At 66.5% G+C, this 55,758-nt stretch carries 56 protein-coding genes and 1 pseudogene (2 of these 57 cut by a window edge); 30 read left to right on the top strand and 27 right to left on the bottom strand.

Going from position 1 to position 55,758, the window contains the following annotated elements:
• Positions 1 to 384, top strand: partial view of a hypothetical protein gene (locus QM707_RS03340; RefSeq protein ID WP_415000456.1) — the 3' portion only. Its footprint begins 39 nt before the window's first position; the window shows 384 of its 423 coding nt (coding positions 40–423); its start codon lies off the left edge, out of view; its stop codon occupies positions 382 to 384.
• Between the two features lie 18 nt (positions 385 to 402).
• On the opposite strand, the gene QM707_RS03335 is transcribed toward QM707_RS03340, so the two are convergent.
• The 3 genes from QM707_RS03335 to QM707_RS03325 form a co-directional block, all read right to left on the bottom strand.
• A complete protein-coding gene (locus QM707_RS03335) occupies positions 403 to 1,791 on the bottom strand; it encodes an NAD(P)(+) transhydrogenase (Re/Si-specific) subunit beta (protein ID WP_415000455.1) in 1,389 nt (462 codons plus the stop codon).
• A complete protein-coding gene (locus QM707_RS03330; protein WP_415000454.1) occupies positions 1,788 to 2,084 on the bottom strand; it encodes an NAD(P) transhydrogenase subunit alpha in 297 nt (98 codons plus the stop codon). Before QM707_RS03330 ends, QM707_RS03335 begins: the two co-directional genes overlap by 4 nt.
• Positions 2,085 to 2,222: 138 nt before the next feature.
• Complete coding sequence (locus QM707_RS03325) at positions 2,223 to 2,465, bottom strand: hypothetical protein (protein ID WP_415000453.1); 243 nt, start codon at positions 2,463 to 2,465, stop codon at positions 2,223 to 2,225.
• Between QM707_RS03325 and QM707_RS03320 the strand changes: the two genes are divergently transcribed.
• From QM707_RS03320 to QM707_RS03310, 3 genes are read left to right on the top strand one after another with little or no spacing between them, the layout of a single operon-like run.
• A complete protein-coding gene (locus QM707_RS03320) occupies positions 2,452 to 3,057 on the top strand; it encodes an RNA polymerase sigma factor (RefSeq protein ID WP_415000452.1) in 606 nt (201 codons plus the stop codon). The genes QM707_RS03325 and QM707_RS03320 overlap by 14 nt on opposite strands.
• A complete protein-coding gene (locus QM707_RS03315) occupies positions 3,054 to 3,401 on the top strand; it encodes a hypothetical protein (protein ID WP_415000451.1) in 348 nt (115 codons plus the stop codon). The genes QM707_RS03320 and QM707_RS03315 overlap by 4 nt, the downstream gene beginning before the upstream one ends.
• Entirely contained in the window at positions 3,401 to 3,841 is a 441-nt protein-coding gene (locus QM707_RS03310; RefSeq protein ID WP_415000450.1) for a DUF3106 domain-containing protein, read from the top strand. Before QM707_RS03315 ends, QM707_RS03310 begins: the two co-directional genes overlap by 1 nt.
• Positions 3,842 to 3,862: 21 nt before the next feature.
• Here the strand turns inward: QM707_RS03310 and QM707_RS03305 are convergent, their stop codons facing one another.
• From QM707_RS03305 to QM707_RS03295, 3 genes are all read right to left on the bottom strand, one after another.
• Positions 3,863 to 4,969: an NAD(P) transhydrogenase subunit alpha gene (locus QM707_RS03305; RefSeq protein WP_415000449.1), complete on the bottom strand. Its 1,107-nt coding sequence runs from the start codon at positions 4,967 to 4,969 to the stop codon at positions 3,863 to 3,865.
• 75 nt (positions 4,970 to 5,044) lie between these two features.
• The gene (locus tag QM707_RS03300; RefSeq protein WP_415000448.1) at positions 5,045 to 7,261 is read right to left on the bottom strand and encodes a DUF1631 family protein; all 2,217 of its coding nucleotides are present in this window, start codon (positions 7,259 to 7,261) and stop codon (positions 5,045 to 5,047) included.
• A 90-nt stretch (positions 7,262 to 7,351) separates the two neighbouring features.
• Entirely contained in the window at positions 7,352 to 9,652 is a 2,301-nt protein-coding gene (locus QM707_RS03295; protein ID WP_415000447.1) for a DUF1631 family protein, read from the bottom strand.
• A gap of 114 nt (positions 9,653 to 9,766) precedes the next feature.
• Between QM707_RS03295 and QM707_RS03290 the strand changes: the two genes are divergently transcribed.
• From QM707_RS03290 to QM707_RS03280, 3 genes are read left to right on the top strand one after another with little or no spacing between them, the layout of a single operon-like run.
• A complete protein-coding gene (locus tag QM707_RS03290) occupies positions 9,767 to 10,345 on the top strand; it encodes a nitroreductase (RefSeq protein ID WP_415000446.1) in 579 nt (192 codons plus the stop codon).
• On the top strand, positions 10,342 to 11,256 hold the full coding sequence (locus QM707_RS03285) for a 5'-3' exonuclease (RefSeq protein ID WP_415000445.1): 915 nt from the start codon (positions 10,342 to 10,344) through the stop codon (positions 11,254 to 11,256). The genes QM707_RS03290 and QM707_RS03285 overlap by 4 nt, the downstream gene beginning before the upstream one ends.
• Positions 11,257 to 11,301: 45 nt before the next feature.
• Positions 11,302 to 11,838 carry an NUDIX hydrolase gene (locus QM707_RS03280; protein ID WP_415000444.1) on the top strand — a complete coding sequence of 179 codons (537 nt, stop codon included), beginning with the start codon at positions 11,302 to 11,304 and terminating at the stop codon, positions 11,836 to 11,838.
• Positions 11,839 to 11,844: 6 nt separating this feature from the next.
• Here the strand turns inward: QM707_RS03280 and QM707_RS03275 are convergent, their stop codons facing one another.
• Both QM707_RS03275 and pip read right to left on the bottom strand, forming a co-directional pair.
• Positions 11,845 to 12,708 (bottom strand): tetratricopeptide repeat protein, encoded by an 864-nt coding sequence (locus tag QM707_RS03275; RefSeq protein WP_415000443.1) that lies wholly within the window; start codon positions 12,706 to 12,708, stop codon positions 11,845 to 11,847.
• A 43-nt stretch (positions 12,709 to 12,751) separates the two neighbouring features.
• The gene (pip, locus tag QM707_RS03270) at positions 12,752 to 13,693 is read right to left on the bottom strand and encodes a prolyl aminopeptidase (protein ID WP_415000442.1); all 942 of its coding nucleotides are present in this window, start codon (positions 13,691 to 13,693) and stop codon (positions 12,752 to 12,754) included.
• Between the two features lie 81 nt (positions 13,694 to 13,774).
• Here pip and QM707_RS03265 point away from each other — a divergent pair, with 81 nt between their 5' ends.
• From QM707_RS03265 to dxs, 3 genes are all read left to right on the top strand, one after another.
• The gene (locus QM707_RS03265; RefSeq protein ID WP_415000441.1) at positions 13,775 to 14,422 is read left to right on the top strand and encodes an HNH endonuclease; all 648 of its coding nucleotides are present in this window, start codon (positions 13,775 to 13,777) and stop codon (positions 14,420 to 14,422) included.
• 151 nt (positions 14,423 to 14,573) lie between these two features.
• Complete coding sequence (locus QM707_RS03260) at positions 14,574 to 15,695, top strand: hypothetical protein (protein ID WP_415000440.1); 1,122 nt, start codon at positions 14,574 to 14,576, stop codon at positions 15,693 to 15,695.
• Positions 15,696 to 15,799: 104 nt separating this feature from the next.
• The gene (gene dxs / locus QM707_RS03255) at positions 15,800 to 17,704 is read left to right on the top strand and encodes a 1-deoxy-D-xylulose-5-phosphate synthase (protein WP_415000439.1); all 1,905 of its coding nucleotides are present in this window, start codon (positions 15,800 to 15,802) and stop codon (positions 17,702 to 17,704) included.
• Positions 17,705 to 17,741: 37 nt separating this feature from the next.
• Here dxs and prmC read toward each other — a convergent pair whose 3' ends face one another.
• Both prmC and QM707_RS03245 read right to left on the bottom strand, forming a co-directional pair.
• Complete coding sequence (gene prmC / locus QM707_RS03250; protein WP_415000438.1) at positions 17,742 to 18,575, bottom strand: peptide chain release factor N(5)-glutamine methyltransferase; 834 nt, start codon at positions 18,573 to 18,575, stop codon at positions 17,742 to 17,744.
• Positions 18,572 to 19,135: a Pycsar system effector family protein gene (locus QM707_RS03245; RefSeq protein WP_415000437.1), complete on the bottom strand. Its 564-nt coding sequence runs from the start codon at positions 19,133 to 19,135 to the stop codon at positions 18,572 to 18,574. The genes prmC and QM707_RS03245 overlap by 4 nt, the downstream gene beginning before the upstream one ends.
• Positions 19,136 to 19,172: 37 nt before the next feature.
• Between QM707_RS03245 and QM707_RS03240 the strand changes: the two genes are divergently transcribed.
• Positions 19,173 to 20,027, top strand: a complete 855-nt coding sequence (locus QM707_RS03240) for an alpha/beta hydrolase (RefSeq protein WP_415000436.1) — start codon at positions 19,173 to 19,175, stop codon at positions 20,025 to 20,027.
• A 46-nt stretch (positions 20,028 to 20,073) separates the two neighbouring features.
• Here the strand turns inward: QM707_RS03240 and QM707_RS03235 are convergent, their stop codons facing one another.
• The 3 genes from QM707_RS03235 to QM707_RS03225 all read right to left on the bottom strand — a co-directional run bounded on the left by QM707_RS03235 (position 20,074) and on the right by QM707_RS03225 (position 24,028).
• Positions 20,074 to 22,773, bottom strand: coding sequence for a M1 family aminopeptidase (locus QM707_RS03235; RefSeq protein ID WP_415000435.1), 2,700 nt, complete (start codon positions 22,771 to 22,773; stop codon positions 20,074 to 20,076).
• A gap of 72 nt (positions 22,774 to 22,845) precedes the next feature.
• Entirely contained in the window at positions 22,846 to 23,400 is a 555-nt protein-coding gene (locus tag QM707_RS03230) for a carboxymuconolactone decarboxylase family protein (RefSeq protein ID WP_415000434.1), read from the bottom strand.
• Between the two features lie 88 nt (positions 23,401 to 23,488).
• A complete protein-coding gene (locus QM707_RS03225; RefSeq protein ID WP_415000433.1) occupies positions 23,489 to 24,028 on the bottom strand; it encodes a peroxiredoxin in 540 nt (179 codons plus the stop codon).
• A 128-nt stretch (positions 24,029 to 24,156) separates the two neighbouring features.
• On the opposite strand from QM707_RS03225, the gene oxyR reads away from it, so the two are divergent.
• Positions 24,157 to 25,101 carry a DNA-binding transcriptional regulator OxyR gene (oxyR, locus tag QM707_RS03220; protein ID WP_415000432.1) on the top strand — a complete coding sequence of 315 codons (945 nt, stop codon included), beginning with the start codon at positions 24,157 to 24,159 and terminating at the stop codon, positions 25,099 to 25,101.
• 96 nt (positions 25,102 to 25,197) lie between these two features.
• Here the strand turns inward: oxyR and katG are convergent, their stop codons facing one another.
• On the bottom strand, positions 25,198 to 27,405 hold the full coding sequence (katG, locus tag QM707_RS03215) for a catalase/peroxidase HPI (RefSeq protein WP_415000431.1): 2,208 nt from the start codon (positions 27,403 to 27,405) through the stop codon (positions 25,198 to 25,200).
• A 220-nt stretch (positions 27,406 to 27,625) separates the two neighbouring features.
• On the opposite strand from katG, the gene QM707_RS03210 reads away from it, so the two are divergent.
• Complete coding sequence (locus QM707_RS03210; RefSeq protein ID WP_415000430.1) at positions 27,626 to 28,045, top strand: rubrerythrin family protein; 420 nt, start codon at positions 27,626 to 27,628, stop codon at positions 28,043 to 28,045.
• Between the two features lie 55 nt (positions 28,046 to 28,100).
• Here the strand turns inward: QM707_RS03210 and QM707_RS03205 are convergent, their stop codons facing one another.
• Both QM707_RS03205 and QM707_RS03200 read right to left on the bottom strand, forming a co-directional pair.
• The gene (locus QM707_RS03205; RefSeq protein WP_415000429.1) at positions 28,101 to 28,766 is read right to left on the bottom strand and encodes a glutathione S-transferase family protein; all 666 of its coding nucleotides are present in this window, start codon (positions 28,764 to 28,766) and stop codon (positions 28,101 to 28,103) included.
• Between the two features lie 40 nt (positions 28,767 to 28,806).
• Entirely contained in the window at positions 28,807 to 30,984 is a 2,178-nt protein-coding gene (locus tag QM707_RS03200) for a GGDEF domain-containing protein (RefSeq protein ID WP_415000428.1), read from the bottom strand.
• 105 nt (positions 30,985 to 31,089) lie between these two features.
• On the opposite strand from QM707_RS03200, the gene QM707_RS03195 reads away from it, so the two are divergent.
• The 5 genes from QM707_RS03195 to QM707_RS03175 are packed head-to-tail and all read left to right on the top strand — an operon-like array spanning position 31,090 to position 35,178.
• Positions 31,090 to 32,841 carry a glutamine--tRNA ligase/YqeY domain fusion protein gene (locus QM707_RS03195; protein WP_415000427.1) on the top strand — a complete coding sequence of 584 codons (1,752 nt, stop codon included), beginning with the start codon at positions 31,090 to 31,092 and terminating at the stop codon, positions 32,839 to 32,841.
• A gap of 2 nt (positions 32,842 to 32,843) precedes the next feature.
• Positions 32,844 to 33,236, top strand: a complete 393-nt coding sequence (locus tag QM707_RS03190; RefSeq protein WP_415000426.1) for a hypothetical protein — start codon at positions 32,844 to 32,846, stop codon at positions 33,234 to 33,236.
• The gene (locus QM707_RS03185) at positions 33,236 to 33,793 is read left to right on the top strand and encodes a nucleoside deaminase (RefSeq protein WP_415000425.1); all 558 of its coding nucleotides are present in this window, start codon (positions 33,236 to 33,238) and stop codon (positions 33,791 to 33,793) included. Before QM707_RS03190 ends, QM707_RS03185 begins: the two co-directional genes overlap by 1 nt.
• A gap of 18 nt (positions 33,794 to 33,811) precedes the next feature.
• Complete coding sequence (gene rlmM, locus QM707_RS03180; RefSeq protein ID WP_415000424.1) at positions 33,812 to 34,852, top strand: 23S rRNA (cytidine(2498)-2'-O)-methyltransferase RlmM; 1,041 nt, start codon at positions 33,812 to 33,814, stop codon at positions 34,850 to 34,852.
• Positions 34,853 to 34,854: 2 nt separating this feature from the next.
• Positions 34,855 to 35,178 carry a hypothetical protein gene (locus tag QM707_RS03175; protein ID WP_415000423.1) on the top strand — a complete coding sequence of 108 codons (324 nt, stop codon included), beginning with the start codon at positions 34,855 to 34,857 and terminating at the stop codon, positions 35,176 to 35,178.
• Positions 35,179 to 35,357: 179 nt separating this feature from the next.
• Here the strand turns inward: QM707_RS03175 and QM707_RS03170 are convergent, their stop codons facing one another.
• Both QM707_RS03170 and ubiH read right to left on the bottom strand, forming a co-directional pair.
• Positions 35,358 to 36,539, bottom strand: coding sequence for an FAD-dependent oxidoreductase (locus tag QM707_RS03170; RefSeq protein WP_415000422.1), 1,182 nt, complete (start codon positions 36,537 to 36,539; stop codon positions 35,358 to 35,360).
• A complete protein-coding gene (gene ubiH, locus QM707_RS03165; RefSeq protein WP_415000421.1) occupies positions 36,536 to 37,726 on the bottom strand; it encodes a 2-octaprenyl-6-methoxyphenyl hydroxylase in 1,191 nt (396 codons plus the stop codon). Before ubiH ends, QM707_RS03170 begins: the two co-directional genes overlap by 4 nt.
• A 100-nt stretch (positions 37,727 to 37,826) precedes the next feature.
• On the opposite strand from ubiH, the gene QM707_RS03160 reads away from it, so the two are divergent.
• From QM707_RS03160 to QM707_RS03120, 9 genes and pseudogenes are all read left to right on the top strand, one after another.
• Entirely contained in the window at positions 37,827 to 38,429 is a 603-nt protein-coding gene (locus tag QM707_RS03160; protein WP_415000420.1) for a hypothetical protein, read from the top strand.
• Positions 38,430 to 38,449: 20 nt separating this feature from the next.
• The gene (locus QM707_RS03155; protein WP_415000419.1) at positions 38,450 to 39,004 is read left to right on the top strand and encodes a cob(I)yrinic acid a,c-diamide adenosyltransferase; all 555 of its coding nucleotides are present in this window, start codon (positions 38,450 to 38,452) and stop codon (positions 39,002 to 39,004) included.
• A gap of 2 nt (positions 39,005 to 39,006) precedes the next feature.
• Positions 39,007 to 39,918, top strand: a complete 912-nt coding sequence (locus QM707_RS03150; protein WP_415000418.1) for a histone deacetylase family protein — start codon at positions 39,007 to 39,009, stop codon at positions 39,916 to 39,918.
• A gap of 76 nt (positions 39,919 to 39,994) precedes the next feature.
• The gene (lptD, locus tag QM707_RS03145; RefSeq protein ID WP_415000417.1) at positions 39,995 to 42,208 is read left to right on the top strand and encodes an LPS assembly protein LptD; all 2,214 of its coding nucleotides are present in this window, start codon (positions 39,995 to 39,997) and stop codon (positions 42,206 to 42,208) included.
• A 64-nt stretch (positions 42,209 to 42,272) separates the two neighbouring features.
• Entirely contained in the window at positions 42,273 to 43,580 is a 1,308-nt protein-coding gene (locus QM707_RS03140; RefSeq protein ID WP_415000416.1) for a peptidylprolyl isomerase, read from the top strand.
• A 3-nt stretch (positions 43,581 to 43,583) separates the two neighbouring features.
• A complete protein-coding gene (gene pdxA / locus QM707_RS03135; RefSeq protein WP_415000415.1) occupies positions 43,584 to 44,555 on the top strand; it encodes a 4-hydroxythreonine-4-phosphate dehydrogenase PdxA in 972 nt (323 codons plus the stop codon).
• Positions 44,552 to 45,355, top strand: a complete 804-nt coding sequence (gene rsmA / locus QM707_RS03130; protein ID WP_415000414.1) for a 16S rRNA (adenine(1518)-N(6)/adenine(1519)-N(6))-dimethyltransferase RsmA — start codon at positions 44,552 to 44,554, stop codon at positions 45,353 to 45,355. The genes pdxA and rsmA overlap by 4 nt, the downstream gene beginning before the upstream one ends.
• Before the next feature lie 14 nt (positions 45,356 to 45,369).
• Positions 45,370 to 45,750 (top strand): Co2+/Mg2+ efflux protein ApaG, encoded by a 381-nt coding sequence (gene apaG, locus QM707_RS03125; RefSeq protein ID WP_415000413.1) that lies wholly within the window; start codon positions 45,370 to 45,372, stop codon positions 45,748 to 45,750.
• Positions 45,751 to 45,760: 10 nt separating this feature from the next.
• Positions 45,761 to 46,576: pseudogene (locus QM707_RS03120) on the top strand (symmetrical bis(5'-nucleosyl)-tetraphosphatase); the annotation flags it as partial.
• 36 nt (positions 46,577 to 46,612) lie between these two features.
• Here the strand turns inward: QM707_RS03120 and QM707_RS03115 are convergent.
• The 3 genes from QM707_RS03115 to lgt are packed head-to-tail and all read right to left on the bottom strand — an operon-like array spanning position 46,613 to position 48,783.
• Positions 46,613 to 47,092 carry a dihydrofolate reductase gene (locus QM707_RS03115; RefSeq protein ID WP_415000518.1) on the bottom strand — a complete coding sequence of 160 codons (480 nt, stop codon included), beginning with the start codon at positions 47,090 to 47,092 and terminating at the stop codon, positions 46,613 to 46,615.
• Between the two features lie 2 nt (positions 47,093 to 47,094).
• Complete coding sequence (locus tag QM707_RS03110) at positions 47,095 to 47,889, bottom strand: thymidylate synthase (RefSeq protein ID WP_415000412.1); 795 nt, start codon at positions 47,887 to 47,889, stop codon at positions 47,095 to 47,097.
• A gap of 9 nt (positions 47,890 to 47,898) precedes the next feature.
• Positions 47,899 to 48,783, bottom strand: a complete 885-nt coding sequence (gene lgt, locus QM707_RS03105) for a prolipoprotein diacylglyceryl transferase (protein ID WP_415000411.1) — start codon at positions 48,781 to 48,783, stop codon at positions 47,899 to 47,901.
• Positions 48,784 to 48,874: 91 nt separating this feature from the next.
• Between lgt and QM707_RS03100 the strand changes: the two genes are divergently transcribed.
• On the top strand, positions 48,875 to 50,908 hold the full coding sequence (locus tag QM707_RS03100; RefSeq protein WP_415000410.1) for a thioredoxin domain-containing protein: 2,034 nt from the start codon (positions 48,875 to 48,877) through the stop codon (positions 50,906 to 50,908).
• Here the strand turns inward: QM707_RS03100 and QM707_RS03095 are convergent.
• Entirely contained in the window at positions 50,905 to 51,630 is a 726-nt protein-coding gene (locus tag QM707_RS03095) for a TerC family protein (RefSeq protein WP_415000409.1), read from the bottom strand. The genes QM707_RS03100 and QM707_RS03095 overlap by 4 nt on opposite strands.
• 7 nt (positions 51,631 to 51,637) lie before the next feature.
• Positions 51,638 to 52,024: a diacylglycerol kinase gene (locus QM707_RS03090; RefSeq protein WP_415000408.1), complete on the bottom strand. Its 387-nt coding sequence runs from the start codon at positions 52,022 to 52,024 to the stop codon at positions 51,638 to 51,640.
• 215 nt (positions 52,025 to 52,239) lie between these two features.
• Between QM707_RS03090 and QM707_RS03085 the strand changes: the two genes are divergently transcribed.
• Together QM707_RS03085 and QM707_RS03080 are read left to right on the top strand one after the other, a co-directional pair.
• Positions 52,240 to 52,890 carry a DUF533 domain-containing protein gene (locus QM707_RS03085; RefSeq protein ID WP_415000407.1) on the top strand — a complete coding sequence of 217 codons (651 nt, stop codon included), beginning with the start codon at positions 52,240 to 52,242 and terminating at the stop codon, positions 52,888 to 52,890.
• 79 nt (positions 52,891 to 52,969) lie between these two features.
• Positions 52,970 to 53,983: a TIGR00266 family protein gene (locus QM707_RS03080; protein WP_415000406.1), complete on the top strand. Its 1,014-nt coding sequence runs from the start codon at positions 52,970 to 52,972 to the stop codon at positions 53,981 to 53,983.
• Between the two features lie 45 nt (positions 53,984 to 54,028).
• Here QM707_RS03080 and QM707_RS03075 read toward each other — a convergent pair whose 3' ends face one another.
• The 4 genes in view from QM707_RS03075 to QM707_RS03060 are tightly spaced (at most 37 nt apart) and all read right to left on the bottom strand, a layout consistent with a single transcriptional unit that may run on beyond the window.
• The gene (locus QM707_RS03075) at positions 54,029 to 54,529 is read right to left on the bottom strand and encodes a hypothetical protein (RefSeq protein WP_415000405.1); all 501 of its coding nucleotides are present in this window, start codon (positions 54,527 to 54,529) and stop codon (positions 54,029 to 54,031) included.
• A 37-nt stretch (positions 54,530 to 54,566) separates the two neighbouring features.
• Complete coding sequence (locus tag QM707_RS03070; RefSeq protein ID WP_415000404.1) at positions 54,567 to 54,944, bottom strand: VOC family protein; 378 nt, start codon at positions 54,942 to 54,944, stop codon at positions 54,567 to 54,569.
• Between the two features lie 35 nt (positions 54,945 to 54,979).
• Positions 54,980 to 55,663: an RNA polymerase sigma factor gene (locus QM707_RS03065; protein WP_415000403.1), complete on the bottom strand. Its 684-nt coding sequence runs from the start codon at positions 55,661 to 55,663 to the stop codon at positions 54,980 to 54,982.
• 23 nt (positions 55,664 to 55,686) lie between these two features.
• Positions 55,687 to 55,758 carry the final stretch of an isoaspartyl peptidase/L-asparaginase family protein gene (locus tag QM707_RS03060; RefSeq protein ID WP_415000402.1) on the bottom strand. The gene runs 933 nt beyond the window's last position, so 72 of the gene's 1,005 nt are visible here — the last part of the coding sequence; the start codon falls outside the window, past its right edge — the gene reads right to left on this strand; the stop codon is at positions 55,687 to 55,689.

Genomic DNA, 55,758 nt, shown 5'->3' with positions numbered 1-55,758 from the left:
TGCGTCGCGGCCCTCGCCGGCTGCCTGGGCTTCATGGCCGTCTGGACGTTCGTGGCGGTACTGAGCGGGAAAGCGCATGCCTGGCTGGCGCTGCTGGCCGCCGTCGACATCGCATTCATGCTGCGCCTGGCCCGCGCGCCCGAAGGCAGGGGCCGCATCGCGCTGGCCGTCTGTGCGACGGCGCTGGCGATCGCCGGCGGGTTGTGGTTGATCGTCGCCACCCGCATCGGCCTGGTGATGGGACTGGATCCGCTGAATTCGGCCTTGCGACTGGGGCCTGTGCTGTTCGAAGCCCTGACCCGGCTTTCGTTGGGAACGCTGGACTACGCCCTGATCCTGCTGTCCTTACCGCTAGCCGCCTGGCTCACGCGTCCGAGGCGTTGAGGCAACGTCGGCGGCGCCTCAGTGCCCGCCGTCGACCGACTTCAGTTCCGACACGAGCTGGCCGATCGCCGCGGCCGCATCGCCGTACAACATGCGGGTATTGTCGGCGTAGAACAGCGCGTTCTCGATGCCGGCGAAACCCGTGCCCTTGCCGCGTTTGACGACGATCGAGTTCTTCGACGAAACCACGTCCAGGATCGGCATGCCGTAGATCGGCGACGCCGGATCGGTCTTCGCCACCGGGTTGACGACGTCGTTGGCGCCGATCACCAGCGATACGTCAGTGTTCGGGAATTCCGGATTGATGTCGTCCATGTCGGCGATCAGGTCGTAAGGCACGCCGGCCTCCGCCAGCAGCACGTTCATGTGGCCAGGCATGCGGCCCGCGACCGGATGGATCGCGAACTTCACCTTCACGCCACGCTTGAGCAGCAATTGCGTCAGCTCCCACACCTTGTGCTGCGCCTGCGCGACGGCCAGGCCGTAACCAGGGACGATCACCACGCGTTCGGCGTAGGCCATCATCGCCGCGACGTCGCCCGCTTCGATGGGTTTTTGCGCGCCGGTGATTTCGGCGGCCTGGCCGCTGGCGCCGAAGCTGCCGAACAATACGCTGGCGATGGAACGGTTCATCGCCTTGGCCATCAACTGCGTCAGCATCGTGCCGGCCGCGCCGACCACCATGCCGGCGATGATCAGCGCTTCGTTTCCGAGCACATAGCCCTCGAACGAAACCGCCAGACCGGTCAGCGCGTTGTACAGCGAAATCACCACCGGCATGTCGGCGCCGCCGATCGGCAGGGTCATCAGCACGCCGACGGCGAGCGCGGCGACGAAGAATCCGATGATCAACGGCTGCTGCAACAGGAATACCGTCGCGGCGCCGAGGCCGACGGCTGCGAGAAATACGAGACCATTGAACAATTGCTGGCCGGGGAAGACGAAACGCTTGTCCATGCGCCCGTCGAGCTTGGCCCAGGCGATGACCGAGCCGGTCAGCGAGATCGAACCGATCAGCGCACCGACGACGGCGAGCACCAGCGCCGTCTGCGAAGGCGCCTGCCCGAGCGCGGAGAACTTCAGCAACTCCACGGCGCCGATCGCCGCCGCCGAACCGCCGCCGAGCCCGTTGTACAGCGCGACCATCTGCGGCATGTCGGTCATCGCGACCTTCTTGCCGGAAATCCAGGCGACGATCGTACCGAGCGCGACCGCCAGCGCGATCAGCGCGAGATTGTGCAGGCCCGGCAGCAGGAACGTCGCCACCGTCGCCAGCAGCATGCCGGCGCCGGCCCAACGGATACCGCTGGCCGCCGTCTTCGGCGAAGCCATGCGCTTGATGCCGAGAATGAACAACAGCGCGGCGACGAAGTAGCTGGCCTTGACCAGCAGCGGCAGCCAGCTCATGCGCCGCCCTCCTTCTTCTCGGACGGTTTGAACATTTCCAGCATGCGTTCGGTGACGACGTAACCACCGGCGGCATTGCCGGCGCCCATCAGCACGGCGAGGAAACCGATGATCTTCTCGGTGGTGGTGTCGGCATGGCCGAGGACGACCATCGCGCCGATCATCACGATGCCGTGCACGAAGTTCGAACCCGACATCAGCGGCGTGTGCAGGATCACCGGCACGCGGCCGATGATCTCGTAGCCGGTGAAGGCGGCGAGCATGAAGACGTACAACGCCAGGAAACCATCCATCGAGCCGTTCTCCCCGGTCAGGCCCTCGCATCATAACCGCAGGCTGAAGCCGGTCGCGCTCCGGTCAACCGGGCGGGCCGCCGTGCGTTCTGACCATTGCCCCCAACCGAAGGAGACGGCACGATGAAATCCATGCTGCTAGCCCTGCCCCTGCTGCTGGCGACCACCCTGGTCCAGGCCCACGATCGCGGCGACCGGATCGAACACCGCTGGGATCGCCGCGGCGACCGGATCGATCAGCGACTGGATCGTGCCGCTGACCGGCAGGATGCGCTGGGCCATCACCGCGCCGCCAACCGGCTTGATCGCCGAGGCGACCGCATCGATCGCCGCATGGATCGTATCGGTGCGCGCCGCGAGGCCCGCTTTGATCGACGCCACCCGTAACTTGGATCTCGGCAGCCTGCCCGAGCTGCCGGCACCGGTCGCCGCAGCGGCGACCGGCGCCGCGTTGCCCGCGACGCTGGACGAATTCCTCGCCAGCGTCGAACGGCGCGCCTTCCGGCTCGCCGAACTCGCGCTGGGCCAACGCGAAGACGCGCTCGATGCCGTGCAGGAAGCGATGATCAAACTGGTGCAGTACCGCGCACGGCCGGCCGACGAATGGCCGCCGTTGTTCTGGAGCATCCTTCGCCGCCAACTCACCGATCGTCACCGCCGCAACGCCGTGCGCCGACGCGTGATGGCCTTCTTCGGCCGCAGCGACGACGAGGTCGAGGATCCGATCGAATCCTTGCCGGATCCTTTCGAGGATCCCGCCCGTCGCCATGTCGACGGCCACGCCTGGCGTGCGCTGGGCGAAGCACTGCGCGCCCTGCCGCGACGCCAGCGCGAATGTTTCCTGCTGCGCGAACTGCAGGGCCTCAATGTCGCCGAGACGGCGGCGGCCATGGGCTGCTCCGAAGGCTCGGTGAAGACACATCTGTCGCGCGCCATGCAGGCGCTGCGGCTTCAACTGGAGGACTGGCGATGAACCGCCAAGAACCGCCCCGCGATCCGGTGGCCGACAAGGCCAGGGAACTGTTCGAGCAGCAAAGCGAGCGGCTCGACATGAACACTGCCCTGCGATTGCGCCAGGCGCGACGCGACGTCCTGTCGCCGCGTGCATCGCGACCGGCCTGGCTGCCCATGGGGACTGCGGCCGCAGCGGCCCTGGTGATCGGCCTGGCCTGGTGGATGCCGCGGCAACCCGATGCCACGGCGAATTCGGCCCTGACGCCCGACATGGAAGTCGATGTGCTGGCCAACGAAAGCGATTCCGAAATGTATTCGTGGCTCGGCGATGCGCCGGTCGCGCCGGACGAGGGCGCGCTCTGATGCGCGTACTCCTCTTCCTGCTGCTGGCCTGTTTCGCTTTCGCGGCGATGGCGCAGCCGCCGCCGCGTTCCACGCCGCCGCCCGGCGTCGCGGTGCCGAGCTGGAACCAGCTCGATGCGCAACAACGCCGCGACCTGGCGGAATTTTCCGAGCGCTGGGATCGCATGCCGGCCTCGCGCCGCGTGCAGGTGCTCGAGCGCTACGAACGTTGGCGCGCCCTGCCGCCGGAGAAACGCGAAGCGATGCGCGATGGTTGGCGGAATTTTCGCGAGATGAGTCCGCGCCAGCGCGAACAGGTCAGGCACAGTTTCGAAGCATTGCGACGCCTGCCGCCGGAAGAGCAACGCCGCCTGCGCGGACTGTGGAAGGACATGAGCCCGGAACAGCGCCGCGCCTGGCTCAGGGCAGGCGGCCCCGGCGTGGTGCCGCCGCCGCAATAGGTTCGCGGCGAAACCGGCCGATCAGGCCTTGCGTTCGCCGGCGTGCGTCAGGCAGGTCTTGGCGATCAGCTCGTCTTCCCAGTCGAGCTTGATTCCCTGCTCCTTGTCCAGCATCAGGGACAGGAAATTGAACACGTTGCGCGCGTACATCTCGCTGGCGTGCAGGGCGCCCATGCTCGCGAGGTTCAAAGGGCCGGCGATGGCGACGCCGCCGCTCTCGATCGTTTCCCCCGGACGCGTCAATTCGCAATTGCCGCCGGTCTCGGCCGCCAGGTCGACGATGACGCTGCCCGGTTTCATGCCCTGCACCATCGCCGCCGTCACGATCTTCGGCGCCGGACGCCCGGGCACCGCCGCCGTCGTGACGATGACGTCGACGTTCTTCAGGTGCTCGCCGAGGCGACGCTGCTGCTCTGCGCGCTCTTCGGCCGTCAATTCGCGCGCATAACCGCCCTCGCCTTTCGCCGACACGCCGAGGTCGAGGAACTTGCCGCCCAGCGATTCGATCTGCTCGCGCGTTTCCGGTCGCACGTCGAAGCCCTCGACCTGCGCGCCGAGCCGCCGTGCCGTCGCAATGGCCTGCAGGCCAGCGACGCCGGCGCCCACGATCAGCACTTTCGACGGACGGATGGTCCCCGCTGCGGTGGTCAGCATCGGGAAAAAGCGCGGAGCGAGCTGCGCGGCGATCAGCACTGCCTTGTATCCGGCCATGCCGGCCTGCGAACTGAGCACGTCCATCGCCTGCGCGCGCGTCGTACGCGGCAGCTTTTCCAGCGGGAACGAAGTCGCCTTGCGCGACACCAGGGTATCGATCCGCGCCACGTCGGCGTGCGGCGCCAACAGGCCGACGAAGATCGCGCCTTCCTTCAGCCTCTCGAGTTCGGCATTGCCCGGCGGCTGCACGCAGACGAGCACATCGGCACCGGCAAGCAAGCCGCTGCGATCGGAAACTATCTCGGCCCCGGCATAGCTCTCGTCGGTGAAGCCGGCCGGCATGCCCGCTCCGGATTCGATGCGCACTTTCGCCCCGGCGGCCAGGAGCTTCTTGCAGGTCTCCGGGCTGATCGCTGCCCGGCGCTCGCCTGGCGCGGTCTCGCGCGCAAAACCAATGATGGGGGTCGAAGCCATGCCTGCATCCTCCGCGAATGGGAGGATGCTACCGGATGCCGCGGGCTTTCGTCGAAACCGCTACGCCGCTCGGGCTCAGGCGACGTCGTTCTGCAGGCGACCCATGACGCGGTGCAAGGCCTGGTCGAAGACCTGGTCGTGCGCGCGTACCGCGAGCTTGCCCTGCTTCTTCATCGCGGCCAGCTCTTCCACCGAGGCGACCAGCACGCGCACGCCGCGGCGGTTGACGAACATCAGGCGCGCCGAGATCGGACTGACCCAGCTCAGCTTCGCCGGATGCAGGCGACCGTCTTCGCCGGCCAGATCGATCCACGCCCCGACCTTCAGGGCGCGGATGGCGGGCAGGTCCTCGGCGTCGAAGTCCAGGCGATCCTTGTCGGACACCAGGCTCAGCAACGGTTTGTTTTCCTGCACGAGCGATTCGACGCCATAGGCGGTCGCCGCTGCGGGCGCGGCTTCGGACGCGGCGCCGGCCTTGATCTGCTGCTGCACGCTCTCGATCGCCGCGACCAGACCACGCAGGGTTTCGTAGGCGGCTTCGCCGGTGATGCCCGAACTGGCCAGCACGTGCTCGAGCGGTTCGCGCAGGTTGTTCACGACCGGAGCCGGCGAACGCACCGTCTTGCCTTCGCCGGGCAACAGGTCGACGAGCCCGTCGGCCACGCCCAGCGCCGCGTTCCACGACGCCGATTCCGGGCCTTCGCGCAGCGCGATCATCGAAAGATGATGGGTCCAGGCACGGCCGAGGAACTCGCCCAACGCATCCGGCACTTCGCGCGCCTCGACCCGCTTGCTCAACTCGCTCGCCGCCAGCGTGCGCGCCTGCTCCAGGCGCTCCTGGCCGCGCTGCGCTTCGGTAGCACGGCGTTCGGCCAGCTCGATGCGACGGCGATGCTGTTCGAGGAACGCGCGCAACTCCTGCTCCAGCGTTTCGAAGATCGCGATGTCCTCGTTGAACTCCGACACCAGGCGGTCGACCGTTTCCTCGGCCTTGCCGAGCAACTCGCGTTCCTGCGGGCCTTCGCCCTTGTTGCCCTCGACGGCTTCGGCCAGCGAATTCAGCAGGCGGCGCGCCGGATGGGTCTTGTACTGGAACAGGCGGCGGTCGAGCACCGCCGCTTTCACATAGGGAACGACCAGCCGAGAAATCAGCGTGCGCGCCTGCGCTTCGAAATCGCGTTCGTCGAACAAGACGTCGAACAGCATGCCGACCAGATCGACGGCATCCTCGTCCTCGTGGCCGATGCGGACCTGGTCGGCCGGCAGGCCGAGCTGATGCGCATTGGTCATCATTTCCTGCTTGAGTAGCATCGAAAGCGAAGCTTCCGGGCGACCCATGGCTTCCTGCACGGCGCGCGGAACGGATGGCTGCAACAGCGAAAGCACCGACACCAGTTCCGACGGCGCCATCGAACGCGGGCCGACGCCACCGGCAGCGGCCGGCGCCGACAGCGGCTCATGGTGTGGACGCCAGCTGCGCAGCAGGCCGCATAGCGCATCGAACATCGCGCGATCGTCGGCCTGCGCCTGATCGGAGTACGCCTGCGGGCGCTGCGCGGCGGCTTGTGCCTGGGCCTGACGCTGCTTCTGCGCCTGGGCCTGCGCCGCCGTGGCGGCGTATTGCGGTTCGGCCGGTTTCGGATTGCCGAGTTCCGGCAGGATGCCGGCCGCGACCAAGCGCTCGTTGAGTTCGGTCAGCAGGATGCCGAGCGATTCGGTCAGCTCGCGCTCGAAATGCTTGAAGAAGACGACGCGCACGTTCTCGGCCACCACGACATCGCTCTGCGATGCCTGGATGGCCTGGGCGAAGTTGCGCGAACTGATCGGATTGACTTCGGCTTCGAGCTGGCGCACGCCGACCATCGCGGCGAAACGCTGGTCCACCGCCTTCAGCGCCGGACCGTGCGCGCGCTCGACGGCGTCGATCAGCACTTCCGAGGCGAGCTGCGCTTCGAGCTGGGCGTCGTCGAGCAGGCTCAGTTCCAGGCGGGCGTTCTGCAGCGGCGCGAGTCGGCGCAGCAGGTTGTCGAAACCCTTTTCGAAATGGGCGTTGTAGGCGCGTTCGATCGCCGCGCGGCTATGGCGCAGGGATCGCATGGCATCGAGATGAGGCGAGCCGCTCGAGGCACCATCCTTCTGCGCCAGCTCGAACAGCCAGTCGTCGACCTTGACCAGGGTGCGGCTGAGCACGCCCTGCAGGTGCGAAACGCTGGTGCGCCGTAGCGCTTCGAACAGCTGCGGGTCCTTTTGATGGGCCCAGCGACCGTTGTTGGAGAAGGAATCGGTGCTCATCGAACTCTCGGGGGGTAGAGTTTTCACGGCCTTAACTTAAGGCATCCCCGCTTGGGAATCCGTGAACGCAATCGCAACTCCCCGAGTTTCCTACCCGGCGGTCGTTTCGGCCGGCTGAGCGGCACGCTTGCGGAAGCGATTGGCCATCTGCACCAGGGCCTGGTCGACCGGCGCTTCGCGGTCGAAGACGATCAGCTGGCCACGGCGCTTGAACAGCGCCATTTCCTCGGGCGAGGCCACCAGCGCGCGGGCGCCGCGCCGCGTCACGAACATCATCAGCCCCGAGATGCCGCTGACCCAGGACAGCTTGACCACCTGAAGCTCGCCATTCGGCGCCGGCGCCTGCACCCAGGTATTCACGGGGATGGCGCGCATCTCCGCGAGTTCCGCCTCGGTGGGCGGCTCTTCCCCGGCCAGCAAGCTGGCCAACTGGGTCGACGTTTTCGAACGATTCCCGGCCGAGGATGATGTCAGGGGCGCGGGGGCCGGGGCGCGCGGCGCGTCATCGGCGGCCGTGCCGGCGGGAACGGAGGGGGATGCGACCGACACCGTCGCGACAGGCGTCGACGCCGGTTCCGACACCGGCGTTGCTTCGGCCACGGCGGCAGGCAGCATCTCGACATCGCCTTTCGCACAGGCCGCAAGCGCGGCCATCAGCCCGTCCATGATCTGGTCCGCCGCCGCGTCCTGCAGGCCGGAACTCGCCAGCACCGTCTGGGTCGCCTGGCGCAGGGCGTCGGCGGCGGCATGGGAAGGCGGCTCGCCGAGGCTGGCCATGTCCAGCAAGTCCATCCAGCGCTGACCGACGGCAACGCCGGCATGGAAGCCTTCGCTGTCCGGCCCCTGGCGCAAGGCCACCATCGTCAGATGGTGCTGCCATTGGCCATTGAGGAACTCGCCGATCGCTCGTGGCAACTCACGCCCGGACAGCACGCCGACCGATGCTGCGGCGGCCTGCTGACGCGCCTTCTCCAGGCGCTCCTGCCCCTTCTGTGCCTCGACCGTGCGGCGTTCGGCCAGACCGAAGCGACGGCGATGCACATCGAGCTTCTCGGACAGCTCGCGTTCGATGCGCTCGAAGGTCGCGAGATCCATGTCGAACTCGTCGGTCAAGCGATCCATCGCCGAGCCGATCTGCTGCAACAACTCGATATCCTGCGAACTTTCGCCAGCGTTGTCTTCGCAGGCCTCGGTGACGGTGTTGAGCAAGCGCCGCGCCGGATGCGCCGGCTGCTCGAACAGCTGCGGATCGAGCATCGTCGCTTTGACATAGGGCATCACCATCTTCGCCAGTACGGGGGCGACGGCATCGGCATTCGTGCGCTCGTTCATCAGCACGTCGAACAGGTTGCCGACCAGATCGACCGCCGTGTCTTCGCCCGCCGACAAGGCCGGCGCATCGGCCTGCGGATCGGCCGATTGCGCGCGACCCAGCAGTTCCCGCTTGAGGATGGCGGCGAGATCGCCGTCGCCGGACAGGGCATCGGCGAGACCGGATGGCGGCTGCTTCTGCATCTTCGTCAGCAGGCTCAGGGTTTCGGTGGACGACAGCTCGCGCCGCGGCCCGGCCGGCGCGGGCGCACCGGCCCGCATGCCCTGCAACATGCTCATCAGTGACGCGAACAGTTCGCGGTCGCGCGGCGCCACCGGCACCGGAGGACCCGGGTCTTCGAAATCGTCGACGTCCTCGTCCTGATCGCCGACTTCCTTCTGCGCGCGCGCCTGCGCCGAACGCACGCGGGCGCGGCGACGTTCGTCCTGGTCGGAAACCACCATCAGGTTCGGCAACACGCCGGCCCGCGCCAGCATGTCGTTCAATTCCTTGTGCAGGTCGAACAACGGGGTCGACACCAACTCCTCGAATCGGCGCAACACCATCGAGCGCACCGCCGATTCGACTTCCATCGCCTTGATGCCGGAGCGGGCCGCATCGGCGATGGCGACGGCGCCGAGCGGAAGCCGTGCACCGAAGGGCTGGCATTCCAGCAAGGCCGCCATGCGCTGGTCGAGGGCCGAGATGCCGGCGCGATGGCGTCGGTTCAACGATTCGGCGAGATGCTCGTGCGCGAGCTGCAGGTCGAGGCTCTCGTCGTCGAGCAGGCTCAGGCCGCCGGCCAGTCCGCTGTCGACGCCACGATAGAGGAGCATGCGGCTGGCGCTGTTGGTCAGTTCGTCGCCGAAGGCTTTGCGCGAAGCGACGCGGAAACGCCGCACCGCATCGCGCTGCCGGCTGGCGGAATCGGGCTCGCCGGCCGCCAGATGTTTTTCCACCAATGCGGCCAACCATTGGTCCGCAAGATTCACCGCTTCGTCGAACACCGGCAGCAGCACCATCGCGCCGCGATCGCGGATGCGACTCTGCAGTTCTGCGACGGTGAGCGAACCGGTCATGGCGGGGGTGTTCTTGGGGGGAGTCCGCAGTCTATGACGCAAGCCGCCCGTTCGACTACGGGCAGGCAACGGATTCGTTATCCGGCGCACATGGAAACAGCCTAGAATCGAAACATGACGGCAAACCACGACGACCTGGCGGCGCTCAATCGCCGCCGATCCACCCCCTCGCGCCAGCTGGGCGAGCCGGGCCCGGACGAAGCCCAACTCGAAACCATCCTCGCTGCCGCAGTGCGCGTACCCGACCACGGCAAGCTGGCGCCCTGGCGCTTCCTGCGTGTCCGGGGCGACACCCGCCTGCAACTGGGGGAACTGTTGGCGGCTCGTGCCCGCGAACGCGACCCGCAGGCGCCGGAGGCCGCGGTCGAAAAGGATAGGCGACGCTTTTCCTTCGCGCCCTTGATCGTCGCGGTGATCGCTAGATTGACGCCCGGCCACAAGGTGCCCGAGATCGAACAGCTGTTGTCGGGCGGCGCCGTGTGTTTTGCAATGCTGCAGGCGGCGCAGGCTCAGGGTTTCGGCGCGCAGTGGCTGACCGGCTGGGCGGCGTACGACCCCGTCGTGCTCGCGCGACTGGGCCTGGCCGAGAACGAACGCCTGCTCGGCTTCATGCATATCGGCACGTCGAACGAGCCGGCGCCCGAACGCGATCGTCCCGATCCGCGCGACCTGCTGTCGGATCTGTCGCTGTGAGCGCAGGCGCCGCCGGCAAGCCCGCGACGGTCTGGTTGGTTGACTCCAGCCTCTACGTGTTCCGTGCCTGGCATTCGATGCCGGACGAATTCCACGATGTCGACGGCCAGCCGGTCAATGCCGTGCATGGTTTCGTGCGTTTCGTGCTGGACGTGCTGGAACGGCACAAGCCCGGCCGCATCGCCTTCGCCTTCGACGAATCGCTGGACTCGAACTTCCGCAATGCGCTCTATCCGGCTTACAAGGCCAACCGCGACCCGGCGCCGCCGGAACTAAAGAAGCAGTTCGGTTATTGCCAGCAGATGTGCCGTGCCCTCGGCCTGCGCGTGCTCGCCGACGGGCACTACGAAGCGGACGACCTGATCGGCACTGCCGCCGCGCATGTGCGACGGCAGGGCCACGCCGCCCTGATCCTGTCGGCCGACAAGGACCTGTCGCAATTGCTCGACGACGGCGACGAACAATGGGACTTCAGCCGCAACGAGCGCTGGGCCTCGCAGGGCGTGAAGGCGAGATACGGCGTGCATGCGCACCAGATCGCCGACTACCTCGGGCTGACCGGCGACGCGATCGACAACATCCCCGGCGTGCCCGGCATCGGCCCGAAAACCGCCGCCACCCTGCTCGGCCATTTCGGTTCGCTGGACGCCTTGCTCGAACGACTCGGCGAGGTGGCGTACCTGCGCATGCGCGGCAGCAGCCAGCATGCCGAACGCCTGCGCGAACACCGCGAGCTGGCCTTGCTGTCGCGCCAGCTGGCGACCATCGCCCGCGATGCGCCCCTGCCCGAGGATTTCGGCACGGCCGAACGCGGTCCGGCCGATACCGAATCGCTGGACGCATTGAGCGAACAACTGCGCTTCGGCCCCATCACCCGACGCCGCCTGCAGGCCGCCGTCGGCGGCTCCTAGCCGCTCAGCCTGTAGAAATTCCGCGCCACGCGTTAGCATCGCCGCATGAGCGACGAGATCGAAACCCTTTACGAGGGCCGCTATCTGCGGCTGAAACAGCGCGGCAGTTGGGAATACGCCGAGCGTACCCATGCCGGTTCGGCGGTGATCGTCATCGCCATCACACCGGAAAACAAGCTGCTGTTCGTCGAGCAGTTCCGCGTGCCGATCCAGCAACGCACCATCGAGATGCCGGCCGGCCTCGTCGGCGACCTCGGCGAAGACGACACGATGGAAGACGCCGCGCGTCGAGAGCTGCTGGAGGAAACGGGCTGGCAGGCCAGCGAAGTGAAACTGCTGATGGTCGGACCGAGCTCGGCCGGCATGAGCACCGAGATGATCGGCTTCGCCCGCGCCCGCGGCCTGGTGAAGGTGCACGACGGCGGCGGCGACGAGAGCGAGGACATCACCGTGCACGAAGTGCCGCTCGATTCCGCACCGCAGTGGCTGGCGCAGAAGATTCGCGAAGGCTATTCGATGGATCCGAAACTCTGGGCGGGATTGTGGCTGCTGGAGAGGGATCCGGACGGCAGCGCGATCTGAAGGAAGTCAGTCTCGCGCCGGCGGCATGTCAGGCGGATCACACGTTTCGCATTCGCCCATGCGCTCGGGCGAACGCTTGGCCTTGGCCAGAATGCGTGCGATTTCGTTGCGCCGGCGCGCGATCAGCTCGCGCTCCGCATGGCCGTACTGCAGCGCGTAGTCGTAGGCGACGTCGGCCAGCTCGATCGAGCCCGCCGCGAACTCGACATTGCCCCAGTCGAAGAACAGGCCCGCGATGATGGCGTCGCGCGGCGGCACGAACTGCGTGCGTTCGTGCAACTGGTACTTGATGCCGTTGGCCAGCGCGAACAACGAGAGCGGCTTCCCGTCGTTGCCGACGGGCAAGCGCGTCGGGCGTCGCGGGACGAGTTCGGCGCCGAAATCCAGCCCCAGGATCGAACCGCGCGCGGGAGCCGGCCGACCCTTCGAAGCCTCGATCTTGGCTTCCAGGATGCGCACGTGAAGCCATTCGCTGCCCCAATGGCTCTCGGGGTTGCGCCGTATCCCCTCGCGTATCCATCGCAGTGCCTGTTCGTTGTCGCCGCTGAGCTCGTAGGCCGTACCGATATTGGCAGCCGTTCTGTAGCCGCCCGGTTTCCGCGACTCGTTGAACTGCAGCAGCCTGATCGCCTCTTCGCTGCGCCCCAACCGCACCAGGACGACAGCGAGGTCATTGAGATTTTCCGGGTTCGGTTCCTTCCTCGCGCGTTCGATGACTCGGCGCGAATGCGTGACCAGGCGGGCTCTCGACGTCGGCGTCTTCAAGCTCTCGCGCCATTCTTCCGCCGAACGGTCCGACAAGGCGATCGTTTCACCCTGCCGATTGGTTCCGGTTTCGTTGAGGCAGGCGAGCGCCAAGCCGGACGACAATGTCGCCCCCGCGAACAAACATGCGCTCGCAAGCGCGACACGACTAACGGAACGCATCGGTCGCCTCCACCAGCGCGGCCGTATTCTCCGGCTCGAACGCGGAGTGACCCGAGCCCGGCGTGATCACCAGCTTCGCCTGCGGCCAGACCTTGCACAGGTCCCACGCATTCTGCAGCGGACAGACCACGTCGTAACGCCCGTGCACGATCGCGCCGGGAATGCCCTGCAAACGATGCGCATCGCGCAACAGCTGGTCCTCGACCTCGAAGAATCCGCCGTGTACGAAATAGTGGTTCTCGATGCGGGCGAAGCTCAACGCGAAATGCGCGTCCTCGTGCCCGGCGATGAAGTCGGCGTCCTGCAGCAACAGGCTGGTCGCCGCTTCCCACACCGACCACGAACGCGCCGCCGCGAGTCGAGTGGCTTCGTCGGGCGACGTCAGGCGTCGGCCGTAGGCCGAAATCAGATCGCCGCGTTCGACTTCCGGAATCGGCGCGAGGTACTGCTCCCAGGCATCGGGGAACAGGCGCGAACATCCTTCCTGGTAGAACCACTCCAGTTCCCAGCGCCGCAGCATGAAGATGCCGCGCAACACGAGCTCGGTCACCTGTTGCGGATGCGTTTCGGCATAGGCGAGCGCCAGGGTCGAACCCCAGCTGCCGCCGAACACCTGCCAACGCTCGATGCCCAGGTGCTTGCGCAGCTTCTCGATGTCGGCGACCAGCGACCAGGTGTCGTTGCCGATCAGATCGGCATGCGGGGTCGAGCGACCGGAGCCGCGCTGGTCGAACAGGACGATGCGGTAATGCGCCGGGTCGTGGAAACGACGCATCTTGGCACCGCAGCCGGCGCCCGGTCCGCCATGCAGCATGACCACCGGCTTGCCCTGCGGATTGCCGCACTGTTCGTAGTAGAGCGTGTGGCGATCGTCCACCGGCAACAGACCGCTGTCGTAGGGCTCGATCTCGGGGTAGAGGCTGCGCATGGGAATCTCCTGCCGGTTCGGGCCGATTGTAGCGGCCGGTCGTGCTTGCACTGTCATGCGGCTGGGTTATGCTCGGCGTCGATGGACTTGCCCACGCCGCATCTGGCTCTGGTGGGCGCCGGGAAGCTCAGCCCCCCGGCCGGGCAAGTATCCCCTGCGGAAAGTCCCGTCCCCCGCGTCCTCTCCCTTGATGCGCATGGCCGGATCCTCGACTGGATGCACTGGCAGGATGCCGTCTGCCTGTACGTGCGCGGCGCGGTCGCCTGGACGATGGGCGACCCCTGCCTGACGGTGCATGGCGGCACCAATCGCGTCAGCGGCCTGCAAAGCATTGTCGAACTGCATCCGATCGTGGCGGCGCGCAGCCATGCGCATCCGAAATCGCTCGACCCGTCGCCTGCGCTGACCAATACCGCGCTGTTCGCGCGCGATGCGCACCTCTGCCTGTACTGCGGCAAGGAATACGGCCGCCATTCGTTGACGCGCGACCATGTCATGCCGATTTCGCGCGGCGGACGCGACGTCTGGGAAAACGTCGTCTGCGCCTGCTTCCACTGCAATTCGCGCAAGGGCGGCCGCACGCCGCAGCAGGCAGGCATGCCCCTGCTGGCCATTCCCTATCGACCGAGCTGGGTCGAACACCTGATCCTGTCGAATAGGCACATCCTGGCCGACCAGATGGCCTTCCTCAAACAGCACCTGCCGAAGAACGCACGCCAGCGGAACTAAGCAGGCAGAACAGGGCGCCCCCAGCTGCGCTGCACCATACGGGCGAGCCAGTTCACGGAACCGCTACCGGGCGTTTGACGCCCACGCGCGCCCCCCGCAAACTCTCATGGTTGTCGGGCGGCCATGGGGCCGCGACAGGGGATGTGGACGCATGACCAGCAAGACCTTGTGCATCGCCGGGTTCTCCCGCGAGGACAGTGCCGCGGTGCAGGCCCGATTCGAGGAAGCCAATGCCCGTCTCGGCTACAGCTGGAGCCTGCTGTCGGAATCCGAGGCCGATGTCCTCTTGATCGACATGGACTCGATGTACGGCCACATGACTTGGCTGAAAGCGCATAACAGCGGCAAGGTCACCATCGCCCTGACGGCCGGAACGCGTTCGGAAACCGACCATCTGCTTACCCGCCCCCTGGAAACCGACGCGCTCGCGAACCTGCTGGGCGAAATCTCGGGACAGAAACCCAGCGCCACCCCAGGGCCGAAACCGGTTTCCATGAGCGTCGCAGAAGCGGTGGCACGCAATACCGGACAGCAGGCGGCAGTGGGTGCAGCACGGACGACAGGACAACAGGCGGCAACTCCGCCCGCGACGCCGCCCGCGACGCCGCGCACGACGGGTCAACAGGCGGCGATGCCGGCCGATCCAGTCCGCAGCACCGGCCAGCAAGCAGCCATGCCGGCCGATCCGGTCCGCAGCACCGGCCAGCAAGCGGCCATGCCGGCCGATCCGGTCCGCAGCACCGGCCAGATGGCGGCGGCGCCTGCCGCGCCGCCCCGCGATCCGCGCCTGGGCGACTACCTGAAGCCCGGCGCTTTTTCCGGCCCGGTGAAGGCGCAGCTGCCTGGCGCTCCTTTGCTCGTGCTCGATCCCGCAACGCAGACCTACGCCGGTGGCAGCACGCTGAAAGTCTTCCTGCCTTATGCGGAAGCGGTGATGCGCGAGGGCGATTTCACCGCCATCGACGCCGCCGAATACGCCAGCCTGAGCAAACAGCTCGGCGGCAGCCAGCCCTGGTCCCGCCTGGCCTGGCTGGGCGGCTTGGCCGGCCACAAGGGCGTGATCGCGCCGGGCCATGATCCGAACGCGCAATACAAGCTCAACAAGTGGCCGCAGAGCGAACGCGAGTATCCGAAACATTTCCGTATCGCCACGGTGATGATGAAGGGACCGGCGCGCCTGACCGAGATTTCCGAGCAGTCCGGCGCCACCCTGGCCGAGGTCACCGATTTCGTGAACGCGAACCTCGCCACCGGCTACGCCAGCCCGGCCTGAGCTGAACCCGGGCCACAGGCAGGGACGATCCAGCCGAGCTTTGGCTTGCCCGGACTACCGCGCTACCGGACAATCGCGGCTGAGAACACGTTTCTAGAGTCCCGATGGACGTCCAGCGTTACCCGCGCCTCTCGCGCATTGCCGTTCCCGCCGATCTCCGCCAGTTCCCAGAGTCCGAACTTCCGGCCATCGCCGAGGAACTGCGCGCCTACCTGATCGAAACCGTGAGCCAGGTCGGCGGCCATTTCGGCGCCGGGCTGGGCGTGATCGAACTGACGGTCGCCCTGCACTATCTCTACGAAACGCCGGTCGATCGCCTAGTCTGGGACGTCGGCCACCAGTGCTACCCGCACAAGATCCTGACCGGCCGCCGCGACAGCATCCATACCGTCAAGAAAAAGGATGGCGTCGCTCCGTTTCCGAAACGCGACGAAAGCGAATACGACACCTTCGGCGTCGGGCATTCGTCCACGTCGATCTCGGCCGCGCTGGGCATGGCGATCGCCTTGCAGCGCAATGGCGACCCGCGCCAGGTCGTCGCCGTGATCGGCGACGGCGCGATGACGGCGGGCATGGCCTACGAAGCACTGAACCACGCCGGTGGCATGGACCCGGAACCGAACCTGCTCGTCATCCTCAACGACAACCGGATGTCCATTTCCGAGAACGTCGGCGGCCTGACCAAGATGCTCGGCCGCATGATGTCGAGCCGCACGATGAACGCGATGCGCGAAGGCGGCAAGAAACTGCTCGGCGACAAGAAGCGCCCCACCGCGCGTTTCGTCCGGCGCTGGGAAGAGCACTGGAAGGGCATGTTCGTGCCGTCCACGTTGTTCGAGGAAATGGGCTTCCACTATTCCGGCCCGATCGACGGGCACGACATCCCGGCACTGGTCGGCGCGCTGAAGACATTGAAGACCCTGAAGGGTCCGCAGTTGCTGCATGTCATCACGACGAAGGGCAAGGGCTACGACCTCGCCGAAGGCGACCAGATCGAATACCACGCGGTTTCGCCCTTCGATCCGACCGTCGGCATCGTGAAGAAGCCCGGCGTGGCCAAACCGACCTATACGCGGGTTTTCGGCGACTGGCTCTGCGACATGGCGGCGGCCGACGACAAGCTGATGGCCATCACGCCGGCGATGCGCGAGGGCTCGGGCCTGGTGCGCTTCTCGCAGGAGTTCCCGCTGCGTTATTTCGACACCGCGATCGCCGAACAACACGCCGTCACGCTGGCGGCCGGCATGGCCTGCGAAGGCAGCAAGCCAATCGTGGCGATCTATTCGACCTTCCTGCAACGCGGCTACGACCAACTTGTGCATGACGTCGCCTTGCAGAACCTCGACGTGTTGTTTGCTATCGATAGAGGCGGCGTCGTCGGCCCCGATGGCGCCACGCACGCCGGTTCGTTCGACCTGAGCTACCTGCGCTGCATTCCGAACATGCTGGTGATGGCGCCGGCCGACGAGAACGAATGCCGGCAGATGCTCAGCACCGGCCATCGTCATGCGGGGCCAGCCGCCGTGCGCTATCCGCGCGGCACCGGCCCCGGCGTTGCGGTACAGCCCGCGCTGGATACCTTGCCGATCGGCAAGGCCGATCTGCGCCGGCGCGGCACGCGCATCGCACTGCTTTCGTTCGGCACGCTGCTCGCGGCGGCGCAACCCGTTGCCGAGGAGTTCGGCCTGAGCCTGGTCAACATGCGTTTCGTGAAACCGCTCGATCGCGAGCTGGTACTCGAACTGGCGAAATCGCACGATGGTTTCGTCACGATCGAGGACAACGCGATCATGGGTGGCGCCGGGGCCGGCGTCGCCGAACTGCTCGCTGCCGAAGGCATCGCCATGCCGATCTTGCATCTCGGATTGCCCGACAGCTATCTCGAGCACGCCAGTCGCGAACAGCTGTTGGCGGAAGCGGGGATCGACACCGCCGGCATCCGTGCGGCGCTGCTGCGGCGCTGGCCGCAGCTGGCCAGCGCTGCACCGGCGAAATCCGCGCTGGGTTGATCGAGGACGCGAAGGCGCTGATCCGCGCGCGCCGCGCCTAGGTCCGGCGCCCGAGGGTGACGCGCTCGCGCTGTTCGAGGTCGCGCACCGTTTCTATCGCATCGAAACCGGCGGCACCGAACAAGGCACGGACGGCTTCGCCCTGGTCGCGGCCATGTTCGATCAGCAGCCAGCCGTCCCGTGCCAGATGGACAGGCGCGGCAGCGACGATGATGCGGATCGCATCGAGGCCGTCCACGCCCGATGCCAGTGCGCCGTGCGGTTCGAAACGCAGGTCGCCTTCCTGCAGGTGCGGATCGCTCTCGGCGATGTAAGGCGGGTTGCTCGCGATCAGGTCGAAGCGCTCGCCGGCCAATGCGGAAAACCAATCGCTGCGCAGCAGACGAACGCCGGTCAGTGCATTCCTCGCCGCATTCCTGCCCGCTACCTCCAGCGCGGCGACACTGGCGTCTACCGCAGTCACCTCCGCCTGCCGCCTTTCGCAAGCGATCGCCAGCGCGATCGCACCGGTGCCGGTGCCGAGATCGAGTGCCCGTACGGCGGAATCTTGCGGCAGGCGCGTCAGGGCGAGTTCGACCAGGAGTTCGGTTTCGGGCCGCGGCACCAGCGTGTCGGGCGACACGATCAGATCGAGCGACCAGAACCCTCGCCGCCCGAGGATATGCGCGATAGGTTCGCCGTCGCGACGACGCTGCAGCGTCGCCAGGAAGCGATCGCGTTGTTCCGGCATCAGTTCGTCGTCGCCGTGCGCGAACAGCCATGCGCGGTCGCGGCCCAATGCCTGGCCCATCAGCATCTCGGCTTCGGCGCGCGCCGACTCGCCCGGCAGAGACTCCGCCGCGTCGCGCAACGCCGATGCCACCGTACTCATCGACCGAACAGCAGCTGGCCCGCTTCGACGATGCTCGCGCCGACGAAACCGGCGAGAAAGAACAGGTAGGACAGGCGCAGGAACCGGTACTTGTAGTGCGCGAGGTAGTAGCCGATCGAATACACGTCGCGCGCCATCGTCTGGTAAACCGAGCCGTCGGCCTTCAATGCATCGGAGACTTCCTCGAGAAAGCGTTCCTTCGAAAGTTCGGCGAAATGGCCGAAGAACAGCAGGTTGAACTGCGGCGGCAGCGGTTCGCCGGCCTTCAGTCGCAGGGGCCGGTACTTCGGCAGTACGGCGATGATGGCCAGCAACAGCGCGACCAGGACGAAGCAGGCGAGCGTCAGCATCGCCGCACGCAGGCTGGGGTCGTTCATCTTGCCCAGCACGAGCGTCAGCACGATGGAGGACACCGTGATCAGGATGTTGGCCTTGGTATCGGCCATCACCGACAGCTGCACATGGTGCTGCTGCATCGTTCGCAGCAGGTTGTCGCCGGTATTGCGCTCGGGGATGGCGGCATAGCGCTGATCCAGGTCGCCGGTTTCGTTGGGGCTCATGACGCGATCCTTACATCCAGTCCCGGATGATACCGCCATGGCAATTGCCTTCCCAAGCCGTTGGACTTTGCTGCTGGCCTCGCTGGCGCTGCTTGCAGGCTGTCGCGGGGCCTATTTCCATGCCCTCAACGCCCGCGCGCCGGACCGAAGCAGCGATACCTTCGTCTACGACCAAGCCCAAGGCCTGTCCCTGGACCTGTATCGCGCCGATCGCCCCATGGCGCCGGTGGTCGTCTTCTTCTACGGCGGAAGCTGGCGCAACGGGCGCCGGGAGGAATATCGCTTCGTCGCATCGGCGCTGGCGGACAGCGGCGCCCTGACCCTGGTCCCCGACTACGGCAAGGCGCCGGCGCATCCCTTCCCGGACTTCATGCACGATGCGGCGCACGCCGTCGCCTGGGCGCGTGCCAATGCCGCTCGCCATGGCGGCGACCCGCAGCGCATCTTCGTCGTCGGACACTCGGCCGGTGCGCATATCGCCGCCCTGCTGGCCGCGGACGCGCGCTACCTTGCCGAAGCGGGTCTTGCGCCCGCCGATCTGGCTGGCGTGGTCGGCCTGTCCGGCCCCTATGATTTCCTGCCGATCACGAATGCCGAGCTGCGCGAGGTATTCGGCGACGAAGGCCAGTGGCCCGCCACGCAACCGGTGAACTTCGTGGACGGGGACGAACCGCCATTCCTGCTGATGCATGGCCTGAAGGATCGGTTGGTCGATCCACGGAACAGCGAACGCCTGGCGCGACGGCTCGGTGCCCGCGGTGTTCCCGCACAACTGCGCGAACTGCCCGATAGCGGCCATGTCGGCATGCTGATCGACTTCGCCAAGCCCGGTTCGCCCCTGCTGCGCAATACGCTGGAGTGGATGCGAACGCAGCCCGCTTCGCCGAGATAAAAAAAAGCCGCCGGCGGAACCGGCGGCCTAGTGCAAAAAAGATGATTCAGCGGCTGCCGGCCGCCGCGTTGCCGAAGCGTCCCAGGCCCGCCGCCCGCTGCTTTTCCTTCAACGCCGCGCAGAGCTTGATGCCCTCGATCGACTGCGCCAGCGTTCGCGGGCCTCCCTCGAGATTGCGCAGTCGTTCGGCGAACTTCGGCTCGACCGTCGCGGCCTCGCTGTCGCTGCACATGCCGCTGGTGTAGCCGTACACCAGGGTGGCGCCGCCCGGCGCCAGCTGCGCCTGGATGGCCTCGAAGTTGGCATCGAGCCATTCGCGCCGCGCCTTGCGGCCGGCGTCGGTTTCCGTGTCGCCCGCGCCGGTGGCGAAGCGCAACTCGTTGCGACGCAACTTGCCCGGCTTCAGGGCCATCTCATGCATGCGCTCGACCAGCGCCGGATCCTTCGCATCCGACATCGCACCGAGCAGTTGTCCGCGCAACTGCGGGTCCTGGGTCGAGGCCAGATGCGCGGTCATCGCATCGAAGACCTCGGCGCCGCCTTCCTGCATGGCCATGCGCAACGCGAGCGCGCGCTGATCGGGCGCGACGGCATCGAGATGCAGGGCCTTGTCGCCGCCGAGACCGAGCACCGCGCGCCCTTTCGCGGCAAGCTCGGCGCGCAGCTTCGGTTCCTTGGCCGTCTCTGCCATCAGGTTCACCAGACTGTTGCGCATCAAGCGATCGTCGTCGCTGTCGCCGGGCCTTGGCGACGTGCCCAACGCGGCCAGGCGCGGACCATAGATACGCGCCAGATGCGCGCGCAGCGCCTGTTTCTGCGTCTCGTCCCTGGCCAGGTTGCCGATCATCCAGCCGATGTTTCCCACCGGCGACATCGCCGTCTGCCGCACCGGCGCATTGGCCAGCGGCGTCGAAGCGCTGAGGAATGCCGGGGCGTCGATCGCACCCGCATCGAAAGCGGCTTCCAGCGAATCGGAGAAAGCGCGTTGTTCGCGTTCATTGAGCCGGTCGAAGTTGCTTTCGAGGTTCTTCTGGTCGCCCGGCGACATCGCGAAGCGGTAGTAACCGGCACCATCGGCGTTGGGCATGACGAAGTCGGGGCAACTGTCCGTCGCCAGCTCGATCGTCTCCTCGCGAGCGCTGACGAACTGACACTGCGCCTGCGAGCCGTTCTTGTCGCCGTAGCGCACGCACAGCGGGATCTTCCATTGGCCCGCCGCCGAAGCGGTGGAACCGACCGGCAGATAGCGCTGCTGTTCCACCAACAGCGTGGGCCGGCCACCGGCGGCGCACTTGGCGCCGACATGCACTATCGGAACGCCGGGCTGATCGATGAAGCTGTTGAAGGCCGCGCGCACGCCCGCCGGGTCTTCGCTGGCTTCGGCGATCGCATCGATCAGGTCGCCGCTGGTAGCGTTGCCGCGCGAGTGCTCGCGCAGGTAATTGCGGATGGCGTCGCGGAAACGCTCTTCGCCGACGTAGCGCTCGAACATCGCCAGCATCGCGCCGCCCTTCTGGTAGGTGATGCCGTCGAAGGCCGCTTCGATCTCGGTGAAATCGCTGATCGGCTCGCGCACGCGGCGCGTCGTCGCCAGGCTGTCGGCGCCCATCGCGCCCAAAGCGCCTTCCTGCAGGCCGCGTTCGGTGTGGAATCCAGGCTGCAGCTTGCCGACGACCTTGTTGCCCATCCAGGTCGCGAAGGCTTCGTTGAGCCAGATGTCGTCCCACCAGGGCATCGTCACCAGATCGCCGAACCACTGGTGCGCCAGTTCGTGCGCATGCGTGCCCCAATAACCCTGGCGGCTGCGCACGTCGGAATTCTCGTTGGCGAACAGCAGGGTATCGCGATAGACGATCAGCCCCGGATTCTCCATGGCGCCGGCGGCGAAATCCGGGGCGGCGACGAGATCGAGTTTGTCGAACGGATAGGGGCTACCGAAATAGTCCTCGAGGCCAGAAACAATTTCGCCGGTATGGTCGAGCGCGTACTTCATCTTGCCGCCCTGGCCCTTGGCAGCGATGCCGCGTAGCTTCACCGGATAGGAACGCACGGCGTTCGGCGCGAGGTCCGGGCCGTCGACGATGTCCCAGGGCCCGACCGCGAACGCGATCAGGTAACTCGGCAGGTTTTCCGTGGTCGCGAAAACATGGCGCGTCCAGCCCTCGCCGGCCTTCTCCGTGCGCAGTTCGCGCGTATTCGCCAACGCCTGGTTGCCGTTCGGCACGACAAGGCTGACATCCCAGGGTTGCTTGAAGCTGGGCTCGTCGAATCCGGGGAAGGTGCTGCGGGCGCTGATGGCCTCGAGCTGCGTCAGTACATAGTCGTTGCCGTCGGGCTTGACGCGATAGGCGCCGTCGAGTTTTCCGAAAGCCGCGTCGTAGGTGATTTCGATCAACGCTTCGCCGGCTTCGATGGGCTTGGCGGCGGTGAGTTTCAGCACGCCCGACACGTCCACCTGGGCGGCGGTCAGCGTTTGGTTGCGGCCGTTCTTCGGCGCGACGCGGGCGGAGACGATGTTCAGGTCGCGCCCGTGCATCCAGATGGTATCGGTCGCTTCGGCGAAACGCGCCTGGATCCGCACGACGCCGGAGAAACGCGGCTGCGCAGGATCGATCTTGAGTTCGAGCGCGACCTTGCCCGGCACCACCGTACGCGGCAGTCGGCCACGGGGAACACCATCGTCGGCGGCGAGCGCGCCTGAGGAAAGGAAGAAGAACGCGGCGGCAGCCGCCAGAAGATGGCGCATGGATGGAACCTCCAGGGGACCCGGCGAGCATAGCCCGCCGGGTCGGGGTTCAACCCATGACCAAAGTCATGCTCAGGCGGCTTCCGCCAGGCGAGCGGCCGGCAAGGATTCCAGCGTTACGGCCACGCTATGGATGACGGAAGCGATGCGCACCGCGCTCTGCACGCCCTGCGCGGAGACGCCGTGCTCGCGCACGGTCTTTTCGTGCGAATCGACGCAACGGCTGCAGCCGTTGATCGCCGACACCGCCAGCGACGCCAGCTCGAACGCGATCTTGTCGATCCCCGGATTGGCCATCACGTTCATGCGAAGCCCCGCGCGCAGGGTTTCGTATTCCTTGTTGGCCGCGTTGTGGGTGAAGCGGTAGTAAACGTTCGTCATCGCCATCATCGCGGCGGCAGCGCGGGCACCGGCGAGTTCATTCTCACCAAGCTTGTCGGCGGCGAAGGCAGCGATCGCATTCGTCAGCCGCGGGTTGCGCGAAGCGATGGCGGATGCGAGCGCGATGGCGCGGATCTGCGGATCATTCAGCCCGGGCGCGCCGGTTTCGGCGAGCACGCTGTCGAGATTCAGGCGCAGGTCTTTCGCATAGTCGGGCAAGGCTGACTTGATGTCGTTGAGGTTCATCGGATTCTCCGGAGCGGCGCCATGCGGGATGGCGCCGTGGTGATACGAAGAACGCCGCGGCACGGCCGCGGCGTTCAAGCCGGTCGCATCAGGCGACTTTCAGCGTCTCTTCGCCCTGCTTCCAGTTGCAGGGGCAGAGTTCGTCGGTCTGCAATGCGTCGAGCACGCGCAGCACTTCCTGCGGGTTGCGGCCGACCGACAGGTCGGTGACGTAGACGAAGCGGATGATGCCCTGCGGATCGACGATGAAGGTGGCGCGCTGGGCGACGCCTTCGGCCTTGTCGAGGATGCCGAGCGCCGAGACCAGCTCGCGCTTGACGTCGGCCAGCATCGGGAACGGCAGCTTGTTCAGGTCCTTGTGGTGCGTGCGCCAGGCGTGGTGCACGAACTCGGAATCGGTCGAGCCGGTCAGGATCTGCGCATCGCGGTCGATGAACTGCTGGTTCACCTCGGCGAAACCGGTGATCTCGGTCGGGCAGACGAAGGTGAAGTCCTTCGGATAGAAGAACACGACCAGCCACTTGCCCTTGTAGGTGTTGTTGTCGATATCGACGAAGGCGTCGTTCAGGTCGTTGGAAACGGTCGCCTTGACCTTGAACTGGGGGAATTTCTCGCCAACGGAAAGCATGGATACTCCTGGTGCAATAGAGAGGGGGAATGCGGGCGAACGACCCGTCCCGCCTATTCTGGGGGCTGGGCTCCGATTTTCAAAGTGGATTGTTTTTATAACTTTGATAGTTTATAACTATCGTCGCCATGAACCTGCGCGACCTGCGTTACCTGATCGCCCTCGCCGACCAGCGGCATTTCGGCCGCGCCGCCGAGGCCTGCCACGTCAGCCAGCCGACGCTGTCCACGCAACTGAAGAAGCTGGAGGATGAGCTCGGCGTGCAGTTGATCGAACGTGCGCCGCGCCAGGTGATGCTGACGCCTGCGGGACGCGACATCCTCGAACGCGCGCGCCGCGTCATCGCCGAAGTGGAACAGATGCATGAGACCGCGCGACGCGCCGCCGACCCCGAGGCAGGCAGCGTCCGGCTGGGTCTGTTTCCGACATTGGGGCCTTATCTGCTGCCGCATGTGATTCCGAACATCCGCAGGAACTTCCCGCGACTCGAATTGCTGCTGGTGGAAGAGAAGACGGAAGTCGTGCTGCAGATGCTGCGCGAAGGCCGTCTCGATGCCGCCGTGCTCGCCCTGCCCCTGCACGAGGACGGGCTGGAGATGGAAACCCTGTTCGAAGAACCCTTCCTGCTTGCGCTTCCGAACAGCCACCCGCTGGCCAACCAACGCGAACTCAAGCTGGCCGAGCTGTCCGAGCAGCATCTGCTCCTGCTCGAGGACGGCCACTGCCTGCGCGAGCAGGCGCTTGAGGTGTGCCAGCTCGCTGGCGCGGGCGAGAAGGAAGGTTTCCGTGCGACCAGCCTGGAAACGCTGCGGCAGATGGTCGCGGCCGGCGTCGGCATCACGCTGCTGCCGATGCTCGCGGTCAAGCCGCCAGTGCCAGCATCCGACAACGTACGTCTGCTGCCGTTCCGCGATCCGGCGCCGACGCGCAAGCTCGCGCTCGTCTGGCGACGCAGTTCGGCGATGACGTCGTTCCTGCGCAAACTCGCGGAAGTGTTGCGCGACCTGCCTCCGGACTTGCTGCGAACGCCGCCTTCCGCGATCGCCGCGAAGGCAACGAAATCGCGTCGCTAGAAATCGTCGCCGACCGCGAGCAGGGCTTCGTCCGCCGGAAAGAAGAACCCCGGCCGAACCGCGAGGGCCCGGCCGGGGTTGTCCGATGCCTTTCGATCAACGCAGGTCGAAACGATCGAGGTTCATCACTTTCGCCCAGGCAGCGACGAAATCGTTGACGAACTCGGCCTGCGCATCGCTCGATCCGTAAGCCTCCGCGAGCGCGCGCAACTGCGCGTTCGAACCGAACACCAGATCGGATACCGTGCCGACCCACTTGCGCTTTCCGCTGGCGCGGTCGGTGCCTTCCAGGATGTCCTTGTTGGCCTCGGTGCGTTTCCACTTCGTGCGCATGTCGAGCAGGTTCACGAAGAAGTCGTTGCTCAGGGTGCCTGGCCGGTCTGTGAACACGCCGTGCTTCGTTCCGCCGACGTTCGCATCCAGCGCGCGCAAACCACCGATCAGCACGGTCATCTCGGGTGCGCTGAGGGTCAGCAGGTTCGCCCGATCGACGAGCATTTCGGCCTCGGAACCTTCGAAACCCTTGGCGACGTAGTTGCGGAAACCATCGACCTTCGGCTCCAGCGGTTCGAACGACGCGGCATCCGTCTGTTCCTGCGTCGCATCGGTACGACCCGGCGCGAACGGCACGGTCACGCTGAAACCACCTTTCTTCGCCGCGGCCTCGACCGCCGCATTGCCGGCGATGACGATCAGGTCGGCCAGCGACACCTTCTTGCCGCCGCCCGCCGACGCGTCGAAATCCTTCTTGATGCCTTCGAGCGCGCCCAGCACCTTCGCCAATTGCGCCGGCTGGTTCGCTTCCCAATCCTTCTGCGGCGCCAGGCGAATGCGCGCGCCGTTGGCGCCGCCGCGCTTGTCGCTGCCGCGGAAGCTAGATGCCGACGCCCAGGCCGTGGCGACCAGTTGCTGCGTCGTCAGTCCCGACGCGAGCACCTTGGCCTTGAGCGCTTCGACATCCTTGCCATCGACGAGAGGATGGTCGACCGCAGGCACCGGATCCTGCCAGATCAGGACTTCCTTCGGCACCAGTTTGCCGAGATAACGCACGCGCGGTCCCATGTCGCGATGGGTCAGCTTGAACCAGGCGCGCGCGAAGGCATCGGCGAATTCCTTCGGGTTGGCATGGTAGCGGCGCGAGATCTTTTCGTAGGCCGGATCGAAACGCAGCGCCAGGTCGGCGGTAGTCATCATCGGCTGGTGTTTCTTCGACGGGTCGTGCGCGTCCGGCACGTCGCGGCCGGCGCCATCCTTCGGCCGCCACTGGTGCGCGCCGGCCGGGCTCTTCGTGAGCTCCCATTCGAAACCGAACAAGGTGTCGAGATAACCCATGTCCCAGGTGATCGGCGTCTTCTTCCACGCACCTTCGATGCCGCTGGTGATGGTGTAGCCGGCCATGCCGGTTTCGTAGCCGCTGAGCCAGCCCAGACCCTGCAGTTCGATGTCGCTGCCTTCCGGATCCTTGCCGACATGTGCGGCGTCGCCCGCACCATGCGCCTTGCCGAAGGTGTGACCGCCGGCCACCAGCGCAACGGTCTCCTCGTCGTTCATCGCCATTCGCGCAAAGGTTTCGCGAATGTCGCGTGCGGAGGCCAGCGGATCCGGATTGCCGTCCGGTCCCTGCGGGTTCACGTAGATCAGGCCCATCTGCACGGCCGCGAGCGGATTGGCCAGCTCGCGATCGCCGGAATAGCGGCTCGCCGGTTTGTCGCTGGTCGACAGCCATTCCTGTTCGGGGCCCCAATAGATTTCCGAATTCGGTTCCCAGATGTCGGCGCGGCCGCCGCCGAAGCCGAACACCGGGCCGCCCATCGATTCGATCGCGACGTTGCCGGTGAGGATGAACAGGTCGGCCCACGACAGCTTGCGACCGTACTTGGCCTTGATCGGCCACAGCAGGCGACGTGCCTTGTCGAGATTGCCGTTGTCCGGCCAGCTGTTGAGCGGTGCGAAACGCTGGTCGCCGGTGCCGCCGCCGCCGCGTCCGTCGGAGACGCGATACGTGCCGGCGGCATGCCAGGCCATGCGGATGAAGAAGGGACCGTAGTGGCCGTAATCGGCCGGCCACCAGTCCTGCGAATCGGTCATCAGGGCATGCAGGTCGGCGACGACCGCATCGAGGTCCAGCGTCTTGAATTCTTCGGCGTAGTTGAACTTCTCGTTGTACGGATTCGACTGCGGCGAATGCTGGTGAAGGATCGCGAGGTTGAGCTGGTTCGGCCACCAGTCCGCATTGGTCCATGCGCCGGTAATGGCCTGACTGCGGGCACCGCCGGAAAACGGGCATTTGGCTTCGTTCGACATGGTTCTCTCCTCGATCGTGGCTATGCAGCGGAACCCGCAGCATGGCCCCTGCACAACCATAGATGAAATTGTTTGTACTTATCGTAGCGATAGGAAACGTGTATCGAACGAAGCCCTGGGCCCCGCCCGACGCTGGTCATTCGCGGGGAATTGCTCAACCATGTCCGCGTTCCCGGCGACATTGGGAACATCCAGCAATTCGCCGGGAGCGGAGGTTCCGATGTCGTTGAAGGGAAGCAGGACCGAAACCAACCTGAAAGCGGCGTTCGCCAGCGAATCGCAGGCCAACCGGCGCTATCTCTACTTCGCGCAAAAGGCCGACATCGACGGCCACGCGGGCATCGCCGCCGTCTTCCGCTCCACCGCCGAGAGCGAAACCAGCCACGCGCACGGCCATCTCGAATACCTGGAAAAGGTGGGCGACCCGGTGACCGGCCTGGTTTTCGGCGATACCGCCAGCAACCTCAGGACGGCGATCGCCAGCGAAACGCAGAAGTATTCGGACATGTACCCGGAGATGGCCCGGCAGGCGCGCGAAGAAGGCTTCGATGAAATCGCCGACTGGTTCGAGACCCTGGCCCGGACGCAGCGATCGAACGCGAACCGCCTGCTCAGGACGCTGGACGATCTCGCCGAATAAGCCGTCGGCAGACCTCAGCGGGGGCGACCGCTACGACCCATGGCGATTGCGCCGCTCAGGCGGCGATACCCGCGATACCGTCGGTCGGCGGCAGGCTCTCCAGCTCGGCGGCGGCCGCGAGCAACCATTCGCGCATCGCCGGCAGTGAATAGATGCTGTCGATGAACGCCGCCGCGTTGGCGTCGACGGGCACGCCGTAGGCGCGAAAGCGCACGCAGACCGGTGCATACATGGCATCGACGATGCCGAAGTCGCCGCAAAGGAATGCGCCCCCAGCGCCGAAGCGCGAGCGGAGGTCGGCCCAGATCGCCTGCACGCGGGCGATATCGCGTTCCGCGCTGGCGTCCCAGTGCGGCGCAGCCGGGCTGCGCCGGCAGTTCATCGGCAGTTGCGTACGCAGGGCGGCGAAACCGGAATGCATCTCGGCGACGGCGCAGCGCGCCGCGGCGCGGGCCCGACCGTCCTGCGGCCAGCCGCGATCGCCCAGCCAGCGCTCGTTGACGGTTTCGCAGATCGCCAGCGAATCCCAGATCACCTCGTCGCCGTCGCGCAGTACCGGCACCCGCGCGGTCGGCGAATAGTCGCCGATGCGGCGATGGAACTCCGGCGTATCCAGCGGAAGGCGAACCTCCTCGAACGCAAGACCGAACTGCCGCATCAGCAGCCAGGGCCGCAGCGACCAGGAGGAGTAGTTCTTGTTGCCGATCACCAGCGTGCGCACGTCCGTCTCCTTCCCGTCCTTCCCTGCCGTCCGCCGCGCCTCATTCCGCCGCCGAGACCGCCTGCACCTGGTTGCCGCCGTACTCGCGCGCCTTCGCCAGCGCCTGCAACGACCGCGTCAGGATGAACTGCGGCATGCGTTCGCCCTGCTTGTGCGGGCCGATGCCGATGCTGATGGTGAGGCCGCGGCCTATCGCGCGCATCTCCGGGCTGGAACGCACCGCGCCGCACATGCGCTCGGCCAGGGTGCGCGCGTCTTCGACGCTGCGGTTCGGCGCCAGCAGCATGAATTCGTCGTTGCCGAATCGCGCCAGCGAGTCGCCATAGCCGGCTTCTTCGCGCAGCAGCTGGGCCAACTGGCGCAGGCCATGCGATTGCGAAGCCGACGGCAACGACTGCAGGTTGTCCACGCCGACGCGAAGCACGCACATGGGTGCGTGGTTGTGGTTGGCGACCGCAAGCGCCTTCTGCAGTTGGGCTTCGAGCTTTTCGCGCCGATACACGCCCGTTTCGGGATCCGTTTCGCTGGCGCGCCGGGCAGCCATGGTCTCGCCGGCCTCTTCGGCGCCCGTGGTCGCCAGCGCGGCGAACTCGGCGCAAAGATGCAACTCCTCGTCCGTGTAGTTCACGCCCGCTTTGCGCTCCACCAACAGCGCGCCCCATCCTGGTTTTTCGATCGGCAGGGGAATCACCGCCAGCTGCACCGGCGGCAGCGGACCTTCCGGCCCGTCGAAATCCAGGCTCACCTGCTGCGGCGCGCGCAGCTTGCTGAGGTTCTTCAGCAAAGTGGCGCGTTGCACCAGCAGTTGTTCGTAACGCTCTTCGGCCGACTTGGGCTCGGCCAGCATGAAATCCTCGTTGTGGTAGTTCATCGCGACCACGGCCGAAGCGACCTGCGGCAACACCGGCTTCAGGCCTTCCAGCAGGCGCCGGTAGGCGATCCATTCCATGTCGTTTTCGGCCGCATTCTCCAGGCCCGACTGCAGGCTGCGCAGCAGTTGCTCGCGCGCCTGGGCGATCTTCTGCTGCACGCTGAGCTCGGGACCGGCGGCGCGCAACCGCGCATCGCGTTGCCGGCGCCACTCGCGCAACCAGGGCAACAACAGGAAACTGGCCAACAGCAGCATCTGCAGCAATTCGTAACCCCGCCGCACCATGAAGGTGGCCGGCATCCACTGGCGCATCGCGAACCAAAGGGCCAGCACCGCGGGGATCATGCCCGCCCAAACGAGAATGGGCCCCCAACGCCAGCTTCGCGGATCCAGGCTCAGGGCCAGCAGGCACAGCGTGGCCACCGACACCAGCGCGAACCAACTCAGCAACTGCAACTGACCGACATAGGCCGGAGGCGTGAATACGGCCGCCACGCCCAGCAATGCGAGGACGGCGCCCGACCAGTCGAGCACGGTGCCCAGGTGCGGCGCCGTACGGTCCTGCCCGGCGTATTGCCGTGTCGTCCACAGCAGCAGGCCCTGCGCCATCAGCAGGACGGCGCAAGGCAGTCCGGGACCCAGGTGCACACCGTCGAGCCGGAACTGGAAATGGCCGTTCGCCAGCAGTGCCGCCAGCAGGCAGAAGAAGCCGGCAAGGGCGATGGCGAATACGCGCGGCGCGCCTCGCCAGTGTCGCAGCAGCGCCAGCAACACGATCGCCAGCAGACCGCCGTACAAGACCCGGTAGTAGAAGCCGCTATGACTCTCGCGAGCAGACAACTGGTCGCGGGTCAGCCACTCCGGCTGCAGGTTCAGGTAGCCCAGACCCTGCGCTTCGAGGTAGAGCGTGGCACCGGAGCTCACGCCATCGGGCAAGGCGAATACATAGCCGTCCGGCCAACGCGGCTCGCCTTCGAGACGATGTTGGCCATCGACTTCGGCCAGCAATTGCACCTGGGGCGATGCCCGGTACAGGCGGAGGGCGTCGAAAGCCTGCCGATCGATACGCAGGAAACGCTTCTGGCCGTCGTCCGGCAATTGGGGCCGCAAGCGCAGCCAGGTCGATTGCCCCGGCAAGCCCCGAACGCTGGTCCCGCGCCGGATGACCGGAGTGAAACCGACCCTGGCGCGTCCGGTGACGATTTCCTCCAGCGGCGTACCCGCCGGGGCCGTCAGCACCGCGATCTCGACATCAGTGCCGTATTCGTCGACGCCCTGCGCCCGAGTCGCCGAACCCGGCGACCACATGGCCAAACAGAGCAGTAGCGCTGCCAGTTTCCGCATCATCCGCCTCGCTTCCCCCCGACCCCAGTGTGCCGCAATTCCCGTGAAGGGCAAGCCTGACCGCGGGTCCGCGCTAAACTAGCCGCTTTCCTTTCATCGCAGCGATCCATGAGCCACAGCCCCACCGACGCCGGTTCGACCGAAGCCGCCACCCCGGTCAAGCAGGACTTCATCCGGCAGATCGTCCGGGACGACCTCGCCAGCGGCAAGCACGCACGCATCAAGACGCGCTTCCCGCCGGAGCCGAACGGCTATCTCCATATCGGCCATTCGAAGGCGATCTGCCTGAACTTCGGCATCGGCCTGGAGTTCGATGGCCGGGTCAACCTGCGCTTCGACGATACCAACCCGGCGCGCGAGGATCCCGAATACGTCGAGGCGATCAAGGAAGACGTGCGCTGGCTCGGTTTCGAATGGGCCGAGCTGCGGCATGCCTCCGACTATTTCCTCGTGTTCTATCTCGCGGCCGAGAAGCTCGTGCGCGACGGCAAGGCCTTCGTCTGCGATCTCAGCCCCGAGCAGGTGCGCGAATACCGCGGCAGCCTGACCGAAGCCGGTCGCGAATCGCCGTTCCGCAACCGCAGCATCGAGGAGAACCTCGACCTGCTGCGCCGCATGCGCACCGGCGAGTTCCCGGATGGCGCCCGCACGCTGCGGGCGAAGATCGACATGGCCAGCGGCAACATCAACCTGCGCGATCCGGCTTTGTTCCGCATCAAGCATGTCGAGCACCAGAACACCGGCGCCGAATGGTGCATCTATCCGATGTACGACTATGCGCACGCGCTGTCGGACGCCATCGAAGGCATCACCCATTCGCTGTGCACGCTCGAATTCGAAGACCACCGCCCCTTGTACGACTGGGCCGTGGACAACGTCGACCTGCCGAACCACCCGGAACTGTGGTCGCACCTGCCCGAGCGCGGTTTCCCGACCGCACCGGCCAAGCCGCGCCAGATCGAGTTCTCGCGCCTGAACATCAACTACACGGTGATGAGCAAGCGCAAGCTGCTGGCCCTGGTCAACGAAGGCCTGGTCGCCGGCTGGGACGATCCGCGCATGCCCACCTTGCAGGGCATCCGCCGCCGCGGCTGCCCGCCGAAGGCGCTGCACCTGCTGGCCGATCGGGTCGGCATCAGCAAGCAGAACTCGCTGATCGACTTCTCGGTCTTCGAGGGCTGCATCCGCGAGACGATGGACGGCGATTGCGCACGCCGCATGGCGGTGATCGACCCGCTGAAGCTGGTGATCGAAAACCTGCCGGAAGCGCACGAGGAATCGCTCGTTTTCCCGAACCATCCGAAGAACGAAACCTTCGGTTCGCGCCGCGTACCGTTCTCGCGGGAGTTGTGGATCGAACGCGAGGATTTCATGGAAGTGCCGGCCAAGGGCTTCCATCGCCTCGTGCCGGAAGGCGAAGTGCGCCTGCGCGGCATCGGCATCGTCAAATGCACGGCCGTGATCAAGGATGGCGAGCGCGTGGTCGAGCTGCGCGGCACGCTCGACCCCGAATCCCGCGCCGGCCTGCCCGGCGCCGATCGCAAGATCAAGGGCACGATCCACTGGGTCAGCGCGAAACATGCCGTCGCCGCCGAAGTGCGCCTGTACGACCGGCTGTTCTCGGTGCCCGATCCGGACAAGGACGAAGCCGGCAAGACCTATCGCGACTACCTGAATCCGGATTCGGTGCGGGTGGTACGCGGTTTCGTCGAGCCGGAAGCGGCCGTCCTCGCGATCGAAAGCGGCGTGCAGTTCGAACGACTCGGCTATTTCTGCGCGGACCGCCGCGATCATCGGAACGATGCGCCGGTGTTCAACCGCACGGTGACCTTGCGCGATAGCTGGAACAAGGGCGCCTGAGCATGCCGGGCTCACGCACGATCGTTTCGTGGTTGCTCGCATTCGTCCTGCTGGCCGCCTGCGCGCGGCATGCCGATGCGCCGCCGGCGGCCGCGGTCGACACTGCACCGCCCGCGGTGCCTGTCGAGCCGGCGAAACCGGCCGCGCCCAGCGATGCGATCGGCGTGGCCTGCGAGAGCGACGCCGATTGCGCCGTGAAGGACGTCGGCAGTTGCTGCGGCTACTACCCGCGCTGCGTGAACAAGGACAGTGCGACGCATCCCGAGCAGGTGCAGGCGCAATGCGCCAAGGAAGGCCGCACCGGCGTCTGCGGCTTCGCCGAGGTGCGCGGCTGCCGCTGCGAAAACAACGAGTGCGTCAACGACACGGGAGGCGGCGTTCCGCCGGCGAACTGATGCTGTATGCGCAAATCCACCTTACGCTGCCGCCCTGGATACACGACGAGGTCGACGCGCAGCGCCTGTACCCAGACGACGATAGCCGTATCGCGCTGGCGATCGACCTGTCGCGCCGCAATGTCCTGCACCGCAGTGGCGGGCCTTTCGGCGCGGCGGTGTTCGACACGACCGGGCGCCTGCTCGGCGTCGGCGTCAACCGCGTCGTGCCCTCGCAGTGCTCAACGGCGCATGCCGAGGTGATGGCGCTGTCCACCAGCCAGCAACGCACGCAACGCTATCGCCTGAACGACGACGGCGGCCGCGTCACCCTGGCCACGTCCTCGCAGCCCTGCGCCATGTGCTACGGCGCGCTGATCTGGGGCGGCATCGACGAACTGCTGATCGGCGCGCGCAGCGACGACGTGCAGACGCTGGCTGGTTTCGACGAGGGCCCGCTGCCGGCCGACTGGACCGGCGAGCTGGAAAAGCGCGGGATATCCGTCCGCCGCGACCTGATGCGAGAAGCCGCGCGCGACGTACTGCGCAGCTATGGCGAGAGCGGCATTGTCTATTGACCTGCCGGCGGGTCGGGCGTGAACACCGGCCTGCTCTGCTATTGCCGCGCCGGTTTCGAACCCGAACTCGCGGGAGAACTGACCGACCGCGCCGCCGAAGCCGGACTCGGCGCCTACGCGCGCACCGAGCGTGGCTCCGGCCATGTATTGCTGCTTGGCGAGGACGCCGGCGCCATGTCGCGCGTCCTACCCTTCGCGTCGCTGATCTTCGCGCGACAGAAACTGCGCCTGTTGGCGGAACTTCCGGGGCTCGATCCCAAGGACCGCATCACGCCGCTGATGGAAGCGCTGGCGGGCGCCGGAAGGCATGGCGAACTGGTCGTGGAAACACCGGACACCGACGAAGCGAAACCGCTCGCCGGCCTCGCCCGCGCTTTCGGAAACGCCCTGCGCCCGGCCCTGCGCCAGCGCGGTTTCCTCAGCGCGCAGGACGATGCACGCTTGCCGCGCCTGCACGTCTGCCTGCTCGCCGGCGACCATCTGCTGGTTGCGCAGGGCGAAGCCAACGATTCTTCGCCCTGGCCGATGGGCGTGCCGCGGTTGCGCATGCTGCACGATGCGCCGAGTCGCTCGGCCCTGAAGCTGGACGAAGCGATCCTGACCCTGCTCGATGCGAAGGAACGCGAAAGCCTGTTGCGCGAGGGCATGTGGGCCGCCGATCTTGGCGCCGCACCGGGTGGCTGGAGCTGGATCCTGGCGCGTCGCCGGATCCGTGTCTACGCGATCGACAACGGGCCGTTGGCCGACACGGCGATGGCCACCGGCCTGATCGAGCACCACCGCGCCGACGGTTTCAGCTGGCAGCCGCCACGCATGTTGGACTGGATGGTCTGCGACATGGTCGAGCAACCACGGCGCGTCGCCGCGCGCATGGCCGAGTGGTTCGCCAACGGCTGGTGCCGGCGCGCGATCTTCAACCTGAAACTGCCGATGAAAAAACGCTGGCAGGAAACGCGTCTCTGCCTGGACCTGTTCGAGCAGCAGGCGGGCAGGCCGCTTACCATCCGCGCGCGCCAGCTCTACCATGATCGCGAGGAAATCACGGTTTACGCCGGCTGATCATGCGCATCGCCTTCGCCCTGATGATGTTCCTGGCTCCGGCACTGGCCGGCGCGCAGAGTCGCGACGCTTATTTCGGCGATGCCGATCTCGACCGCGACGGAAAGCTCTCGCTCGCCGAGTTCCAGGAATGGATGAGCTATGCCTTCCGACAGATGGATGCCAATCGCGACAACGTGCTGGCGCCGGAAGAGCAGCACGTGCCGAATGCGAAAACCTTGACGCTGGCGGAGCTCAATGCGCGCCAGGCGGAACAGTTCCGTCGCCAGGACAAGAACCGCGACGGCTTCCTGAGCCAACAGGAATTCCTGGCGCCGCCGGGCTGAGCGTTTGGCGATAGACCGATCGCTCGATGGCATCCGCCGGTCACGGTCAGCGCGCGGCGATCGCGACCATCGGAGACAGGATGTCGACGATGAGCCTACAGGGAAGTATTCACGGCGTGTCGCGAGCGTCGCGCACCGGCCATGACCGGTCCACAGACATCCGCCGAACAAACCCGACCCTATACTCCCGCCGCACGCTTCCATAGAAAACGCGTCAATGGCGGCAGTCGACCCGCGATACCGAGCGCATGCCCGCGCAGCAAGGTCGGCAACAGGGCGTCGTTGGAAAACACGCGATTGATCGCTTCGAAACCGTAGGCCGCCATCGCATTTTCGCTGTAGCGCGCCCGCGCCCAGCGCTGCATGCGATGCGGCGAGAACGGATCGATGCCGCGCTGCAGGGCTTCGCGCACGGAATCGTCCAACGCGGATACGTCACGCAGGCCGAGGTTGACGCCCTGGCCGGCCAAGGGATGCACGGCATGGGCGGCATCGCCGACCAAGGCCACGCGACCGAGCAACATGGTCTTCGCAAGTTGTCGCCGCAACGGAAACGCCGCGCGCGCCGAGACTTCCAGCACGTCGCCCAAGCGCGCATCGAAGGCGCGCGTGAGCTCGCGGCAGAAGCCATCGTCGGGCAGTGCCAGTACACGCTCGGCCTCGTCGTTCGACAAAGTCCAGACGATCGAACTGCGGCCATCGGCGCAGGGCAGGAAAGCCAGCGGGCCGGAAGGCAGGAAGCGTTGCCAGGCCGTCTGCTCGTGCGGCAATTCGGTGGATACGTAAGCGACGACGCCGCGCTGGCCGTAGTCGTGCGCATCGGATTCGATACCGAGCTGATCGCGCACGCGCGAAACCGCGCCGTCGGCGCCGAGGGCGAAGCGCGCGTGCAGACGGGCGCCTCCCTGCAATGCCAGCGACACGCCGGTCTCGTCCTGTTCCAGCGCCAGCAGTTTGTCGGGGCAATGGACTTCGATGCGCGCATCCGCGCGGACCCGCTGCCAGAGCCGATCCACCAGCAAACCATGCTCGACGATATGGCCCAAGGCCTCGCGCCCGACTGCATCGGCGTCGAACCGCAGTTCGCCGCCTCCAGCGGCATCCCAGACGCGCATGTTTCGATAAGGCTGCGTACGGGCGCCGCGAATGTCGTGCCACAACCGCAAACGCTCGAGCAAGGCGGACGAATCCGGAGCGAACGCATAGACGCGCAGATCCGGCGCATCGGCGCGCCAGGGCGCGGGCTCGTGCGCTTCCACGATCCCGACGCGCAAACCCGCCGCAGCGAGCGTGAGCGCGGTAGCGGCGCCAACCACGCCGGCGCCGATCACCACGACGTCGAGCCCGCTTCGCCGACTCACGCGCCACCTCGCGCCAGAGCCGGCACGTCGCCGCGATAGCCCATCGCACCGGCGACGACAGGCGAAGCGAGATCGGGAATATTCCCCAGCAAGCTCAACCCGATCGAGCGCAGCAAGCGCATCGCACCGCTGTCGTTCGCGCTCAGTCGCGCGAGTCCGTCGCTGAAGGCCAGGGTGCGCTCGCGATCCTCGCCGCGCTTCGCGACGTAGCGCGCCAACGCCGCTTCGCTGCCCGGGTCCTGTTTCTCGCTCAGGCACTCGGCCAAGGTCAGGGCATCGCGCAAACCGAGGTTGAATCCCTGCGCGCCGATCGGATGGATGGTTTGCGCTGCGTTACCCATCAGCACGGCACGCGGCGCCGTCAGGCGATCAGCCAATACGCGAACGATGGGGTAAGCGCTGCGTTTTCCGACGCGCACGACGCGGCCCGCGCGCCAACCGAAGCGTTGCTGCAGGTAATCGGCGAACCCGGCGTCGTCGAGCGCAAGGACACGCGCGGCATCTTCGCGCGCCACGCCGCAGATGCCGCCGTAGTGCGCGCCCATCGGCAGCATCGCCACCGGACCTTGCGAGGTGAAGCGCTCGTAGGCCGTGCCGTCGGGCGCACGCTCGCAGGCGACGCTGCAGACGACCAGCGTCTGGCCGTAGTCGTGCTCCTGCGTGCCGATCCCCAGGGCCTGGCGGGCGAAAGAGCGGGTGCCATCGGCCGCCACCAGCAGGCGCGAACGCAACGTGCCGACGCCTTCGATATCGACCTCGATCGCGTCATCCGTCGTTCGCAACGCGACCACGCGCGCCGGGCGGATCATGCGTGTGTCTCGCAATGCCGCCATGCGGGATTCCAGCGCGGTGCCCAATTCGCGCGCCAGCACCACGCCGCCGAATGCCTTACGACCGTAGTCGGCGGCGGCCAGTCTGACGGCGCCGAAATCGCCAGCGCGACTGACATGCAGACGGCGGATGGGGAACGGCGACGTAGCGAGGCCGGGCAAGACCTGCAAAGCCTGGAGTGCGCTCAGGCTGGCGGCGGCAAGCGCGAGCTTGCGCTCGTCGAAACCCGGTGGCGCCGCGCTGGCCGGGCTGGCCTCGATCAATGCGCATCGGTAGCCGCGTCCCTCCAGCGCGCAGGCCAGGCTGCTGCCGACCAGGCCAGCGCCCAGAATCAGGATGTCCAGGGTCTCGCTCATGCGCGAATGATACCGGGCCGCGAGGCATCGGACCCTGCCGACCCATGCGCGAACCCGGGATAGGTTCTAGAATGCGGGTCAAACCCCCGCGAGATCCGCAATGAACCTCAGCTCCCGCCAGCGCATCGGCATCTTCGTCCTGTTGGCCCTCGTGATGATGGCGACGCGCATCAATCACTTCTCCAACCTGCCGGACGCCTCCTGGGCGCTGTTCTTCCTCGGTGGTTTCTACCTCCGCGGCAGCGGGCGCTGGGCTTTCCCGGCCTTGATGCTGCTGGCCGTGGCGATCGACGCCTACGTGATCAGCGCCAGCGGCCTGAGTTTCTGGAACCACTACTGCGTCTCGATCGCTTACTGGTTCCTCGTCCCCGCCCACTTGGCGATGTGGTTCGGCGGCGATCTGCTGCGCCGGCGTTACCAGGGCCTGTCGCTGACCAGCGCCGGCTGGCTGCTGGCGACCGCCGTGCTAGCGATCGGCCTGTGCTACCTGATCTCGAACGGCAGCTTCTACTGGCTCAGCGACAGCGTGGCTTCGCGCAGTTTCGCCGGTTGGACGAAGAACCTCGGCGACTGGGTGCTGCCGTACTACTACACGAGCGGCATGTACCTGGGCCTGGCGACGGCGGTGCACGTGGGCGTCGCGCTCGTGGCACGCCACACGCGCCGTTCGGCCGTGACCGCGCAGCAGCCGGCGACGCGCTGAGAACCGCGCAGGCGGCGACGATGGGCAATCGCCTCTCGAAGATCTACACGCGCACCGGCGACGACGGCAGCACCGGCCTGGGCGATGGCAGCCGCGTCGCGAAAGACTCGGCCCGCGTCACCGCCTATGGCACCGTCGACGAGGCGAACTCGGCGATCGGCCTGGTGTTGGCCTGCGACATTCCCGCCGACGTGCGCGACGTGCTCGTTTCGGTGCAGCACCAGATGTTCGATCTCGGTGGCGAGCTGTGCATTCCCGGCCATGCCGCGATCTTCGACGCCGACATCGAACGCCTGGAGAGCCAGCTCGATGGCTTCAACGCCGATCTGCCTGCGCTGAAGGATTTCATCCTGCCTGGCGGCGGCATCGCCGCGTCGCACTGCCACCTGGCGCGCACGATCTGCCGGCGCGCCGAACGCGAGGCCGTGACGCTGTCGCACCACGACGCGGTGCGTCCGGAAGCGATCCGTTACCTCAACCGCCTTTCCGACCTGTTGTTCGTGATCGCCCGCGTGTTGGCGCGCGCCAGCGGACATGGCGAAACGCTCTGGAACCACGAACGCCGGAAAGCCTGAGCGTGCGCGTCTACACGCATCCTGCTTGCGTCGCACACGATCCGGGCCACGGCCATCCCGAGTGTCCGGCACGGCTTGAAGCCGTGATCCAGGCCTTGCGCGAACAAGCGTTTCCGTTGGACTGGCAGGAAGCGCCGGAAGCGTCGCGCGAGGCGCTCGCGCGCACTCACGCGCCCAGCCTGATCGCCACCGTTCTCGACACCCCCTTGCCCGAGGCGCTGCGCCTCGACCCCGACACCGTGCTTTCCCCCGCCTCGCCCGAGGCCGCCTTGCGCGCCGCCGGCGCCGGGGTCGCGGCCGTGGACTGGGCGATGGCCGCTCCTGGACGCCGGGCGTTTTGCGCCGTCCGTCCGCCTGGTCATCATGCGACCGGCGATACGGCGATGGGCTTCTGCCTGTTCAACAGCATCGCGGTGGCGGCTGCGCACGCGCTTGCCGCGCACGGACTGCAGCGCGTGGCCATCGTCGATTTCGACGTGCACCACGGCAACGGCACGCAGGACATCTACGCGAACGACGCGCGCGTGATGTACGTCAGCTCGCACCAGAGCCCGCTCTATCCGGGCACCGGCCGCAGCGACGAGCACGGCGTCGGCAACATCGAAAACCTCGAATTGCCACCGGGCAGCGGCAGCGGACCCTTCCGCGCGGCCTGGTCGGAGCGCCTGCTGCCGGCGCTGGACCGCCATTCCCCGCAACTGGTTCTGATCTCGGCCGGGTTCGACGCGCATCGGCTGGACCCTTTGGCCGATCTGAACCTGGAAGCGGCCGACTACGCCTGGCTTACGACCGAACTCGCGGCCCTGGCCGAACGGCATGCCCGGGGCCGCGTCGTTTCGATGCTCGAAGGCGGCTACAGCCTGACGGCGTTGCGCGACTGCACGGTGGCCCACGTCCGCGCCCTGGCGACCTGAGCCCCGGCGACCGAACGCCCCTGTCGCCGGGCCGGCTCGGCTAAAATGCCGGCTTTCGTCCCAGGGGTCCCGCCCGGTGCATCGAACCAGCCTGCGTCTGCTCCCCCTCTGCCTCGCCATCGCCGGTGCCGTGCGCGCCGAAGAAGCAGTGCCATCCGCGAACTGGCAGCTTTGCCGTAGCCCGGAAACCCTGCCGGTCTTCCGCACGGATCCGGCGCCCGAGGGCAATCGCGAACAGACGGCTAGCGACGTCAGCGCCGACACGATGAACCTGAAGGAAGCCGAGAAGACGGTCTTCGAAGGCAATGTCCGCCTCGTGCGCCTGGACCAGTGGCTGGCGACGGACAAGATCAGCTACGACCACAAGACCGAACAGTTCGTCACCGAAGGCCCGGTGCGTTACCAGGATCGTTCGCTGCGCCTGACGGCGGTGAAGGTCGAGGGCAACCAGTCGACGGACACGATGCGCCTGGAAAAGGTGCAGTACCAGTTCAACGGCCAGCTCGGCAACGGCACCGCCGAGCAAGTCCTGCTGCAAGGTGAAACCGGCAAGCTCACCGATGCCGTGTATTCGACCTGTCCGCCGGGCGAGCGGCAATGGCAGTTCTCCGCCAGCTCGATCAGCATCAATCGCGAAACCGCGACCGGCGTGGCGCGCAACGCCACGTTGAAGATCGGCAAGGTGCCGGTGCTCTGGCTGCCGGTCATCAGCTTTCCCACCGACGACAAACGTCGCAGCGGCGTGTTGGCGCCCACCATCGGTCGCGACGACCGCAACGGCCTCGACATCCGCCTGCCCGTCTACCTGAACCTCGCGCCGAACTACGATGCCACCCTGACCCCGCGCTGGCTGTCGAAACGCGGCCTGATGCTCGGCGGCGAGTTCCGATTCCTCGGCGAGCAATCCGAAGGCATCTTCGAAGGCACCTACCTGCCGAACGACGACCTGACCGGGCGCGACCGCAGCTACCTGAGCTTCGACTATACGAATCGCCTCAGCAGCCACTGGTCGGCGATCGCCAATCTGCGCAACGTCAGCGACGTCAATTATTTCAGCGACTTCGGCGATTCGATCAGCAACACCTCGATCTCGCTGCTCGGCAGCCAGGCCGGCTTGTTCGGTCGTGGCCGCTACTGGACCGCCAGCCTCACGGTCGAAAGCTGGCAAATCGCCAGCCCACTGCTGCCGCCTGGTAGCGAACCGTATCGCCGGCTGCCGCGCCTGCAGGCGCATGCGGAAAAGCCGCTGCTCCCGTGGCTCGAAGCCGGTCTGTACCTCGAAGCCGTCCGCTTCAGCCGCGAAGCGACCGATGGCGGGCGTCGCCTCGACATCGAACCCTACATCCGCCTGCCGTTCGGCGGGCAACCCTGGCACCTGACGCCGCAGCTGGCCTGGCGGTACACGGCCTATTCGATCGACGAGGGCCCGCTGGTCACCGGCAGCACCCGCACGCCGAGCCGCAGCCTGCCCATCTTCAGTCTCGACGCCGGCGCCTATTTCGAACGCGATACGAACTGGAGCGGCAAGTCCATCATCCAGACCCTGGAGCCGCGGCTCTTCTACCTGTACGCGCCGTATCGCAACCAGGACGACCTGCCCCTGTTCGATACCCGCGAACTGAGCTTCAGTTGGAATTCGCTGTTCCGCGACAACCGTTTCGGCGGCGCCGACCGACAGAGCGACGCCAACCAGCTGACCCTCGCACTGACCAGCCGTTTCCTGAACGCCGACAACGGCCGCGAACTGCTGAGCCTCAGCCTCGGTCGCATCACCTATTTCGATCCGCCGCGCGTGACCTTGCCCGGCGCCAGTCCGGTTTCCGACAACGGCAGCGACTGGGTCGCCCAGGCCAGCGTCGCGCTGAACGACCGCTGGGAACTGAGCCTGACCCAGCAATGGGATCCGGACCAGCAACGGACCAACCTGTCCTCGCTGCGCAGCCAGTACCGCTTCGGCAACGGCGGCGTCTTCAACGCGGCCTATCGCTATCGCCGGAACGAGCTGGAACAAACCGACCTGAGCGTGGTCATACCGGTCAGCGCCAGTTGGAGCCTGTACGGTCGCTGGAACTATTCGTTGCGGGACCGCCAGACCCTCGAAGCGCTCGCCGGCTTCGAATGGCGCAGTTGTTGCACCGCCGTCCGCTTGCTGGGCCGGCAATACGTACGCAGCTTCAACAGTCAGGAAAACATCGCGATCTACCTCGAGATCGAGCTGACCGGCCTCGGCAGCTTCGGTCGCGACACGAGGCGCCTGCTCGATGATGCTATTCTTGGCTATTCGCGTTGACTGGCCGCCCTCGGCCGCTGAATGACTTGCCATGCGCCACGGGCGCCCTGGAATCGGTGATCGGATGAACCCCAAGTTGAAGCCCCTCGCCTCCCTGCTCGCTGGCCTGGCCCTGCTCGGCAGCGCCGCCGCCGTCCACGCACAAGCGCTGCCGACCACCCATATCGACAGCATCGCCGCCGTCGTCGACGAAACGGTGATCCTGCGCAGCGAACTCGAACGCGCCGTCGCCAACATCACCTCGCAGTACGCCAGCCAGCCCGAGCAGCTGCCGCCGCGCGACATCCTCGAGAAGCAGGTGCTCGACCGCCTGATCCTGCTGCACCTGCAGGTCCAGCGCGCGAACGACTCCGGCATCCGCATCGCCGACACCGAGCTGCAGCAGGCGGTGGGCAGTATCGCCAGCCAGAACAACCTGACGGTCGACCAGCTGCGCCAGCGCCTGGCGGCCGACGGCCTGAGCTTCGACGAATTCCGCGCCAACCTGCGCGACGAAATCACGGTGCAACGCCTGCGCCAGCGCTACATGCAGAGCGCGGTGCAGATCAGCGAGGCCGAAATCGACCAGGCCCTCAGCGCGCAGCAGTTCGGCGGCGAGGAAATGCACCTGGCCAATATCCAGATCAACCTGCCGGAGGGCGCCACGCCCGACGAGATCGCTGCAGCGCGCGAGAAGCTCGCTGGCATCAAGGCTTCGATCGAGCGCGGCGAAATCGATTTCCGATCGGCGGCCATCCGTCATTCGCAGGCGCAGAACGCGCTCGACGGCGGCGAGATCGGCTGGCGCGCGATGGAGGCGGTGCCGCCGGTGTTCGTCAACCTGTTGCGCGACCTGCAGCCCGGCCAGATCACCGATCCGGTGCGCGGCCAGAGCGGATTCCAGATCGTGCAGATGATCGAGAAGCGCACCGCCCAGGCGCAGATGGTCACCCAGTACCGCGCCTCGGACATCATGGTGCGCATCTCCGATCTGGTGAACGCGGAAGCCGCGCGACAGAAGATCGAAGCGCTGCGGGCCCGCGTGGTCGGCGGCGAGGACTTCGCCAAGGTGGCCAAGGAAGCTTCCGAGAACACCATTACGCGCAATTCCGGCGGCGACATGGGCTGGTTCGTCGCCGACCAGTGGGGCAGCGCGATCGCCACGCAGATCACCGCGCTGCAGGATGGCGAGGTTTCGCCGATCTTCCAGAGCGAAGTCGGCTTCCACTTCATCAAGCGCACCGGCAACCGCCAGCAGGACCTGACGGCGGACAACCAGCGCAATCGCGCCCGCGAAGTGATCGGTCAGCGCAAGGGCGAAGAAGCCTACGAGCGTTTCCTGCGCAACCTGCGTTCCGAGGCCTACGTCGAGACCCGTCTCGGCGGAAGCTAAGCCATGCGCCCGCGGCTGGTGCTCGTACCGGGCGAACCCGCGGGCATCGGTCCTGAACTCTGCGTACGCCTGGCGCAGCACGAGCAGCCGGCGCGACTGACGGCGATCGCCGACCCGCAGACGTTGCATGAGGCGGCCCGCGCGCTGGACCTTCCGCTCGCGCTACGCGATCCCGACGATGACTGCGGTCCGGGCGAACTGGCGGTCCTGCCGCTGCGCCAGGACGGCGATACGGTCTTCGGCCGCCCCGATCCCGCCAACGCTGCGCAGGTGATCGCCGCGCTGCGCCTCGGTGGACAGGCTTGCCTGGATGGGGACTACGACGGGCTGGTCACCGGCCCGGTCAACAAGGCCGCCATCAATGCCGGCGGCATCGCCTACACCGGTACGACCGAACTGCTCGCCGAACAGGCCGGCTGCGAGGTCGTCATGATGCTGGCGAATCCCTCGCTGCGCGTTGCGCTGGCCACCACGCACCTGCCGCTGCGCGACGTCGCCGACGCCATCACGCCCGCCCTGCTCGAACGTCGCCTGCGCATCGTCGAAGCCTCCCTGCGCCGCCGTTTCGGCATCGCCGCGCCGCGCATCGCCGTGCTCGGCCTGAACCCGCACGCCGGCGAGGAAGGCCTGCTCGGCCGCGAGGAGATCGAGATCATCGAACCGGTGCTGGCGACGCTGCGCGACGAAGGCATGGACCTGGTCGGCCCCCTGCCCGCCGACACCGCCTTCCTTCCGCGCAAGCTCGCACAAGTCGATGCCGTGCTCGCGATGTACCACGACCAGGGCTTGCCGGTGCTCAAGCACGCCGGTTTCGAGCAGGCGGTGAACATCACGCTCGGCCTGCCCTACCCGCGCGTCGCGGTCGACCACGGCACGGCGCTGGAGATCGCCGGCAAAGGGCTCGCCGATCCGTCCAGCCTGCAGGCAGCGGTGGAGTTGTGCGCGCGCCTTGCGCAACGCAGACTGCTGGCATGAGCCACTTCAAGGATCCGCCGAAGAAAAGCCTGGGCCAGCATTTCCTGCACGAGCGCGGCGTCATCGAGAAGATCGTGCTGGCGGTCAATCCGCAGGCGGGCGAGCGCTTGGTGGAAATCGGTCCCGGCCAGGGCGCGATCACCTTCCCCTTGCTGCGCCGGCACGGCTCGTTGACCGTGGTCGAATTCGACCGCGACCTGATCACGCCGCTGATGGAAGCCTCGGAAGGCCTGGGCGAGCTGACCATCGTGCACAAGGACGTGTTGAAGGTGGACTTCGGCAAGCTGGCCGGCGACGGCCGCATCCGGCTCGTCGGCAACCTGCCCTACAACATCTCCACGCCGATCCTGTTCCATGTACTGGAACACGCCGACGCGATCGTCGACATGCACTTCATGCTGCAGAAGGAAGTCGTCGACCGCATGGCCTCCGCTCCGGGCAGCAAGGTCTATGGCCGGCTGAGCGTGATGCTGCAGGCGCTGTGCCGCGTGCAGCCGCTGTTCGACGTGCCGCCCGGTGCCTTCCGCCCGCCGCCGAAGGTCGATTCGGCCGTGGTGCGCCTGGTCCCGAAGCCAGCCGACCAGGTCGGGATCGCGAACTTCGGCCTGTTCGAGGCCGTCGTGCGCGACGCCTTCGGCCAGCGCCGCAAGACCCTGCGCAACGCCGTGCAGCAGCTTTGCAGCGGCGACGATATCGTAGCGGCGGGGCTGCGACCGGAGGCCCGGGCCGAGCAGCTCGAGGTCGCGCAGTTCATCGCCCTAGCCAACCATCTGGCGCAACGACCGCCGGCTGCGGGCTGACGTAGAATCGGGCCATGGGCTCGCCTTCGCACCAGATCCAGATCGATGTCCTGACCCGCTTCCTGTCCGAACAATCGACGCCGGAAGAAGGTCGCTACGTCTTTTCCTACACCATCCGCATCCGCAACGGCGGCGCGATACCGGCCCGGCTGCTCAGCCGGCACTGGATCATCACCGACGACAACGGCAAGGTGCAGGAAGTACGCGGCGAAGGCGTCGTCGGCGAACAACCCTGGCTGCGACCGGGCGACGAATTCGAATATACCTCGGGCGCGGTTCTGGAAACGGCGCTCGGCACCATGCGCGGCAGCTACCAGATGCTGGCCGACGACGGCACGTCGTTCGATGCGCCGATCGCGCCTTTCACGCTGTCCGTTCCGCGGACGCTGCATTGAAGCCGCGCGCATGAGCACCTATGCCATCGGCGACGTGCAGGGTTGTTACGACGCGCTACAGCGCCTGCTCGAAAAGATCCGCTTCGATCCGCTCAAGGACCGCCTGTGGTTCTGCGGCGACCTGGTCAATCGCGGCGGGCAATCGCTGGAAACGCTGCGCCTGATCCATTCGCTGGCGATCCACAGCACGATCGTGCTGGGCAACCACGACCTGTCGCTGCTGGCGATCGCGCAGCGGCAGGAACAGGACCAGCGCAAGGTCAATCCGGATCTGCAGCGCGTGCTGTTCGCCGAAGACCGCGACGTGCTGATGGAGTGGCTGCGCAAGCAGAAGCTGTTGCATGTCGATCGCACGCTCGGTTTCGCGATGGTGCATGCCGGCCTGGCGCCGAAATGGACGCTGAAGATCGCCGAAGCGCGCGCGCGCGAGGTCGAGGACCAGTTGCACGGCGACGGCTATCGCAAGTACCTGAAGAACATGTACGGCGACAAGCCGGCCTGGTCGCCGAAGCTCGGCGGCCCGGAGCGCTTCCGCGCCATCGTCAACATCTTCACGCGCATGCGCTACTGCACGCCCGCCGGCCGCATCAGTTTTTCGGACAAGGGCCGCCCGGGCACGCAGACGCCCGGCATGTATCCCTGGTTCGAAGTACCGGGCCATGCGCCGCGTGAATTGCCGATGGTCTGCGGCCATTGGTCCACGCTGGGCCTGTTCATGGGCCTCGGCGTCTACAGCATCGATACCGGCGCGGTCTGGGGCGGCCGCCTCAGCGCGCTCGAACTGGGCCCGGAATTGCGCCTGCACCAGGTCGAAGGCCGCAAGATGGCGGCGGGCGAAAAAGCCGGCGATTGATTCGCGCGTTCAGCGGCGCACGTAGTCGACGAACTCGAAAGCGAACGCGTGTTTCGCGTCGGCCGCGTGCGCCTCGCGCGACACGACCTTCCACTCATCCGCATCGAAGCGCGGGAAGAAGGCATCGGCATCGCCTACGCGCGCACCCACATGCGTCAGGTACATGCGCGTGGCGAAAGGCAGCGCCAGCGCGTAGATCTCACCGCCACCGATCACCATCAGTTCGTCGCCATCGACGCGCGCGATCGCTTCCTCGATCGACGCCACCGTCTCCATGCCGTCGAACGGCGCGCGCCCCGAACGCGTCAACACCATGTTGCGTCGCCCCGGCAACGCACGCCCCAACGATTCGGCGGTCTTGCGCCCCATCAGCACCGGCTTGCCCAGCGTCAAGGCCTTGAAGCGCTTCAAGTCGTCCGGCAGTTTCCAGGGCAGGTCGTTGCCGCGACCGATGGCATGGTCGCGATCCAGCGCCGCCACCAACGAAATGATCACACCGCCACCGGCGCCTTGATGGCCGGATGCGGATCGTAGTCGAGGATTTCGATGTCTTCGTAACGGAAAGCGAAAAGATCGCCGACGTCCGGATTCAGGCGCAATCGCGGCAAGGCGCGCGGCGTGCGCGAGAGCTGCTCGTTGACCTGGTCGTAATGGTTCGAATAGATGTGCGCATCGCCCAGCGTGTGGACGAAATCGCCGACGCCCAGCCCGCAGACCTGCGCGATCATGTGCGTCAGCAGCGCATAGCTGGCGATGTTGAACGGCACGCCCAGGAAAAGATCGGCCGAGCGCTGGTAGAGCTGGCAGCTGAGCTTGCCGTCGGCGACGTAGAACTGGAACAGCGCATGGCAGGGCATCAGCGCCATCTTCGGCAGGTCGGCGACGTTCCACGCGCTGACGATCAGGCGACGCGAATCGGGATTGCGCCGGATCTCGTCGAGCAGCCATTGGATCTGATCGATCGTGCGGCCGTCCGGCGTGCCCCAGCTACGCCATTGCTTGCCGTAGACGGGGCCGAGTTCGCCGCGCGCATCGGCCCACTCGTCCCAGATGCTGACCTTATTGTCCTTCAGGTAGGCGATATTCGTTTCGCCTTTCAGGAACCACAGCAACTCGTGCACGATCGAGCGCAGGTGCAGCTTCTTGGTCGTGACGAGCGGGAAACCCACATTCAGATCGAAGCGCATCTGCGCGCCGAAGACCGAACGCGTGCCGGTGCCGGTGCGATCGGATTTCTCCGCGCCATGGCGCATCACATGTTCGAGCACGTCGAGATACTGGCGCATGGCGGAACCTCAGGTTGCCGACGCGGGCGCCAGCGTCGGCGAGCGACGCGACAGCCACAGCAAGAACAGGCCCACGGCGATCAGCGGCAGCGACAGCACCTGCCCCATCGTCAGCCAGTCGAAAGCCAGATAGCCGATCTGCGCGTCCGGCATGCGCACGAACTCGACCAGGAAACGGAAGCAACCGTAGAGCAAGGCGAACAGGCCCGACACGGCGTAGCGCGGCTGCGGCCGGCGCGAAAAAAAGTACAGCACGAGGAACATGGCTAGGCCTTCCAATGCCGCCTGGTACAACTGCGAAGGATGGCGCGCATAGGCATCGAGCGCGCCACTGGCCTGCAATTCGCGCAGGCGGTCCATCGGTAGCCCGGTGTAGGGGCCGAGATCGCTGTGCGGGAAGATCACGCCCCACTGCCCGCCGGTGAGTTTTCCCCAGAGTTCGCCGCCGATGTAATTGCCGAGCCGCCCGAAACCCAGACCTGCGGGCACCAGCGGCGCGATGAAATCCATCGTGTCGAAGACATGCAGGCGCTGCCGCCACGACCACCAGGCGACGGCGATCATCACGCCGAGCAATCCGCCGTGGAAGCTCATGCCGCCTTCGTTGATCCGGAACAGGAACAGCGGATTGGCGAGGAAATCGCCGAAGGAATAGAACAGGACGTAACCGACGCGTCCGCCCAGCACAACGCCGAGCATCGCGTAGAACAGCAGGTCGCCGAAGCCCTGCTCGCCCACGCCGGGCAGGCGGCCAGCGCGTATCCGGCGCATGCCCAGCCACCAGGCGGCACCGAAGCCGAGCAGGTACATGATCCCGTACCAGTGGATGCCATGCGGCCAGAACGGCAGCGATACGGCGATGGGGTCGATGTCGTGCAGGATGGGGCCGGGCATGCGCCTATTTTGCCTGAGCGCGGCCTGACGCGCCGCCCGACCGAATCGATTCCGGCGTGTCCGGCGCCAGCCGACGGCCCATACTGGCCCCATGACGAACCGGCTCGCCCGCGAACACAGCCTCTACCTGCGCCAGCATGCCGACAACCCGGTGGATTGGTGGCCCTGGTCCGACGAGGCGCTGGGGGCGGCGAAGAACGCGGACCAGCCCATCCTGCTGTCCGTCGGCTACTCGGCCTGCCATTGGTGCCATGTGATGGCGCACGAAAGTTTCGAGGACGCGGCCATCGGCGAACAGATGAATCGGTCGTTCGTTTGCATCAAGGTCGACCGCGAAGAACGGCCGGACCTGGACCGCATCTACCAACTTTCGCACCAGGCACTCACGCGGCGCGGCGGCGGCTGGCCCCTCACCGTCTTCCTCGACCCGCACGATCTCGTGCCCTTCTACGCCGGCACTTATTTTCCGAAGCAGCCGCGCTACGGCATGCCCGGGTTCGCCGACGTGCTGCGTGGCGTGCGCGACTGGTGGGATACGCGCCGCGACCAGGTACGCCAGCAGAACGAGGCCTTGCGCGATTTCCTCGCCGGCTACGGCCGCGACGCCGCCCATGCCGGCGAATTGTCCGATGCACCGCTGCTGAAAGCGCGGGCACGCATCGAAGCCGGTTTCGACGAGGACAACGGCGGGCACCAGGGAGGACCGAAATTCCCGCACGCCGGCGAACTGGAGTTGTTGCTGTCCCTGGCAGGCGAAGGCGACATGGGCGCGAGGCGCATGGCCGCGACCACGCTCGATCGCATGGCGGCGCGCGGACTGCACGACCACCTCGCCGGCGGCTTCTTTCGCTACTGCGTCGACGAACACTGGGACATCCCGCATTTCGAGAAGATGTTGTACGACAACGCGCAATTGCTGCCGGTCTATGCCGAGGCCGCTGTCGAACTGGACAGCGCGCCGTTCCGCGAAGCCGCCGAAGGCATCGTGGCCTGGCTGCGGCAGGAGATGCGCGCCGATGGCGGTGGCTATTGCTCGGCATTGGACGCCGATTCGGAAGGCGAAGAGGGTCTGTACTATCTCTGGGATCGCGAATCCTTCGATGCCGCTCTGGAAGCCCCGGAGCGCGAGGCGGCGCGATCTCACTATGGACTGGACCACGAACCGAACTTCGAAAGCCGTCATTGGCATCTGCACGCCGCCGCCTCCGCCGCGCAGATCGCACAGTCGCTGCAACGGGATGAAGAAGACATCGTCGTCGAACTCGCACGTGCGCGTTCGCGCCTGCTCGCGCGCCGCGGGACGCGCATACGCCCCGGGCGCGACGACAAGAGACTGACGTTCTGGAATGCCTTGCTGGCCAGCGGCCTGGCCCGCGCCGGGCTGGCCCTGGCGCGGGAAGACTGGCGGCAGGAAAGCCTCGCGCTTCTGAGGCTGATCCAGTCAGCTTGCGATGCCCGCGATCGCCTGCCGGCCGTCATCGGCAGCGAGGGCCCGGGTTTCCTCGACGACCATGCGGCGGCGCTGCAGGCCTCGCTCGATGTGCTGCGCGCCACGGGCGAGGCGCGCGCCCTGCAACTCGCGCAACGCCTGGCGGAGACCTTGCTGCGCGACTTCGCCGACGAATCGACGGGCGGCTTCTTCTTCACCGCGCACGATCATGCGCCGCTGCCGCAACGACCCAAGCCCTGGCTGGACGAGTCCACGCCTGCCGGCAACGGCCTCGCCGCGCGCGCCTTGCAGGAGCTGGGCTGGCTGCTGGCGGAACCGCGTTACCTGGACGCCGCGGAAGCGTGCTTGCGGGCGGGATGGAGCGCCCTGTCCGATCTTCCGCAAGCGGCGAGCAGCCTGGCCATCGCCCTGCGCGAATGGCGCGACCCGCCCGTGCAAGTGCTCGTGCGCGGCGATGCGTCGTCGTTGGTGCGTTGGCGTGCGCAGCTCACGAACGAACGCGCATGCCGGGTCTACCTGCTGGCGGACGAGGATTCGGCCTTGCCGCCCGCCCTAGCCGACAAACCTCGCTCCGCCGACGGCATCGCGACCCTGTGCAAGGGGCCGGTGTGCTCGCTGGTCACGGCCGAGTCCGGCGAGTTGCTCGAAGCCCTGCGCGCCGAACGCGCGCGCTAGCGCAGTCGGCCGGCGCGTTTCTTTTTGGCGAGGATGTTCAGCGCTTCCACCGCGCCGGAGAAGGCCATCGCGAAATAGAGGAAGCGGCGATCGATGTGGAACTCGAAGCCGTCGGCGATCAGCGCCACGCCGACCAGGATGATGAAGGCCAGGGCCAGCATCTTCACCGTCGGATGACGATCGATGAAATCGCCGATGGGATTGGAGGCGAACAGCATCACGCCGACCGCGATCATGATCGCCGCGATCATCACCGGCACGTTGCTGACCATGCCGACCGCGGTGATGACCGAATCGAGCGAGAACACGATGTCGATGACAGCGATCTGCGCGATCACCATGCCGAAGACGGCGGACGGTCGCGTGTCGATGCCGGCTTCTTCGCCTTCGCCTTCGACGGCGTCGTGGATCTCCATCGTGCCCTTGACCAGCAGGAACAGGCCGCCGCCGATCAGCACCAGGTCGCGAACGGAAAAATCCTGGCCGAACAGCGAGAACAGGTTGTTCTGCATCTTGGCCAGGAAGGCCAGCGAGACCAGCAGCAGGATGCGGGTGATGCAGGCCAGGGCTAGGCCGAAGCGGCGCGCGGCCGGACGGCGGTCGGGCGGCAGGCGACTGACGGCGATGGAAATGAACACCAGGTTGTCCACGCCGAGCACGATCTCGAGGGTCGCCAGGGTGAACAGGGCGATCCAGATCTCGCTGCTGAAAATCCAATCCATGCCGGCCTCAATCCAGATAACGCGGGACCAGGATCAGTCCCCAGCAGAGCAAAACGTTCATGTCGGCGAGAAATACGGCCGCCGACCCCATGTCTTTCGCACGCCCCGCCAGTTCGTGCATTTCCGGACCCCAGCGATCCACGACCGCTTCCACGGCCGAATTGAGCACTTCGATGATCAGCACGACCATCATCGAGCCGATCAGTATCGAACGCTCGACGCCAGTGTGGCCCAACCATAGCGCCAGCGGCGCGAGGACGACGAAAAGATAGACCTCGAGGCGAAACGAGGATTCCACCGCCCAGGTGGCCCGGAGGCCCTGCATCGACCAGATGAACGCCTGCCAGGCCCGGAACGGGCTGCGCGGCGCGTGGCTTCCACTGCTGTCGGCCATCAGCGGCCGCCCTGTCCGGCCCGGTGCGGGGCCTTCAGGTTCTTGCAGGAAAACTTCCGGTAACGGGGCATGAACGGAATCAGGGCAGAATCAGCCCGGCATTCTGCCACAGCCTCGCCAAAGCCGCCCCGGACCGACCGGCGCCTATGACTTGGAGCACACGGCAGCGTACGCTGCTTGCCCCAGGATGAGCCTGGACCAATCGAGGGAAAACGATGTTCGATCCGGAAAAGATGCTCGGCCAGATCATGGGCGATGCGATGTCGGGGGCTTTGGGCGGGTCGCGGCGCAAGCGCAAGCATCGCTCCGGTTTCCTGGGCGGCTCGGGCCTCGGCATGGCCGGCAAGGCCAAGCTGGGCGTCGGCCTGCTGGCCCTGGCCTACGCCGCTTACGAGCATTTCAAGCAACAGCCGGCCACGGGAACGACCGGCGCAGGAGCGCCGGCTGCGCCGGCGCCCGTCATGGGATCCCAGCCGCCTCCGCCGCCGCCCGGCCTGCCGCCCTCCCCGCCGCCGGCGCAACAAAGCCAGCAAGCCCTGCACCTGGTGCGGGCGATGATCTGTGCGGCGAACGCCGACGGCCTGATCGACGCGCAGGAACGCGAGGCCCTGCTGGGCCGCGCACGCGAGGCAGGCATGGGTCGCGAAGAACTCGATGCGCTGGACATCGAAATGCGCGCACCCTTGACCCTGCAGCAACTCGTCGTGCGCACGCCGGCGGAACTTCGCGACGAAACCTATGCCGCCGCCCTGATCGCCATTACCGCCGATACCGATGAGGAAAACCGTTTCCTCGAGGAACTGGCGGCGCAGCTGCAACTGGATGCGAGCGCACAGCGCGACATCCGCCAGCAACTCGGCCTTTGATTCCACCGCGAACGCGAACGCTGCCTGCGCAAGCCAGGCAACGGGCGCGACCGTAACGATTCGCAGCAAGGAGACAGCAATGCACCAGTGGCATTTCAGTTACAACGGGCAGCAGATGGGTCCGCTCGACACGCCGGCCGCGATCGCGCAAGCCGCGAAGAACCCGAACGGCCATGTCTGGCGCCAGGGCTTCGCCGAATGGATGCCGATCTCGGCCTGCGCCGAACTGCGCGCCGAAGGCGCGCCCGGCGCGATGACGGCGCCGCCGCCTCCCGCTTCGGGCGGGCAGCGCAGCGATGTCATCGACTACCGCATCTATGGCGAGGACATGCAGTTCGTCGAGATCGAACTCGATCCGGGCGAGAGCGCCGTCGCCGAAGCCGGATCGATGATGTACAAGGACGCCGTCATCAACATGGAAACCGTATTCGGCGACGGCTCGAAATCCGCGAGCGGCGGCGGTTTCATGGACAAGCTGGTCGGCGCCGGCAAGCGCCTGATCACCGGCGAGAGCCTGTTCACGACGATGTTTTCGCACGCCGGCGGCAGCGGCAAGGCGCGCGTCGCGTTCGCGGCGCCCTATCCCGGCACCATCGTGCCGATGACCTTGGGCAACTACGGCGGTCGCATCATCTGCCAGAAGGACAGTTTCCTCTGCGCCGCACGCGGCGTTTCGATCGGGCTGTTCTTCCAGAAGAAGATCCTGACCGCGCTGTTCGGCGGCGAAGGCTTCATCATGCAGAAGCTCGAAGGCGACGGACTGGTGTTCATCCACGCCGGCGGCACGATCGTCGAACGCGAACTCGCCGCAGGCGAACGCCTCGACGTCGATACCGGCTGCGTCGTGGCGATGACCAGCACCGTCAATTTCGACATCAAGTCGGTCGGCAGCGTGAAATCGGCATTGTTCGGCGGCGAAGGCGTCTTCCTCGCCACGCTGACCGGCCCCGGCAAGATCTGGGTCCAGTCGCTGCCGTTCTCGCGCCTCGCCGGCCGCATGTGGAGCGCGATGCCGCGCCAGGGCGGCGGTCGCGACGAAGGCTCGGTGCTCGGCGGCCTGGGTCGCCTGATCGACGGCGACAACGGCTTCTGACGAACGAACAACGCGGGGTCGCGAATGCGCGACCCCGCATTCGCGTCAACGCGTCAACGCGGCTTCGTTGCCAAGGCGCCGCGCTTTCGTTCGCCCGAAGACTTTCCACGCGCCTGATTTGTCGAGGACTTCGTCCTCGATTTCCAGAGAACCGTCCGGCATCACGCGATAGGTCGTTCGGCCGCGTTCGCTATCGGCATCGCCCCAATCGACGATGACGCGATCGGCTTGCGAACGCGTGCTCAACGGCAGGACCATGCCGCGCGAATCCTGCCATTGCCCGCGGCAGTTCCCATCCGGCGCGCAAAGATAGATCGCCTCGGCGAGGAAAAGCCAGGCTTTGCCATGCATGTCGGTCATCGTGTTGTGGAACGAGAGCCTGCGGCCCTGGCCGTCCAATGTCGCCTCGAAGCGCAGACGAACGTCTGCCGACATGCCACGCACTTCGCCCTTGCCCTGCCACTCGCCGAACAAGGCGCGCCAGGGGTCGGGAGGCGCGTCCACCGAATTCGCGGCCACCGTCGGTGCGATCGAAACGGCCAGCATCAATGAGACCGCGCTCGTTCTTGAGAACATGCCCATGTCAGCGCCTCCTCGGTGCATCCGCCGGCTGGTAGAGGCTGAGCACGTTGCGATCCGGGTCGACGAAGTCCATCGACCATCCGCCGTCCGGCGCTTCGCTTACGGGCACCACGATCTCCACGCCGCGTTCGGCCAGCGATTCGGCGTAGTCGTCGATGCCTCCGTCGAGCGTGAAGACCACCACCGGCGAATCGCCGGCCTTGGCAGGACGCGGGATGAAGACCAGGGTCATGCCTTCCAACTCCGCGATACCGAACGGCCCGTCGTGACCGTCGACGGCATTGACCGGCAACCCCAGCGTGTCCCGGTAGAAGGAAAGCGAGCGAGCAAGCTCGCCGACGAAAAAAACGATGGCGCCGATGCGGCATTGACCGAGCATGGAGTTCTCCTGGCTAGTGGTGGGGCGACAGGCGGTCAATCGCTCCGATCGGAGCCGACACGATCGCCCATCACCTGTTTGTTGCCGCGAGGCGCGAAAACGTGAGCATCGCGGCGGATGATCAGCAGGTGGCCGTCCGGATCGTGCGTCCCCAGCCCGGCGCCGCCGGCCAACGCGGCATGCAGGCTCCTGCGCACGAGCCCGAACTCCAGATCAAGGCTGCGCACCGGGTTGCGCACATACGCCAGGGCCAGCGATTCGGCCCGCAGTTCGGGCGACAGGCCACCGAGCGCTTTGCGGATGCTGCTCAGGCGCTGGCGAAACGCCTCGGCCGTAATGTCGAGGATCCAACGAATCTCTTCGGCGTTCAGGCCATGCAAGGCAAGGACGGCGACGCGCCGCGCTGCGGGCGCAAGGCGATCGAGCAGTTGCGCAAGCACGGCCCGGGTGGAATCCTGGGCGTGCGTCACCGACAGGCTCGCCTCTTGACCTGATTCATGCAGATCGTCGGCGCGCGACTCGCGCTGTTTCCGGCGCGCCGCCGTCCTGGCGGCCATCGCCGCCTGCCGCTGCAGCACGCCGATCAACCAGGGCATATCGTGGCGGTCTGCCTGCAAAGCCGCCAGCAAGGCGTCCTGGACGAGATCTTCCGCCTCATCGGTGCGGTTGGCGTAGCGACGCGCGTGCTGACGCAATTCGCGGTAGGTCGGCAGGTCCATGCGCGGATTCCGGCTCGTCGCGCTCAGTCGCCCTTGAAAACCGCCGTGCCGCGGCTACCGTCGGGTTTGATCCAGGCGCGGTACATGCCGCTGGT

Origin of the sequence: Arenimonas sp., assembly GCF_047602345.1 — a bacterium.
Taxonomy (GTDB): domain Bacteria; phylum Pseudomonadota; class Gammaproteobacteria; order Xanthomonadales; family Xanthomonadaceae; genus Arenimonas.
Note: the sequence above shows the minus strand (reverse complement) of the source record. Positions and strands in the feature narration are given on the sequence as shown.

Coding starts and splice junctions, on each gene's coding strand:
- QM707_RS03210 (WP_415000430.1), top strand. CDS start 27,626: ATGTCGTTGAAGGGAAGCAGGACCGAAACCAACCTGAAAGCGGCGTTC.
- QM707_RS03235 (WP_415000435.1), bottom strand. CDS start 22,773: ATGCGCCATCTTCTGGCGGCTGCCGCCGCGTTCTTCTTCCTTTCCTCA.
- QM707_RS03265 (WP_415000441.1), top strand. CDS start 13,775: ATGGACTTGCCCACGCCGCATCTGGCTCTGGTGGGCGCCGGGAAGCTC.
- QM707_RS03070 (WP_415000404.1), bottom strand. CDS start 54,944: ATGCTCGGTCAATGCCGCATCGGCGCCATCGTTTTTTTCGTCGGCGAG.
- QM707_RS03080 (WP_415000406.1), top strand. CDS start 52,970: ATGCACCAGTGGCATTTCAGTTACAACGGGCAGCAGATGGGTCCGCTC.
- QM707_RS03305 (WP_415000449.1), bottom strand. CDS start 4,969: ATGGCTTCGACCCCCATCATTGGTTTTGCGCGCGAGACCGCGCCAGGC.
- QM707_RS03085 (WP_415000407.1), top strand. CDS start 52,240: ATGTTCGATCCGGAAAAGATGCTCGGCCAGATCATGGGCGATGCGATG.
- QM707_RS03075 (WP_415000405.1), bottom strand. CDS start 54,529: ATGCTGGCCGTTTCGATCGCACCGACGGTGGCCGCGAATTCGGTGGAC.
- QM707_RS03245 (WP_415000437.1), bottom strand. CDS start 19,135: ATGAGCCCCAACGAAACCGGCGACCTGGATCAGCGCTATGCCGCCATC.
- QM707_RS03200 (WP_415000428.1), bottom strand. CDS start 30,984: ATGATGCGGAAACTGGCAGCGCTACTGCTCTGTTTGGCCATGTGGTCG.
- QM707_RS03190 (WP_415000426.1), top strand. CDS start 32,844: ATGCCGGGCTCACGCACGATCGTTTCGTGGTTGCTCGCATTCGTCCTG.
- QM707_RS03315 (WP_415000451.1), top strand. CDS start 3,054: ATGAACCGCCAAGAACCGCCCCGCGATCCGGTGGCCGACAAGGCCAGG.
- QM707_RS03335 (WP_415000455.1), bottom strand. CDS start 1,791: ATGAGCTGGCTGCCGCTGCTGGTCAAGGCCAGCTACTTCGTCGCCGCG.
- katG (WP_415000431.1), bottom strand. CDS start 27,405: ATGTCGAACGAAGCCAAATGCCCGTTTTCCGGCGGTGCCCGCAGTCAG.
- QM707_RS03310 (WP_415000450.1), top strand. CDS start 3,401: ATGCGCGTACTCCTCTTCCTGCTGCTGGCCTGTTTCGCTTTCGCGGCG.
- apaG (WP_415000413.1), top strand. CDS start 45,370: ATGGGCTCGCCTTCGCACCAGATCCAGATCGATGTCCTGACCCGCTTC.
- QM707_RS03100 (WP_415000410.1), top strand. CDS start 48,875: ATGACGAACCGGCTCGCCCGCGAACACAGCCTCTACCTGCGCCAGCAT.
- QM707_RS03195 (WP_415000427.1), top strand. CDS start 31,090: ATGAGCCACAGCCCCACCGACGCCGGTTCGACCGAAGCCGCCACCCCG.
- QM707_RS03185 (WP_415000425.1), top strand. CDS start 33,236: ATGCTGTATGCGCAAATCCACCTTACGCTGCCGCCCTGGATACACGAC.
- QM707_RS03160 (WP_415000420.1), top strand. CDS start 37,827: ATGAACCTCAGCTCCCGCCAGCGCATCGGCATCTTCGTCCTGTTGGCC.
- dxs (WP_415000439.1), top strand. CDS start 15,800: ATGGACGTCCAGCGTTACCCGCGCCTCTCGCGCATTGCCGTTCCCGCC.
- QM707_RS03290 (WP_415000446.1), top strand. CDS start 9,767: ATGACGGCAAACCACGACGACCTGGCGGCGCTCAATCGCCGCCGATCC.
- QM707_RS03280 (WP_415000444.1), top strand. CDS start 11,302: ATGAGCGACGAGATCGAAACCCTTTACGAGGGCCGCTATCTGCGGCTG.
- QM707_RS03230 (WP_415000434.1), bottom strand. CDS start 23,400: ATGAACCTCAACGACATCAAGTCAGCCTTGCCCGACTATGCGAAAGAC.
- pdxA (WP_415000415.1), top strand. CDS start 43,584: ATGCGCCCGCGGCTGGTGCTCGTACCGGGCGAACCCGCGGGCATCGGT.
- QM707_RS03090 (WP_415000408.1), bottom strand. CDS start 52,024: ATGGCCGACAGCAGTGGAAGCCACGCGCCGCGCAGCCCGTTCCGGGCC.
- lgt (WP_415000411.1), bottom strand. CDS start 48,783: ATGCCCGGCCCCATCCTGCACGACATCGACCCCATCGCCGTATCGCTG.
- QM707_RS03110 (WP_415000412.1), bottom strand. CDS start 47,889: ATGCGCCAGTATCTCGACGTGCTCGAACATGTGATGCGCCATGGCGCG.
- pip (WP_415000442.1), bottom strand. CDS start 13,693: ATGCGCAGCCTCTACCCCGAGATCGAGCCCTACGACAGCGGTCTGTTG.
- QM707_RS03225 (WP_415000433.1), bottom strand. CDS start 24,028: ATGCTTTCCGTTGGCGAGAAATTCCCCCAGTTCAAGGTCAAGGCGACC.
- QM707_RS03175 (WP_415000423.1), top strand. CDS start 34,855: ATGCGCATCGCCTTCGCCCTGATGATGTTCCTGGCTCCGGCACTGGCC.
- oxyR (WP_415000432.1), top strand. CDS start 24,157: ATGAACCTGCGCGACCTGCGTTACCTGATCGCCCTCGCCGACCAGCGG.
- QM707_RS03155 (WP_415000419.1), top strand. CDS start 38,450: ATGGGCAATCGCCTCTCGAAGATCTACACGCGCACCGGCGACGACGGC.
- rsmA (WP_415000414.1), top strand. CDS start 44,552: ATGAGCCACTTCAAGGATCCGCCGAAGAAAAGCCTGGGCCAGCATTTC.
- prmC (WP_415000438.1), bottom strand. CDS start 18,575: ATGAGTACGGTGGCATCGGCGTTGCGCGACGCGGCGGAGTCTCTGCCG.
- ubiH (WP_415000421.1), bottom strand. CDS start 37,726: ATGAGCGAGACCCTGGACATCCTGATTCTGGGCGCTGGCCTGGTCGGC.
- QM707_RS03300 (WP_415000448.1), bottom strand. CDS start 7,261: ATGAGCACCGATTCCTTCTCCAACAACGGTCGCTGGGCCCATCAAAAG.
- QM707_RS03140 (WP_415000416.1), top strand. CDS start 42,273: ATGAACCCCAAGTTGAAGCCCCTCGCCTCCCTGCTCGCTGGCCTGGCC.
- QM707_RS03295 (WP_415000447.1), bottom strand. CDS start 9,652: ATGACCGGTTCGCTCACCGTCGCAGAACTGCAGAGTCGCATCCGCGAT.
- QM707_RS03095 (WP_415000409.1), bottom strand. CDS start 51,630: ATGGATTGGATTTTCAGCAGCGAGATCTGGATCGCCCTGTTCACCCTG.
- QM707_RS03260 (WP_415000440.1), top strand. CDS start 14,574: ATGACCAGCAAGACCTTGTGCATCGCCGGGTTCTCCCGCGAGGACAGT.
- QM707_RS03240 (WP_415000436.1), top strand. CDS start 19,173: ATGGCAATTGCCTTCCCAAGCCGTTGGACTTTGCTGCTGGCCTCGCTG.
- QM707_RS03330 (WP_415000454.1), bottom strand. CDS start 2,084: ATGGATGGTTTCCTGGCGTTGTACGTCTTCATGCTCGCCGCCTTCACC.
- QM707_RS03065 (WP_415000403.1), bottom strand. CDS start 55,663: ATGGACCTGCCGACCTACCGCGAATTGCGTCAGCACGCGCGTCGCTAC.